Origin of the sequence: Streptomyces sp. NPDC017056, from assembly GCF_044332485.1 — a bacterium.
Lineage (GTDB): Bacteria > Actinomycetota > Actinomycetes > Streptomycetales > Streptomycetaceae > Streptomyces.
The window spans coordinates 112,535-169,364 of sequence record NZ_JBIRPD010000014.1 but is presented as its reverse complement, the minus strand read 5'-3'; the positions used below and the strand labels follow the sequence as shown (position 1 = coordinate 169,364).

At 72.3% G+C, this 56,830-nt stretch carries 48 protein-coding genes and 1 pseudogene (1 of these 49 only partly in view); 19 read left to right on the top strand and 30 right to left on the bottom strand.

The window, feature by feature from the left end; translation table 11 throughout:
- Positions 1–65: 65 nt before the first annotated feature.
- Together ACH4OW_RS25660 and ACH4OW_RS25655 are read right to left on the bottom strand one after the other, a co-directional pair.
- On the bottom strand, positions 66–1,067 hold the full coding sequence (locus ACH4OW_RS25660) for an SMP-30/gluconolactonase/LRE family protein (RefSeq protein ID WP_398030197.1): 1,002 nt from the start codon (positions 1,065–1,067) through the stop codon (positions 66–68).
- Positions 1,068–1,227: 160 nt separating this feature from the next.
- Positions 1,228–2,610 carry a DUF5685 family protein gene (locus tag ACH4OW_RS25655; protein ID WP_398030196.1) on the bottom strand — a complete coding sequence of 461 codons (1,383 nt, stop codon included), beginning with the start codon at positions 2,608–2,610 and terminating at the stop codon, positions 1,228–1,230.
- Between the two features lie 343 nt (positions 2,611–2,953).
- Here ACH4OW_RS25655 and ACH4OW_RS25650 point away from each other — a divergent pair, with 343 nt between their 5' ends.
- The 3 genes from ACH4OW_RS25650 (at position 2,954) to ACH4OW_RS25640 (ending at position 6,647) form a co-directional block, all read left to right on the top strand.
- Positions 2,954–4,897 (top strand): ABC transporter ATP-binding protein, encoded by a 1,944-nt coding sequence (locus ACH4OW_RS25650; RefSeq protein WP_398030195.1) that lies wholly within the window; start codon positions 2,954–2,956, stop codon positions 4,895–4,897.
- An 82-nt stretch (positions 4,898–4,979) separates the two neighbouring features.
- Positions 4,980–5,615: a DUF4328 domain-containing protein gene (locus ACH4OW_RS25645; RefSeq protein ID WP_398030194.1), complete on the top strand. Its 636-nt coding sequence runs from the start codon at positions 4,980–4,982 to the stop codon at positions 5,613–5,615.
- A 165-nt stretch (positions 5,616–5,780) separates the two neighbouring features.
- The gene (locus ACH4OW_RS25640; protein WP_398030193.1) at positions 5,781–6,647 is read left to right on the top strand and encodes an LppX_LprAFG lipoprotein; all 867 of its coding nucleotides are present in this window, start codon (positions 5,781–5,783) and stop codon (positions 6,645–6,647) included.
- A 190-nt stretch (positions 6,648–6,837) separates the two neighbouring features.
- On the opposite strand, the gene ACH4OW_RS25635 is transcribed toward ACH4OW_RS25640, so the two are convergent.
- Positions 6,838–7,104 carry a hypothetical protein gene (locus ACH4OW_RS25635; protein ID WP_398030192.1) on the bottom strand — a complete coding sequence of 89 codons (267 nt, stop codon included), beginning with the start codon at positions 7,102–7,104 and terminating at the stop codon, positions 6,838–6,840.
- Between ACH4OW_RS25635 and ACH4OW_RS25630 the strand changes: the two genes are divergently transcribed.
- From ACH4OW_RS25630 to ACH4OW_RS25620, 3 genes are all read left to right on the top strand, one after another.
- Positions 7,097–8,086, top strand: a complete 990-nt coding sequence (locus ACH4OW_RS25630) for an alpha/beta hydrolase (RefSeq protein ID WP_360128894.1) — start codon at positions 7,097–7,099, stop codon at positions 8,084–8,086. The genes ACH4OW_RS25635 and ACH4OW_RS25630 overlap by 8 nt on opposite strands.
- Before the next feature lie 236 nt (positions 8,087–8,322).
- Positions 8,323–9,489: an exonuclease SbcCD subunit D gene (locus ACH4OW_RS25625; RefSeq protein WP_398030191.1), complete on the top strand. Its 1,167-nt coding sequence runs from the start codon at positions 8,323–8,325 to the stop codon at positions 9,487–9,489.
- Positions 9,486–12,704 (top strand): AAA family ATPase, encoded by a 3,219-nt coding sequence (locus tag ACH4OW_RS25620; RefSeq protein ID WP_398030190.1) that lies wholly within the window; start codon positions 9,486–9,488, stop codon positions 12,702–12,704. Before ACH4OW_RS25625 ends, ACH4OW_RS25620 begins: the two co-directional genes overlap by 4 nt.
- Here ACH4OW_RS25620 and ACH4OW_RS25615 read toward each other — a convergent pair.
- Genes ACH4OW_RS25615 through ACH4OW_RS25605 form a run of 3 tightly spaced genes read right to left on the bottom strand, consistent with a single transcriptional unit; the run spans position 12,658 to position 15,381 of the window.
- A complete protein-coding gene (locus ACH4OW_RS25615) occupies positions 12,658–13,467 on the bottom strand; it encodes a MerR family transcriptional regulator (RefSeq protein WP_398030189.1) in 810 nt (269 codons plus the stop codon). The genes ACH4OW_RS25620 and ACH4OW_RS25615 overlap by 47 nt on opposite strands.
- 23 nt (positions 13,468–13,490) lie before the next feature.
- Positions 13,491–14,390, bottom strand: a complete 900-nt coding sequence (locus ACH4OW_RS25610; RefSeq protein ID WP_398030188.1) for an alpha/beta fold hydrolase — start codon at positions 14,388–14,390, stop codon at positions 13,491–13,493.
- Entirely contained in the window at positions 14,332–15,381 is a 1,050-nt protein-coding gene (locus ACH4OW_RS25605) for an AraC family transcriptional regulator (protein WP_398030187.1), read from the bottom strand. The genes ACH4OW_RS25610 and ACH4OW_RS25605 overlap by 59 nt, the downstream gene beginning before the upstream one ends.
- 80 nt (positions 15,382–15,461) lie before the next feature.
- Here ACH4OW_RS25605 and ACH4OW_RS25600 point away from each other — a divergent pair, with 80 nt between their 5' ends.
- Positions 15,462–16,295 carry an NAD-dependent epimerase/dehydratase family protein gene (locus ACH4OW_RS25600; protein WP_398030186.1) on the top strand — a complete coding sequence of 278 codons (834 nt, stop codon included), beginning with the start codon at positions 15,462–15,464 and terminating at the stop codon, positions 16,293–16,295.
- A gap of 11 nt (positions 16,296–16,306) precedes the next feature.
- On the opposite strand, the gene ACH4OW_RS25595 is transcribed toward ACH4OW_RS25600, so the two are convergent.
- On the bottom strand, positions 16,307–16,753 hold the full coding sequence (locus tag ACH4OW_RS25595) for an Lrp/AsnC family transcriptional regulator (protein WP_360128915.1): 447 nt from the start codon (positions 16,751–16,753) through the stop codon (positions 16,307–16,309).
- 112 nt (positions 16,754–16,865) lie between these two features.
- Complete coding sequence (locus ACH4OW_RS25590; protein WP_398030185.1) at positions 16,866–17,807, bottom strand: bacteriocin fulvocin C-related protein; 942 nt, start codon at positions 17,805–17,807, stop codon at positions 16,866–16,868.
- Positions 17,808–17,954: 147 nt separating this feature from the next.
- On the opposite strand from ACH4OW_RS25590, the gene ACH4OW_RS25585 reads away from it, so the two are divergent.
- Entirely contained in the window at positions 17,955–18,917 is a 963-nt protein-coding gene (locus ACH4OW_RS25585) for a MerR family transcriptional regulator (protein WP_398030184.1), read from the top strand.
- 81 nt (positions 18,918–18,998) lie between these two features.
- Positions 18,999–19,829, top strand: a complete 831-nt coding sequence (locus ACH4OW_RS25580) for a class I SAM-dependent methyltransferase (protein WP_398030183.1) — start codon at positions 18,999–19,001, stop codon at positions 19,827–19,829.
- Between the two features lie 136 nt (positions 19,830–19,965).
- Here the strand turns inward: ACH4OW_RS25580 and ACH4OW_RS25575 are convergent, their stop codons facing one another.
- Positions 19,966–21,660: a DUF885 domain-containing protein gene (locus tag ACH4OW_RS25575; protein WP_398030182.1), complete on the bottom strand. Its 1,695-nt coding sequence runs from the start codon at positions 21,658–21,660 to the stop codon at positions 19,966–19,968.
- A 172-nt stretch (positions 21,661–21,832) separates the two neighbouring features.
- Here ACH4OW_RS25575 and ACH4OW_RS25570 point away from each other — a divergent pair, with 172 nt between their 5' ends.
- Both ACH4OW_RS25570 and ACH4OW_RS25565 read left to right on the top strand, forming a co-directional pair.
- Positions 21,833–22,816, top strand: coding sequence for a LysR family transcriptional regulator (locus tag ACH4OW_RS25570; protein WP_398030181.1), 984 nt, complete (start codon positions 21,833–21,835; stop codon positions 22,814–22,816).
- Positions 22,817–22,934: 118 nt separating this feature from the next.
- Positions 22,935–24,305, top strand: coding sequence for a carbohydrate-binding protein (locus ACH4OW_RS25565; protein WP_398030180.1), 1,371 nt, complete (start codon positions 22,935–22,937; stop codon positions 24,303–24,305).
- Positions 24,306–24,455: 150 nt separating this feature from the next.
- Here the strand turns inward: ACH4OW_RS25565 and ACH4OW_RS25560 are convergent, their stop codons facing one another.
- From ACH4OW_RS25560 to ACH4OW_RS25550, 3 genes are all read right to left on the bottom strand, one after another.
- Positions 24,456–25,862 carry a GNAT family N-acetyltransferase gene (locus ACH4OW_RS25560; RefSeq protein WP_398030179.1) on the bottom strand — a complete coding sequence of 469 codons (1,407 nt, stop codon included), beginning with the start codon at positions 25,860–25,862 and terminating at the stop codon, positions 24,456–24,458.
- A 122-nt stretch (positions 25,863–25,984) separates the two neighbouring features.
- Positions 25,985–27,610 carry an alkaline phosphatase D family protein gene (locus ACH4OW_RS25555; RefSeq protein ID WP_398030178.1) on the bottom strand — a complete coding sequence of 542 codons (1,626 nt, stop codon included), beginning with the start codon at positions 27,608–27,610 and terminating at the stop codon, positions 25,985–25,987.
- A 105-nt stretch (positions 27,611–27,715) separates the two neighbouring features.
- Positions 27,716–28,546 carry an alpha/beta fold hydrolase gene (locus ACH4OW_RS25550; RefSeq protein WP_398030177.1) on the bottom strand — a complete coding sequence of 277 codons (831 nt, stop codon included), beginning with the start codon at positions 28,544–28,546 and terminating at the stop codon, positions 27,716–27,718.
- 273 nt (positions 28,547–28,819) lie between these two features.
- Between ACH4OW_RS25550 and ACH4OW_RS25545 the strand changes: the two genes are divergently transcribed.
- Positions 28,820–29,704, top strand: coding sequence for an RNA polymerase sigma-70 factor (locus ACH4OW_RS25545; protein ID WP_398030176.1), 885 nt, complete (start codon positions 28,820–28,822; stop codon positions 29,702–29,704).
- A 266-nt stretch (positions 29,705–29,970) separates the two neighbouring features.
- Complete coding sequence (locus ACH4OW_RS25540; RefSeq protein ID WP_398030175.1) at positions 29,971–30,726, top strand: GntR family transcriptional regulator; 756 nt, start codon at positions 29,971–29,973, stop codon at positions 30,724–30,726.
- 12 nt (positions 30,727–30,738) lie between these two features.
- Here ACH4OW_RS25540 and ACH4OW_RS25535 read toward each other — a convergent pair whose 3' ends face one another.
- Entirely contained in the window at positions 30,739–31,539 is an 801-nt protein-coding gene (locus ACH4OW_RS25535; RefSeq protein ID WP_398030174.1) for an alpha/beta fold hydrolase, read from the bottom strand.
- A gap of 503 nt (positions 31,540–32,042) precedes the next feature.
- Here ACH4OW_RS25535 and ACH4OW_RS25530 point away from each other — a divergent pair.
- Entirely contained in the window at positions 32,043–33,821 is a 1,779-nt protein-coding gene (locus ACH4OW_RS25530) for a sigma-70 family RNA polymerase sigma factor (protein WP_398030173.1), read from the top strand.
- 34 nt (positions 33,822–33,855) lie between these two features.
- On the opposite strand, the gene ACH4OW_RS25525 is transcribed toward ACH4OW_RS25530, so the two are convergent.
- Entirely contained in the window at positions 33,856–35,013 is a 1,158-nt protein-coding gene (locus tag ACH4OW_RS25525) for an ROK family transcriptional regulator (protein WP_360128957.1), read from the bottom strand.
- A gap of 195 nt (positions 35,014–35,208) precedes the next feature.
- On the opposite strand from ACH4OW_RS25525, the gene ACH4OW_RS25520 reads away from it, so the two are divergent.
- Entirely contained in the window at positions 35,209–35,661 is a 453-nt protein-coding gene (locus ACH4OW_RS25520) for a hypothetical protein (protein WP_398030172.1), read from the top strand.
- 176 nt (positions 35,662–35,837) lie between these two features.
- Here ACH4OW_RS25520 and proP read toward each other — a convergent pair whose 3' ends face one another.
- The 3 genes from proP to purB form a co-directional block, all read right to left on the bottom strand.
- A complete protein-coding gene (gene proP / locus ACH4OW_RS25515) occupies positions 35,838–37,373 on the bottom strand; it encodes a glycine betaine/L-proline transporter ProP (protein WP_360129301.1) in 1,536 nt (511 codons plus the stop codon).
- A 321-nt stretch (positions 37,374–37,694) separates the two neighbouring features.
- Complete coding sequence (gene mug, locus ACH4OW_RS25510) at positions 37,695–38,261, bottom strand: G/U mismatch-specific DNA glycosylase (RefSeq protein WP_398030171.1); 567 nt, start codon at positions 38,259–38,261, stop codon at positions 37,695–37,697.
- Between the two features lie 12 nt (positions 38,262–38,273).
- Positions 38,274–39,707, bottom strand: a complete 1,434-nt coding sequence (gene purB / locus ACH4OW_RS25505; protein WP_398030170.1) for an adenylosuccinate lyase — start codon at positions 39,705–39,707, stop codon at positions 38,274–38,276.
- 1,463 nt (positions 39,708–41,170) lie between these two features.
- Between purB and ACH4OW_RS25500 the strand changes: the two genes are divergently transcribed.
- Complete coding sequence (locus ACH4OW_RS25500; RefSeq protein WP_398030169.1) at positions 41,171–41,836, top strand: hypothetical protein; 666 nt, start codon at positions 41,171–41,173, stop codon at positions 41,834–41,836.
- On the opposite strand, the gene ACH4OW_RS25495 is transcribed toward ACH4OW_RS25500, so the two are convergent.
- Positions 41,808–42,140: a hypothetical protein gene (locus tag ACH4OW_RS25495; RefSeq protein WP_398030168.1), complete on the bottom strand. Its 333-nt coding sequence runs from the start codon at positions 42,138–42,140 to the stop codon at positions 41,808–41,810. The two genes, ACH4OW_RS25500 and ACH4OW_RS25495, sit on opposite strands and share 29 nt — an antisense overlap.
- Before the next feature lie 106 nt (positions 42,141–42,246).
- Here ACH4OW_RS25495 and ACH4OW_RS25490 point away from each other — a divergent pair, with 106 nt between their 5' ends.
- Positions 42,247–42,636, top strand: a complete 390-nt coding sequence (locus ACH4OW_RS25490; protein WP_398030167.1) for a hypothetical protein — start codon at positions 42,247–42,249, stop codon at positions 42,634–42,636.
- Between the two features lie 821 nt (positions 42,637–43,457).
- Positions 43,458–43,898 carry a hypothetical protein gene (locus tag ACH4OW_RS25485; protein WP_398030166.1) on the top strand — a complete coding sequence of 147 codons (441 nt, stop codon included), beginning with the start codon at positions 43,458–43,460 and terminating at the stop codon, positions 43,896–43,898.
- A gap of 395 nt (positions 43,899–44,293) precedes the next feature.
- On the opposite strand, the gene ACH4OW_RS25480 is transcribed toward ACH4OW_RS25485, so the two are convergent.
- From ACH4OW_RS25480 to ACH4OW_RS25435, 10 genes are all read right to left on the bottom strand, one after another.
- Entirely contained in the window at positions 44,294–44,737 is a 444-nt protein-coding gene (locus ACH4OW_RS25480; RefSeq protein ID WP_398030165.1) for a hypothetical protein, read from the bottom strand.
- An 18-nt stretch (positions 44,738–44,755) separates the two neighbouring features.
- On the bottom strand, positions 44,756–45,001 hold the full coding sequence (locus ACH4OW_RS25475) for a hypothetical protein (RefSeq protein WP_398030164.1): 246 nt from the start codon (positions 44,999–45,001) through the stop codon (positions 44,756–44,758).
- Positions 45,002–45,078: 77 nt separating this feature from the next.
- On the bottom strand, positions 45,079–45,849 hold the full coding sequence (locus ACH4OW_RS25470) for an SGNH/GDSL hydrolase family protein (RefSeq protein WP_398030163.1): 771 nt from the start codon (positions 45,847–45,849) through the stop codon (positions 45,079–45,081).
- A 13-nt stretch (positions 45,850–45,862) separates the two neighbouring features.
- Positions 45,863–46,912: a hemolysin family protein gene (locus tag ACH4OW_RS25465; RefSeq protein WP_360128983.1), complete on the bottom strand. Its 1,050-nt coding sequence runs from the start codon at positions 46,910–46,912 to the stop codon at positions 45,863–45,865.
- On the bottom strand, positions 46,909–48,249 hold the full coding sequence (locus ACH4OW_RS25460) for a hemolysin family protein (RefSeq protein WP_360128986.1): 1,341 nt from the start codon (positions 48,247–48,249) through the stop codon (positions 46,909–46,911). The genes ACH4OW_RS25465 and ACH4OW_RS25460 overlap by 4 nt, the downstream gene beginning before the upstream one ends.
- A 242-nt stretch (positions 48,250–48,491) precedes the next feature.
- Positions 48,492–48,920, bottom strand: coding sequence for a GNAT family N-acetyltransferase (locus ACH4OW_RS25455; RefSeq protein ID WP_360128989.1), 429 nt, complete (start codon positions 48,918–48,920; stop codon positions 48,492–48,494).
- 65 nt (positions 48,921–48,985) lie between these two features.
- Positions 48,986–49,876 carry an LLM class F420-dependent oxidoreductase gene (locus ACH4OW_RS25450; protein WP_398030162.1) on the bottom strand — a complete coding sequence of 297 codons (891 nt, stop codon included), beginning with the start codon at positions 49,874–49,876 and terminating at the stop codon, positions 48,986–48,988.
- 136 nt (positions 49,877–50,012) lie between these two features.
- Positions 50,013–52,589, bottom strand: coding sequence for an ABC transporter permease (locus ACH4OW_RS25445; protein ID WP_398030161.1), 2,577 nt, complete (start codon positions 52,587–52,589; stop codon positions 50,013–50,015).
- Between the two features lie 6 nt (positions 52,590–52,595).
- Positions 52,596–53,396 (bottom strand): ABC transporter ATP-binding protein, encoded by an 801-nt coding sequence (locus ACH4OW_RS25440; protein WP_360128998.1) that lies wholly within the window; start codon positions 53,394–53,396, stop codon positions 52,596–52,598.
- Between the two features lie 157 nt (positions 53,397–53,553).
- Positions 53,554–54,744 carry an alpha/beta hydrolase gene (locus tag ACH4OW_RS25435; protein ID WP_360129001.1) on the bottom strand — a complete coding sequence of 397 codons (1,191 nt, stop codon included), beginning with the start codon at positions 54,742–54,744 and terminating at the stop codon, positions 53,554–53,556.
- A gap of 398 nt (positions 54,745–55,142) precedes the next feature.
- On the opposite strand from ACH4OW_RS25435, the gene ACH4OW_RS25430 reads away from it, so the two are divergent.
- Entirely contained in the window at positions 55,143–55,622 is a 480-nt protein-coding gene (locus tag ACH4OW_RS25430) for a hypothetical protein (RefSeq protein ID WP_398030160.1), read from the top strand.
- A 23-nt stretch (positions 55,623–55,645) separates the two neighbouring features.
- Here the strand turns inward: ACH4OW_RS25430 and ACH4OW_RS25425 are convergent.
- A pseudogene (locus tag ACH4OW_RS25425) lies at positions 55,646–56,326 on the bottom strand (class I SAM-dependent methyltransferase).
- Positions 56,327–56,428: 102 nt separating this feature from the next.
- Positions 56,429–56,830: the 3' portion of a dethiobiotin synthase gene (gene bioD / locus ACH4OW_RS25420; protein ID WP_398030159.1), read on the bottom strand. 285 nt of this gene lie beyond the right edge of the window; 402 of the gene's 687 nt are visible here — the last part of the coding sequence; the start codon falls outside the window, past its right edge; its stop codon occupies positions 56,429–56,431.

Sequence of the window (56,830 nt, the reverse complement as noted above, 5' to 3'; positions counted from 1 at the left end):
TCCCACTGTTGTTTCTGACGCCCGTGGGGACCTGGATGCCTCCCGGGTGCCCGTCTCACACGGGTTCAACCACGTGACGCAGGCGGCAATTCGCACACGGCCAGAGCGCTTTCGTGCAGGCTGCCCAGTACCAGTCGTCCTTCGTGTTCGAAGACGCTGGTCACCATGCGGTAGTGCGGGGTGCGGCGGCGCAGCGAGTGGACGACGCGGCCTGCCGCGTCGACCGCCAGGACGCCGGCGACCGGGGCCGGGCGCGGCCGGATGTGCCGGGCCACGCGCCAGGCGGCGCTGCGGAGCGCCGGGTGCGCGCGCTGGAGCCGTTCCAGGGCGGTGGAGCGCGGGCCGGCCAGCGCGACCCAGAACAGGCCGCCGGGCCCGCGTGACATGTTGTCGGGGTAGCCGGGCAGATCGTCGGCCAGTACGTCGCGTTCGCCGGCGCGTGAGCCGGCCAGCCACAGGCGGGTCAGCCGGCGGGAGCCGGTCTCCGCGACGGTGACGAACGATTCGTCCGCCGCCAGTGCGACACCGTTGGCGAACTGCAGGCCGTCCAGGAGCACCTCGGGTGTGCTGCCGGGGCGCATCCGGATCAGCCGGCCCGTGCCGGAGTGCTCGATGATGTCGCCGAGCCAGTGCTCCAGGGGGTAGCGGCGGCTGGAGACGCTGAAGTACAGCGTGCCGTCGGTCGCTGCCGTGACGTTGCTGCAGAAGCGCAGCGGGGCGCCTTCGACCGTGTCGGCGACCGTTCGCACCGAGCCGTCGGACGGGTCGACGCGCAGCAGCCCGCGCTGCGCGTCGCACACCAGGACGCCGCCGTCGGGCAGCGGTTCCAGTCCGAGCGGCCGGCCGCCGGTGTGGGCAATCACCTCGGCCGCCGGCCCGCCGGCGTCGCCGCCACCGCTGCCGCCCGCACCGAACGCGTCCAGTCGCAGGATCCGGCCGTCCTCGACCCCGGTCAGCACCCGCCCGGCCGCGTCCACGACCACGTCCTCCGGCCCTCTTCCGCTCAGGGGGACCGACCGCAGCGGGGGCAGGATCCCGGGCGTACGAGTCTCATATGCGTTGGCCATGGCTTCCTGACTACCCACACCCGCCGGCTCGTACCAGAAGGCCCGTACGTGAAGGTCCGCGTAAGCGGAGGTCCCGTACGTGAAGGGCCGTAAGCGAGGGTCCCTTACACGAGGACACGTGCGCCAGCACGAGGAACCGGGCCAGGGCCCGTCCGCCGGGTCAGCAGTCGCAGCATCCGTCGCAGCAGCAGCAGTCCGGGCAGCAGTCACAGCCCTCGCAGCTGTCGCAGCAGTCGCAGTCCCGGCAGCAGCCCTCGTGCTTCTTGCGCGACCACGGGCCTTCGTACTCCTTCGCACAGCACAGCTGGCAGGTGCAGCACAGCCCGATGGCGACTGCGCAACCGGCCAGGAAGCCGCGGGGCTTCTTCGGCGGCCGGGGGATCAGGTCCGGCATCCCGCCGTTCCCCGGCCCGCCGCCCCAGCCCCCCGAACCGCCCGAGCCGCCCCAGCCCCCCGAACCGCCCGAACTGCCCGAGCCGCCGTGGCCGCCGGGCGGTACGGGCCCGCCCGCGTAGGGGTTCTGCGGCCCGTTCAGGTGCTGCGGGCCGTGGGCGTACGGGCCGCCGGCCGGTGTCTGGCCGTACTGAGGGGCCGAGGGGTGGGGCTGCGGCTGCCCGTACCCGTTGCCGTACGGGTTCCCTGCCTGGCCGCCGTACGGCCCCGCCTCGTGCCCCTGGTGGGAGCACGAACCCGTACCGAAGGCGCGGTCCACCGACCGCCGCAGCTCGTGCACGAGCAGGGTGTGCACCAGAGCCGAGTCGGTGAACTCGACGTCGCGCAGCGCGAGACGGATGCCGCGCAGTGCGTCGTCGCACAGCCGGCGGGCCTGCGCGAGGTCGGCGCCGGTGGCGGTGAGCGGGTTCCAGGCACCCTCGGCGGCGTCTGCCGCGCGGTCTTCCACGGCGTCCAGGAGGTGGGCCAGGCGGCCGAAGAGCCGGCCCGCCTCGGCCAGCGGCGCGGCGTTGCCCGGCCGGCCGGCGATGGCCGCGGTGTGCGCGAAGGCGGCGGCGGTCGCCGTCTCGGTCGGTTCGGTGATGACGGTCAACGGCGTGCCGGGGCCCGCCAGTTGCTCGATGCCCACCTGCCGGTCGACCGCGTCGACGAGTACGGACGTGTCGAACCCGAGCGCAGCGCCGGTCCGCGCTCCGGCCCGGTCCCAGCCCGCTGCGACCTTGCGCGCGGCGGCGGCCACGGGCCGGCGGCGCAGCAGCCCGTTCCGGTCGGCGACGTGGTCCCGGATCTTCGCCGAGGCGAGGACGAGCGAGACCGAGGCGGCGAGCCGTGCGCCTTCCCCCTTCGCCACCGAAGCGGTCCGCATGCCGCGCAGCGGGCAGGGGCCGGCGGTGCGGCGCCGGGCCGCCAGCCGGCCGGTCTGCGCGTCCGTCAGGACCGACACGATCAAGCCATCGTAATTGGTGACGACCCGGGCGAACTGCCCGTGGTCGCCGCGCAGGGCGAGGCACAGGCCGCACAGGTGCGCCATCCATTCCGCCTTGAGTCCTTGGGACAGGCGATGGGTGCAGGGCCTGACGATTCCGAACACGTGAAACGAACCCCCGTAAGTCGTTGGTGGAGACCGGCTGTGGCGGAAATCGTATTACCCGGTGTGGCCTGGGCCGGGCGTGGCGGGTGGGGGCGGCCGGGACGGCCGGGCCCGGGCGCCGGGGTGCGGGGGCGAACCGGACGGGGCAAGCACGGGGCAGGACGAAACCAGCCAAGGGAGACATCATGAGGAATGCCGCAAGGAAACCGACCGGTTCCGCCCCGGTGTCCGTACGCTCCGCGCGGGCCTGCCCGTGTCCGGCGCGGGCCCGGCCGGTGCCCGCCGCCACGGGGCCGGGGACCCGATGAGGAGCCGCCGCGCCGGGCCACGCCCCAAGTTGCCGGTGTCCGAGAGCGAGCGGGTGCTGTTCGGCGGCGCCTTGCGCTACGACCTGTCGTTCACCCGCCACGAGATGCCGATACTGCGGATGAAGCTGTGGGCGATGGCCCGCCAGTTCCCCGCCATGATGAGCGCCGTGGCCAAGGGCGCCTGGCGTGAGGACCGCACCGCGCTGGTGGCGCTGCTCGGCGCGGAGATCGGCCAGGGCTTCATGCGCGCCTTCACCCTGGTGGCCACCAACCAGGTGCTGCTGGCGCTGTTCGCCGCCGGGCCCACGCCCGCACGGCTGAGCCAGGCGCTGCCCGCCCTCACGGCCATGGCGGTCGTCGCGGTGCTGTCCTCCCTCCTGTCCGCGGTGTCCACCGCGGCCTCCGGGCAGTTGGAGCCGAAGGTCGAGCGCGTCTGCACGGCCCGTTTCTACCGGGGAGTGATCCGCGTCGAACTCGCCGCCCTGGAGGACCAGCAGGTCCACCGGGCCCTGGACGCGGGCCGGTTCGGCACCGACTCCATCCGTATGATGCTCGGCTCCTCCATCCTGGTCCTCAACGCGCTGATCGGCCTGGTCGCCGCCGCGGGCGTGCTGCTCCTGTTGCACCCGCTGCTCGTGCTGATGCTGTTCCTGGTCGCCGCGCCCAAGGGGTGGGGAGCCGTGCTCTCGGCCCGCCGCCAGTACGAGTCCAGGCACACCTGGATCGAGCACCGCCGCGCCATCTCCGTGATCACCCAGAAGCTCACCGACCAGGCGTGCGCCGCCGAGATCCGGGTGCACGGCGCCGGCCGGCTGCTGGTCGACGCGTACGCCGACATGTCCAGGACGATGGAGCGCGAACAGCAGCGGCTGTCCCGCGCCGAGGCCGCGACGCAGACCGTCGCCTCGATGGGATCGGGACTGGCAGCGCTGGGCGCCTACGGAGTGCTGTGGCTGCTGCTGGCCGGCGGCGGCATGCCGCTGGCCGTGGCCGGTACCGCCGTGATCGCCGTACGGTCGTCCAGCGCCAGCCTGATGTCGCTGGTCATGCAGTTCAACCGGCTCTACGAGGAAGCCATGTACCTCAAGGACTGGGAGGACGCCTGCACCACCGCCCGGCGGCACGCCATCCCCGAAGGCGGCGTACCGCTGAAGGGGCCGCTGGAGGAGGTCCGCCTGGAACGGGTCTCCTTCACCTACTCGGGGGCCGCCGCTCCGGCCCTGCACGAGGTGGACCTGACCATTCCCCGGGGCACCGTCGTCGCCCTGGTCGGGGAGAACGGCTCCGGCAAGTCCACCCTCGCCAAGCTCGTCGCCGGCCTCTACCTGCCCACCGGCGGGCGGCTGCTGTGGAACGGCACCGAGGTACGCGAGGCCGACCGCGAAACCGTCTTCGACCAAGTGGCGCTGCTGGCGCAGGACTTCCCGCACTGGCCCATGACGGCCCGCGCCAACGTCCACATCGGCCGCAGCGATCGGCGGCTCGACCAGCGGCGCGTGGAACGGGCCGCCGACGGCGCGGACGCCACGGACGTCGTCACCTCCCTGCCGCACGGCTGGGACAGCCTGGTCGTCAAGGGCTTCGAGCGCGGCACCGAGCTGTCCGGCGGGCAGTGGCAGCGCCTGGGCGGCGCCCGCGCCCGCTACCGCGAGGCCCCGCTGATGGTCGTGGACGAGCCGACGTCCGCGCTCGACCCCAAGGCCGAGATCGAGACGTTCCAGGCCCTGCGCGACCTCACCGACCGGGGTATCACGGTCCTCCTGATCACCCACCGGCTCGCCGCCACCGCCACCGCCGACCTCATCTACGTCCTCGACGCCGGCCGGCTCATCGAGCAGGGCACCCATCCGGAACTCATGGCCCTCGACGGCGGCCACTACCGTTCTCTCTACGAGATCCAGGCAGCCCAGTACTCGGTCGTCGCGGCGGACGCAGGATCCGCGAGCCGGTGCGCGATGTCGGCCGAGGACGCGCAATGACCGCGCGCGTCCGCCCGGCCGGCGGTCTTGGCGCGGTGGCCGTGTTTGGCATACGCGGCCTGCCGTGAGAAACAATGACCGGGTGAACGATCTCGTAGCGCCGTCCGCCCTGCGCCCGGTCCGCACGGCGGCCCGCTGCGCCGTGGCCGCCCTCGCCCTCGCCGGTGCCGCCTGGGTGGCCCGGGCGCTGTGGCAAGTCAGGCTCTCCGCCGCCGGGTTGCCGGCTTACGGACTGCCGGACCAGGGCGACGGCCGGCACCGTCCGCCGACCGCGCTGGAGGACGCTTACCACGTCGTCAGCACCCTGGGAGACGGGGTCACGGTGCTCTGCGCGATCACCTTCCTGGTCTGGCTGTCGCGCGTCCGGGACAACGCCCGCGCCCTCTCCGGGCGGCCGCCGCGCTATGCCTGGCCGTGGGTCTACGCGGGGTGGATCGTGCCTGTCGCGAACCTGTGGGTGCCCCGCGGAATCGTCGCGGACGTCCACCGTGCGAGCGCCCCCGGGGAGCGGCTGCCGCGTTCCGTGAACTGGTGGTGGGGCCTGTGGCTCGCCGGGATGGTGAGCGGGGTGGGTTTGATGTACACGAGTTCTACGGACAACGTCATCGCGCGCGCCTACGAGAACGTGCAACTGCTCCTGGTGGCCGACGCGGCCGTCGTAGGCGCGGCGTTGGCCGCGATATTCGTCGTCCGTGACCTCACCAAGGCGCAGCAGTAACGCGTCGAACATCAACGGCGCGGCGCTGGTGGTGCCGTCAAGTGGCGTTCCGGGGGCGGCGGGTGGCCGTCTTGGGTGATTCATCCGCGTATTGCGGGGCACCCGCATGTGCATGACGTGCGGGGGACTGTCCGGCATTTCGCCCAGGAGGTCACAGTGAGTACAGTGAGAACACGTCCGCGTCTCTTAGCGGTGGCGGCAGCCGGGACGCTGTCCCTGGCCACCGTCGCCGGGTGCGGCGGTGCGGACGACAAGGCGTCCGGCAAGACACCGGACCAGAAGGGCAGCGCCCCCGCGGCGCCGACCGGGCCGCAGGCGGTGCGGGCCGCGCACCAGAAGACCACCGAGGCCAAGACCGCCAGGATGACGCTCACCACCGTGGCCCAGAGCGGCGGTGCCAACGCGACGGTCCGCGGCTCCGGCCTGGTGGACCTGGCGAAGGGCAGCAGCGATATGACGCTGCTCTCCGGCAACCAGCAGGTCCGCCAGCGCATGGTGGACGGCGTTCTCTACCAGCAGCCGCCCGCCCAGCAGCGGCAACAGCTGCCGCAAGGCAAGTCGTGGCTGAAGGTGGACCTGGAGAAGCTGGCGGCGCAGTCCGGCCAGAGCTCGCAGTACGAGGACCCGGCGGCCTCGTTCAACTACATCAAGGGCATCGGCGACAAGGACGTCACCAAGGTGGGCACCGAGACCATCGACGGTGCGGCCACCACGCACTACAAGGTGTCCGTCGACGTGGCCGAGCTGGCCAAGGGCAACAGCCGGCAGGCCGAGCAGCTCAAGAAGCAGCTCGGCGACCGGCTGCCGCTCGACATCTGGCTGGACGAGCAGGGCCGGCTCCGCCAGGAGAAGGTCTCGGTCAAGCCCCGGACCGGGCAGCAGGGCAACAGCGGCGCGCGGGCCGCCGTCACCACCACCTTGAAGTTCACCGACTTCGGCACGGACGTGAACGTCACCGCGCCCCCGGCGAAGGAGACGGTCGACATCACGGCCAAGGCCGCGAAGCAGGGGCAGCAGACGTCGAAGACCTGACGCGTTCCGCGGTCGTACGACTGACCAAGGCGGCTGACCAAGGCGGCTGACCTAAGGCGCCGGTCCGCGGACCGGCGCCTTTCCCGCGCACGGCGTCACTCCGCAGAGGCACGGGACATAGCGCCAGAGAGTGATGACGACTATGGCGCCGGGTCCGTAGATTTCCGTCGGCACGTCACCGACGGAACCTCTACGGAAGGAAGCCGATGCGCCGCATGTCGATACGGCACAGTTCGATACGGTACAACTCGGTACGGTACAGATCGATGCGCCACAGATTTCTGCCCACTGCGGCAGCAGCCATGGCCTTGGCCGCCACGGTCTGTGTTTCCGCCACCGCCACCGCGCACGCGGTAAACGTACCGCCGAGCCCGCCGGACGTTTCGTCCCAGCAGTCGGCGGAATCCGGGCCGGCCCTGCCCGTGCCCGGCGGCAAGCATCCGATCGGCATGGCCACGGTGCACTTGAAGGACACGAAGCGCGCCGACCCGTGGGTGCCCGGGGAGAACCGGGAACTGATGGTCTCCCTCTGGTATCCCGCCGTACGGCCCTCGAAAACCCCCGCGCCGTACATGACCGCAGCCGAATCCAGGGAATACCTGAAAGAATTTCTGGAGACCAGCCCCGTGAAGGTGCCGCCGGAGATTCTGGGCACCGTGGGCACCCACGCGACCGTGGACGCCGAACCGGCCGGGCGGCCCGGCAAGCTCCCCCTGGTCGTGGTGTCGCCCGGCTTCGGGATGCCGCGCGCCACCTTGACCGGGCTCGCCGAGGAACTGGCCGGACGCGGCTACGCGGTCGCCGCCGTCGGCCACAACTACGAGGCCAACGGCACCACCTTCCCCGACGGGCACACGACGCCCTGCGCCGCGTGCAAGGGCAGGGACTGGCCCAAGGTCGGCGCCGTCCGCGCCCAGGACGTCTCCTTCGTGCTGGACGAACTCACGAAGCAGAACCCGGCGTGGCGGGGCGGGAAACTCCTCGACACCGGCCGTATCGCGATGGTCGGGCATTCCGCCGGCGGTTTCAGCATCATCCCGGCCATGCTGCGGGACCCGCGCATCAAAGCCGGCGTCAACATGGACGGCAATTTCCACTTCCCGAACGACATCCCTGTGAACCGGCCGGTGCTGATGCTGGGCGCTTCCGACCACGTACCCGGCGGCCCCGACCCCTCCTGGGGCGACACCTGGAAAGAGCTGACCGGGTGGAAGCGCTGGCTGAGCGTCGACGGCACGGAGCACCTCTCGCTCACCGACCTGGCAGCGCTGACGAAGAAAATCGGCATCCCGTTCCAGCCCCTCGACGGCGACCGCTGCGACGCCATCACCCGCGCCTATGTGACCGCATTCGTCGACAAGCATCTGCGCGGAAAGGACAGCGCCCTGCTGAACGGGCCTTCGGCCCGGTACCCGGAGGTGAAGTTCCACCAGCCGTAGCCGGACGGGCGCTCCGGCCCTCCGGGGGCGGGCGCTTCGCCGTAGTGAGGCGCGTCACACGGCCGGGCCGGCTTGCCGCGTGCTTCGGGGCCGTCCCGGTGCGGATGGCAGACTGAGGTCGGTGAGGGGCGCGGTGCCCGGCGGTGCCGGCGTGGCCGGTGCGCAGTGCGGCGGTCGGCGAGGCCCGGTGCGCGCAAGGAGCGGAGGAGTATAAAAGTGCAGGTCGAGGCGGTCTCTTGAGATTTCTGCACACCTCCGACTGGCACCTCGGCCGCTCGTTCCACCGGGTGAACCTGCTCGACGCGCAGCGCGCCTTCCTCGATCACCTCGTCGGGGCGGTCCGGACGCACGACGTGGACGCGGTCCTCGTCGCGGGCGACGTCTACGACCGGGCCGTACCGCCGCTCGCCGCCGTGGGGCTCTTCGACGACGCCCTGCACCGCCTCGCGGAGCTGGGCGTGCCCACCGTCATGATCTCCGGCAACCACGACTCCGCCCGCCGGCTCGGCGTCGGCTCGGGGCTGATGCGGCAGGCGGGCATCCACCTGCGGACCGATCCGGCGGCCTGCGCCACCCCGGTCGTGCTGCGCGACGCGCACGGCGAGGTCGCCCTGTACGGGCTCCCGTACCTCGAACCGGCCCTGGTCAAGGAGGAGTTCGGGGCCGCGCGGGCCGACCACGCGCAGGTGCTGGGCGCGGCCATGGACCGGGTGCGCGACGATCTCGCCGGCCGCCCGGCGGGCACCCGCTCGGTGGTCCTCGCGCACGCCTTCGTCACCGGCGGCGCGCCCAGCGACAGTGAGCGCGACATCACGGTCGGTGGCGTGGAGTCCGTACCCGCTTCCGTCTTCGACGGAGTCGACTACGTCGCCCTCGGACACCTGCACGGCTGCCAGACGATCACCGACCGGGTCCGCTACTCCGGCTCGCCGCTCGCCTACTCCTTCTCCGAGGAACGGCACCGCAAGTCCATGTGGCTCGTCGACCTGGACGCCGCGGGCGCGGTGACCGCCGAGCGCCTGGACTGTCCGGTGCCACGGGCGCTGGCCCGGATCCGGGGCAAACTGGACGATCTGCTGGCCGACCCGGCGCTGGCCGTCCACGAGGAGGCGTGGGTGGAGGCGACGCTGACCGACACCGCCCGCCCGCACGAGCCGATGGCCCGGCTGGCCAAGCGCTTCCCGCACGTCCTTAGCCTCGCCTTCGAGCCCGAGGAGGGCGCCGGCCGCTCGCTGGCCTCGTACGCCCAGCGGCTGCGCGGCCGCAGCGACCAGGAGATCGCCGAGGACTTCGTGGAGCACGTACGGACCGGGCGCGCCGTGGACGAGGAGGAGCGGGCCGTGCTGCGCTCCGCGATCGACGACGTACGGGCGGGCGACGCCCTCGGAGAGGTGGCGCGGTGAGGCTGCACCGGCTGTCGGTCACGGCCTTCGGGCCGTTCGGCCGTACCCAGACCATCGACTTCGACCGGCTCTCGCAGGCCGGTCTCTTTCTCCTCCACGGGCCGACCGGCGCGGGCAAGACCTCCGTCCTGGACGCGGTCTGCTTCGCGCTGTACGGGTCCGTACCGGGCACTCGGCAGAGCGGGCAGGCGCTGCGCAGCGACCTCGCCGACCCGCTGACGCCCACCGAAGTGGTCCTCGAACTGACCGTGGGCGGGCGCCGGCTGGAGATCACCAGGCTGCCGGAACAGCCCCGCCCGAAGAAGCGCGGCATCGGCACGACCCGGGAGAAGGCCCAGAGCCGGCTGCGGGAGTACGTGACCGGTGACGGCGAGGCCGGCGGCGGCACCGGGGACGGCCGGGGCCACTGGAAGGCGCTGAGCCGGTCCCACCAGGAGATCGGCGAGGAGATCGGCCAGCTCCTCGGCATGAGCAAGGAGCAGTTCTGCCAGGTCGTCCTGCTGCCGCAGGGGGACTTCGCGCGCTTCCTGCGCGCCGACGCCGAGGCCCGCGCCCGCCTGCTGGGGCGGCTCTTCGACACCCGCCGGTTCGCCGCCCTCGAAGAGCAGCTCGCCACCCGCCGCAAGGCGGCCGCCGACCGGGTCGCCGCCGGTGACGACCGGCTGCTGGCGCTCGCCCACCGCATGGACCAGGCGGCGGGGGAGCCGGCCGACCTCGCCGATCCGTCGGTCCCCGCGCCGGGGCGCGCACCCGAAGCGGTGACTCCGGCAGCGGGCCGCCGTGGCGGCGCGGGACGGGCGGCACGGGCTGCCGGTACGGGCGCGGCCTCCCAGGGCACGGCGACCGTCACCGCGCTCGTACCAGGGCAGTACGGGCGGGGAACAGGCGCGTCGGCCACCGCGCAGGCGGTCGAGGCGCCGAGCCCCGGTGAGCCGGGCTTCGCCGAAGCCGTACTGGTACGGGCGGCGGTGGCGCGGTCCAGCGCGCGCGAGCGGTACGACATCGCCCGGCTCGCCGTACGCTCTGCCGAGGCGGCGGAGGCCGCCGCCCGGACGCGGGCGGACGAGGAACGTGAACGCGACCGCCTCCAGCGGCGGTACGCCGACGCGCGGCGGCGCGCGGCGGAGCTGGCGGAGCAGTCCGGCGAGCGGGACCGTGCCCGCGACCGGCTGGCGCGGGCCCGCGCGGCTTCCGAGGTCGCCCCGGCGCTGGCGCTGCGCGACGCCGCCTGGCGCGAGCACGAGACGGCACAGGCCGCCGAACGGCACGGCCGGTCCCAACTGCCGCCCGACCTCGCGGGCGCGGACGCCGAACGGCTCGCCGCGCTCGAACGCGAGCTGCGGCAGGACCTCGGCTCGCTGACCGCGGCCCGCCGCGCGGAGAGCCGCGCCGCCGACATCGGCCGGGAGCGCGCCGGGATCGAACGCGAGGCGCGCGCCGACGAACAGACACTGGTGGACGCGGCTGCCTGGCTCGCGGACTGGGAGCCGGCCCACCAGGAACACCAGCGGCGCATCGAGGCCGCCCAGGAGGCCGCGGCCCGCGCTGAACAGCTCCACGCGCAGCTCGATCCGGCCCGGCAGCGGCTGGAGGCCGCGCGGCGGCGCGACCGCCTCGGGAGCGACGTGCGCGCCGCCGACGAGGAGGCGCTGCACGCCAGGGAACGCTCGGCGGCAGCCCGTGAACACTGGCTCGACCTCAAGGACCGCCGCCTGCGCGGCATCGCCGCCGAACTCGCCGCAGGGCTGGAGGACGGCGCGGCGTGCGCGGTGTGCGGCGCCACCGAGCACCCCGCCCCGGCCCGTACCGAAGCCGGGCACGTGGACCGCAGGACCGAGGAAGCGGCGCTGGATGCCTACCGGCAGGCCGAGGCCGTACGCGAGGAAGCGGAGCGCGCCCGCCAGCCCCTGAAAGAGGAGCTGGCCGCCGCGACCGCCACGGCAGGGGACACGCCCGTCACCGAACTCGCCCTCGCTTACGAGGAGTTGCGCGAAGACTATGCGCGCGAGCGGGCCGCGGGCGCCGGACTGCACGCCGCACGGGAGGCGTTGTCGCGCGCCGAGCGGGAGCACGAACGCCGCCGCGCCGAACAACAGGAGGCCGAGCGCCGGGCTGCCGCGCGCACCTCCCACCGTGAGGCTCTCGACCGCGAACTCGCCGCACTGGAAACCGAGTTGTCGGAGGCGCGCGGTGACTGCGCGAGCGTCGCCGACCGTGCGCGGCGCCTGGACCGGCAGGTCGCGCTGCTGGCCGACGCCGCCGCCGCGGCCCGTACCGCCGAGGCGTGCGCCGAGCGGCTCAAGGAGGCCGACGCGCACCTGTCCGACGCCGCCTACCGCGCCGGATTCGACACCCCGCGCGACGCGTCGGACGCGCTGCTGAGCGACGCCGACTGGCGCGAACTGCAACAGCAAGTCGACCGCTACCAGGCCGAAACCGCCGCCGTGGAAGCAGAGTTGGCCGACCCGGAGGGGATCGCGGCGGCGAACCTGCCACCCGCCGAACCGGGCCGGGCGCACGCGGAGCTGGAGCACGCGGGCCGCAGGCTGCGCACCGCGGGCGCGGCACACGCGGCCGCCGAGGAACGCTGCGCCGAACTCGACCGGCTCGGCGCCCAGGCCCACGCCGACGCCCGCCGGCTGGCCCCGCTGCGCACCGAGTACGAACGGGTCGCCCGCCTGGCCTCGCTCGCCGCCGGCACGTCGGCGGAGAACGAACGGCGGATGCGCCTGGAGTCCTACGTCCTCGCCGCCCGGCTCGAACAGGTCGCGGCCGCCGCCAGCTCGCGCCTGCACCGCATGTCCTCCGGCCGGTACACGCTGGTGCACTCCGACGAACGGGCCGGCGGCGCCCGCCGCTCCGGCCTGGGCCTGCACGTCATCGACGCCTGGACCGGACACGAGCGGGACACCGCCAGCCTCTCCGGCGGCGAGACGTTCTTCGCCTCGCTGGCGCTGGCCCTCGGCCTCGCCGACGTCGTCACCGACGAGGCGGGCGGCACCCGCCTGGACACCCTCTTCATCGACGAGGGATTCGGCAGCCTGGACGAACAGACACTGGACGAGGTGCTGGACGTACTGGACTCGCTGCGCGAACGGGACCGCAGCGTCGGCATCGTCAGCCACGTAGCGGACCTGAGACAGCGCATCCCGGCCCGCCTGGAGGTCGTCAAGGACCGCGCGGGCTCGTCCGTACGCCACCGGGTACCGGACTGACCACGCGCCGCAGCCTGGTCCAGCCGGTCCAGCCGCGTTCCCTCAGGAGCCCGGCCAGGCGGCGGGCCGGCGGCGCGGTGTCGAACGCCAGCCTGTCCATCAGCTCGACGAACGGAAGCTCGATGTCGGCGTCGTCGACATAGTCCTCGCCCCGCTCCTCGGCCAACCGGCTCACGTAGGCGGCCAGTTCGTCGGCCAGCCCGACCAGCTGCGGATCGTCCTCGGCGCAGTCGAGTGCCCGGCCCAACGTCTGGTAGAAGTCGACGAGCTGCGGGTCGGCGAGCTGCTCCTGTTTGCGCGCCACCCACTCCGCGACCCGCCCGGGGCAGCGCGCGGCCAGCGGGATCCAGCCGTCACGTTCGATCCGGACGACGCGCTCGTCGACCCCCAGCTCCCGCAGCCGGCCGAGGAACCCGACCACCTCCGGGGGCAGCGCCAGGCTGTCCCCGGAGGCGAGGCGGGCGATCCGCTCGCGGTGGCGCTGCCGCTCCCGGATCTCCGCCCGCAGCTGCTCGTCGATGTTCGCGACCGCGGCGGCGAACTGTTCCTCGCCGGCCTGGAGCAGCTCCCGTACGCGTGCCAGCGGTACCCCGGCCCCGGCGAGGGTCCGGATCCTGATCAGCTCGACCACGGCGCCGGCGCCGTACCTCCGGTAGCCGGAACGGTCCCGCTCCGGCTCCGGCAGCAGCCCCTTGGCGTGGTAGTGCCGCACCGCGCGCACCGTGACTCCGGCGTACGACGCCAGCTCGCCGATGGTCAGCATCGGACCGGTCTCCTCCCGGTGGTTCAAGAAGCCGGCCCGTCGGCCGGGGGGTGTGCTCCCCGGATGATCCGGGCGATCTCCGGGGCGTGGGTGAAGACCAGCCGGTGATCGGCGTCGAGCCGGGACACGGCGACCTGCGGCCGCTCGCGGACGAGCCGCTCGACCCCGGCACGCCAGAGCCGGTTGTGCCGCGGCACCCGCCCCGCGGTGCCGCCGCCCGCGACCGAGGTCGACATGATCATGCTGATGGGGCAGCCGATCGCCCGGTACCGGGCGAGGAGTCCGGACCGCACCTCGTCGACCTCGATGTTCAGGTCGAAGATCTCCTGAGCGGTGAGCACGACCCGGTGCGCCGCGCCCCGGTCCGGCGCGGCAGCTTGCTGCGCCGCCGATTCCTCCCACATCGCGCGGAACCCCGCCCGGTCGGCGTCGGTGATGAACGGTTCGGGCAACGGGTTCGCCCCGTCGACGAGGACGAGCCCGGCGACCGCGTCGGGACGTCCGGCGGCGTAGTGCACCGCCAGGTCCGCTCCCAGCGAGTAGCCCACGAGCACGGGCGCCGAGGCCGGTCCGAGACGTTCCGACTCCGTCAGCACGGCGGCGAGATCGCTCAAGAACGCGTCGAAGGAGTACGGGCCGGTGGCCGAGGCCAGGCCATGGCCTCTGAGGTCGAAGGTCACCACGTCGTACTCGCGCCGGAGCAGCCCGGCCAGCTCGTGCAGATCGGCCTGTGTCGAGCTCAGCCCGGGGCAGAGGACCAGCGGCCGTCCCCGGCCGCCGCGGGACACCGGGATCGTGACGCCGCCGTGGCGGACCGTGAAGTGCCGCACCGTCCCGTCGCCGCCGCCGACCCGTATGCCGTCGTTACCGCGGTACGGCATGCGCGGTCCGGCGGCGTTGTTCGCGCTCGTTCTCGTTGTCATGCCGGCCATGCTGAGAGGCTGCCCCTGCGTCAGGGTCAACCGCCGTGGCGTCCGGCTTCCGCTCCCGGTGCCGGCTGGGGCGGATTCCGTAGACGCGTTTGAAGGCCACGCTCAGCCCGAAAGCGCTCTGGTAGCCGACCTGCCGGGCGATCGACTCCACGGTGGCCTCGGTGCGCGACAGCAGGTCGGCCGCCAAGGCCAGGCGCCAGTCGGTCAGGTAGGCCATCGGCGGCCGGCCGACCAGTTCGCCGAAGCGGCGGGCGAAGGTGGCTCGTGACACGCCGGTCTCCTCGGCAAGGGCGGACACCGTCCACGGGCGCGCGGGCCGGTCGTGGATCAGTTGCAGCGCCCGGCCCGCGACGGGGTCGCCGAGCGCCCGGTACCAGCCGGGCGGATCGGCCTCCGGACGGGCGAACCACTCCCGCAGCGTGCACAGCAGCAACAGGTCCAGGAGCCGGTCCAGGACGGCCTGCTGCCCCGGAGCGTCCCGGCTGATCTCCATGGCGGCGAGGTCCAGGATCGGTCCCGGCTTGCCGTCGTCGCGCACCACGAGGACCCGGGGGAGTGCGCTCAGCAGCCGTTCGGAGACCCGGCCGCCGACCTGGTAGCTGCCGGTGAGCAGCACGGTCTCGCCGTCCGGGCGGTTCCCGCAGGTGCGCGGGCCCAGGATGACGTCGCCGCTGACGTCCTCGCCGTCGGCCGCCGTACACCGGTCGGGGTGCACCACGTAGAGCGGCGGCTCTTCCGCGCCGGCGTCGTCGGCGACGGAGAACGGTTCCGCCCCGGTCACGATGGCCACGTCGCCGGGGCCGAGCGCGACGGGCGCGGTGTCACCGCCGGGGACGACCCAGCCGGCGCCGCGCAGCATGGTGACGACGGTCAGCGGCGTCCCGTCGGCGAAGCGGACCGACCAGGGCGGGGCCACGATGTTCCGGCTGAACAAGGCGCCGTTGGATCTCACCTCGTACAGAAGGCTCGCCAGAGGGTCCATGCGGCGAGTTTAGACGCTGAGACATCGAAGTGAGCGGATCGGCCATTCTCCGGCTCAACCGCCCCCGGTTGACTGATCACATGACGACGAAACCGATTTTGGTCCTCGGCGGTACGGGCAAGACGGGACGCCGCGTGGTCTCCCGCCTCCGGGAGCGCGGACACGAGGTGCGGGCGGCCTCCCGCAAGGGGCCGGCCCGCTTCGACTGGGACGACGAGAACACCTGGGAGCCCGTGCTCGACGGTGTCGGCGCGGCCTACCTGGTCGATTCCCTGCGCAGCGACGCCGCGACCCCGCTGAGCGCCTTCGGCAAGCTCGCCGCGGCCGGCGGTGTCGAGCGGCTGGTGCTGTTGTCGCACCGCGACTGGGTGGTGCCCGACGGTGAGGAGAAGCTGCCCTGCGAGCGTGCGGTGCGGGAGTCCGGCGCGGAGTGGACGCTCCTGAAACCGGCCTGGTTCGCGCAGAACTTCAGCGAGGAGTCCTTCTTCCGCCGGCAGCTCGTCGAAGGCGAGGTCGTACTGCCGGCCGGGGGCGGCCTCGAACCGTTCGTCGACGCCGACGACATCGCCGACGTCGCCGTGGCCGCCCTCACCGAGAACGGCCACGCCGGACGGGCCTACGAACTGTCCGGACCGCGGCTGCTGAGCCTGGCCGACGTGACCGGCGAGATCGCCCGTGCCACCGGCCGGGACCTCACCTACCGTCCCGTCTCACCGGCCGATTTCGCGGAGCACGCCGCGCGGCGCGGCCTGCCGGATGAGTTCACCGACCTGCTGAACCTGCTCTTCGGCTGGATCCGCGAGAACCGCTTCGCCCAGCTCGCCGACGGCGTCCAGCAGGCTCTGGGCCGCGAACCCCGCGACTTCGCCGACTACGTCAGGGCCACCGCCGTGACCGGGGTGTGGCACGGCTGACCGGGGCGCCCTCAGGCGCTGATCGGCCGCCGGGGGAGCGGCGAGGAGTACACGACGCTGGTCGTCACCGCGCCCAGGGCGCCCACCCGTCCCGACACCTCCTCCAGGTGCTTCATCGAGCGGGCGACGACCTTCAAGACGAAGCAGTCGTCGCCCGTGACGTGATGCGCCTCCAGGATCTCGGGCGTGCCGTCCAGGAGGTCGTGGAACGGCTTGTAGTCGCCGCTCGGGTAGCGCAGCCGCACGAAGGCCAGTACGGACAGGCCGATGCCTTCCGGGTCGACCACCGCGGCGTATCCGGATATCACCCCGGCCTCCTCCAGGCGCCGTACCCGTTCGGTCACCGCGCTCGCGGACATGCCCACCGCGCGGGCCAGTTCGGCGTAACCCGCGCGGCCGTCGCGCTGCAGGACGTCGAGGATGCGCCAGTCGGTGGCGTCAGGGGAATAGCCGGTCATGGGAGGTGTCTAGCAGTGGAATCCCCGGCGGATCAAGGGTTTTGCCGGGGGAGTGTGCCGTGGCACGGGGCGGCCGCCGTCCCGCCCCGTGCCACTGGCGGTGCCGTACGGCTCAGTCGTAGCAGAGCCCGTCGCAGGTCTGCGCCCACCACCATCCGCAGCCGCTGGACGAGGTCTGGCAGTTGCCGCCACGGCAGTGGTAGCCGATGCTGCACCCGTCTTCTATGTGGCAGGTGCACCCGCTGAACGGACTGGCCGCGCCTTTCGTGGTGGTGTCCGTCGGCCCCAGCGTGGAGACCAGTGCCCGGGTCTCTTCCTGGCCGAAGGCCGAGACCGTGGCCTTCTTGAGGTGCAGCGGAGGCTGGTACGGCGTGGCCCTGCGGGCGAAGGCCGACGCGCCGGCGACCTCGGCGGTGAGCTGGTCGAGCACCCTGGCCTGTTCCCCCGTCAGGCCGGGGCGGCCGCTGCGGTAGTGCTTCAGGTGCTCCTGCCAGATCCGGCTCGCTTCCTCCGGCGTCAGGCGCGCGTAGATGGCCCGCCGATAGGTCATGGGGTAGGCGATGAGCTCCGCGTACGTCCTGGGGAGCCGGTCCGTGTTCTGCTCCGCCCAGGCGCCGGCCTGTTCGGCGAAGGCCGGGGCCCGGCCGGTGAGCACCAGCCCTGCGGCCACGGCCGCTCCGGCACCCACGCGCAGGAACTGCTTACGGCCCAAGGTCTTGGTTTCCAGCGGATGTCCGTTGTACTGGTGCCGCAGCTGCCCCAGGGCCTGCAGGACCGTCACCGTGGAGCGCGGGCCCAGCCGGCGGGCCAGCGGCACGCTCATGGCCGCCTTGGTCCAAGCGCGTACCCGGTCGCCCTGGGTACGGAGCAGCGTCGGGGCCCAGGGCGCCGTCTCGCCCAGCGCCCGGCGGCGCCATTCCCGTACGTCGGGGTGGTTCAGCGGCAGCACTTCGAGTTTGCCGGCGCAGGCCCGCACGACGGCTTCGGACACCACCTGACACGTCTCGCACGATGCGTCGAAGGCGAGTATCCACCTCTCCTTGTCTCTTCTCATCGCTCCTCCTGGAATCAATGGACACCGTGGCGCTTGCCGGCGTTCGAGGAGCCTCGATCCAGACGAACCTGGCCAGTTCTCCGGTTGAGTCGCTGGAGAGGCGCTTCGTACGTTAGGGGCTCCAGCGCACTGGAGGTTCAAGAGATTGTGACTTCCGCCACATTCAGTGTTGGTGATCTGGCGTCCCGTACGCAGCTGCCCGTCAAGACCATCCGCTACTACTCCGACATCGGGCTGCTGCCGCAGAGCGACCGCAGCCCGGGCGGGCACCGCCGATACGGCCCCGCGGCGCTGGAACGCCTACGGCTGATCAGGCAGCTCCGTGCCCTGGAAGTGCCGATCGCCGGTATCGCCCGGGTGGTCAGCGGCGAGCTGTCGCTCAGCGGACTGATCTCTGCCGAACTGTCCGCCGCGACCCGCGGAATCCTGTGCCTGCGCTGGCGGGAAGCGGCGCTGCGCGCCCTGGACGAGGCGGTGGACGACGCGGAACGCGCCCGCCGCCTCCACCTGCTGGAGCGCGTGCAGCGCCTTCCCCACGTACACGCCGACCTCGCCGAAGCGTGGTCGCGCGTCATCCCCCACAGTGTGCCGGCCCGGCTGCGCGACGCGATCATCGCCCAGACGGCCCCCGAGCCCGGCCCTGCCCCCTCCTGTGAAGCCGTGCTTGCCTACGCCGAGTTGCACGTGATCGCCCACGACCCCGGATTCGGGTTCTACTGGGGAGCTTGGACGACCGCGGACAAGGCGTCCCTCTACGCCGGGATGCAGCACGCCACCGTGGCGACCGCGGAGGCATTCGCCCGCGGCGAGGCTCCTCCCGCGCAGGTGACGGACGACGTGGCGGCACTGGTGGCCAAGGGGCGCGGTGTGGACGACAGCCCGTGCTTCCGCGCCGCACTCGGTCCCGAACTGCGCTGGGCCGTCCATCATTTCCGCCGGTACGCCGCCCCCTTGGCAGTGCTCACCGGACACGCCGCCAATGTGGCGCACTCTCATTGCCTGCTTCTCGACGCCCTGCCCGGCCCTGCGAGCCCGGGTGACACCCAGCGCGCCGCTCTGGTCAGGCTGCACCGGAACCTGCCCATGCCCTTGCCCGAATGGCCGGCGTAGTCCCGGCACGGCCGACACGGATGGGGGATTCCGGCGCCGAAACAGTGCGCCGGCGAGGCTCCGGCTGGCATGGTTCCGGATGTGGGCAACGAACGCGAGGTCAGCGGGTATTACCGGCATCCGGGATCCCGGCTGGGATATCCCCTGTTCCTCAACGGCACCAAGCACTTCGGCTATTACCGCGCGGATGATTCCCCGTGGCTGTGGTCGAAGGCGCTGCGCCGTATGGAGGACAAGATGGGGAAGACGCTCGCGTTGCCGCCCGGCGCGCGCGTGCTGGACGCGGGCTGCGGTGTGGGCGATGTGGCCGGTCACCTGGCGGGCCGTTTCGGGCTGCGCATCCACGGCGTGGACCTGCTCGATTTCCATGTCGCCACGGCAGCGCGCCGGGCCCGCCGCCGGGGGCTCGGCCACCTGCTCTCCTTCTCCCGCGGTGACTACGCGGCGCCGGCCTTCCCCGAGGAGAGTTTCGACGCGGTCTACACGATGGAGACCCTGGTGCACGCGGCGGAGGCGGAGACCGCCCTGCGGCAATTCCACCGCGTACTGAAACCGGGCGGACGGCTGGTCATGTTCGAGTACGTCCGGGAATCCGACGACCGCCTGCACCCGTCGGCGGCCGAACTCTTCCGGCAGCTGAACACCTGGGCCGCGATGCCGTCGTTCCAGCGTTTCACTTACGGAACGCTGGAACGCCTGACCTCCGAAGCCGGATTCTCCGACGTCCGGGCCGAGGACATCTCCCGCCACATGTGGCCCATGCTCAAATGCTTCGCCGCGATCGCACGGGCGCCTTACGCGGCCGCCAAAGCCGCGGGCCTGCACCGGCACACGGTGAATTCCATGTCGGCGGTGGAATTCTGGCGGCTGCGTGCTTTCTGGCGGTACGAGGTGCACAGCGCCGTGAAATGAGACGGGACGCGGGGGCACGGCGCGCGCCCGGACACGGCGTGCGGCCGGACACGGCGTGCGGCCGGACACGGCGTGCGGCCGGACACGGCGTGTGGCCGGGCGCGCCGTCCCCGCGCACCCGGCCGCCGGCCCCGTCTCAGATGCGCGACAGTTCGTCCAGCAGATCGTCCAGCCCCAGCGAACCCTGCGACAGCGCGGCCATGTGCCACGCCTTGAGGTCGAAGTCCGCGCCGTGCCGCTGCCGCGCCGCCTCGCGTCCTTCGAGCCAGGTGCGCTCGCCCAGCTTGTAGCCGATGGCCTGGCCAGGAATGCCCTGGTAGCGGATGATCTCGCTCTCGACGAAGTCCGCCGGACGGCTGCAGTGCCGCCCCAGGAACTCCTGGGCCAGCTCCGGCGTCCAGCGCTCACCCGGGTGGAACGGCGATTCCGCCGGAATAATCAGTTCCAGGTGCATGCCGATGTCGATGATGACGCGGACCGCGCGCATCATCTGCGCGTCCAGGTACCCGAGCCGGCGCTCGGCGCTGGTCAGGAAGCCCAACTCGTCCATCAGCCGCTCCGCGTACAGGGCCCAGCCCTCGGCGTTGGCGCTGACCATGCCCACCGTCGTCTGGTAGCGCGAGAGGTCGTCGGCGACGTGCGCCCACTGCGCCAGCTGGAGGTGATGGCCGGGGACACCCTCGTGGTACCAGGTGGAGACCAGGTCGTACGCCGGGAAGCGGGTCTTCCCCATGGTCGGCAGCCAGGTGCGGCCGGGCCGGGAGAAGTCCAGCGAGGGGCTCGTGTAGTACGGCGCCGCGGCGCCGCCGGGCGGCGCGATGCGCGACTCGACGTGCTTGACCCGCTCCGCGAGGTCGAAGTGCGTGCCGTCCAGCGCCTCGATGGCCTGGTCCATCAGCGCCTGGAGCCACTGGCGGGTCTCCTCGACGCCCACCACGGCCTCGCCGTTCTCGTCCAGCCAGGCCAGCGCCTCCCACGGGGTGCGCGCCCCGGGCAGGACCTTCTCGGCCTCCTTGGCCATCTCGGCGTACAGCCGGTGGAACTCCGACCAGCCGTAGGTGTACGCCTCGTCCAGGTCGAGGTCGGTGCCGTTGTAGAAGCGGGCGCGAAGGGCGTAGCGCTCCCGGCCCACCACGTCGGGCGCGCCCTCGATCTCCGGCGCGTACCGGTCGCGGAACCAGTCGCGCAGCTCCACCAGCGCGCCGGTCGCCACGGACGCCGCCGCGTCCAGCTCGGCGCGCAGCGCCTGCGGGCCCGGCTCGGTCAGGTCGGCGAACCAGCTGCGGTCCGTGCCGATCCAGGTGTCCAACTGCCCGATGACGGTGGCGACCTGGCGCGGTCCGGCGGGCAGGTTCTGCTTCAGCCCGGCGTCCAGCGAGGCGCGGTAGCCCTCCAGTGCCGCGGGCACGGCACGCAGCCGCTGGGCGAGCGCCGCCCAGTCGTCGTCCGTGTCGACCGGCGTGATGGTCAGGACCTCGCGGACCGAGTGCAGCGGCGACTCCAGGTTGCTCACCGCGCGCAATCCCTCGCCCGCCTCGTGCACCGCCAGCTCGGCGGTCAGCCGCTCCCGCAGCAGCCGGGCGCAGCGCTGTTCGCTCTCGCTGTCCGCCCCGGGCCGCCGCTCGGCCTCGGCGAGCCGGTCCAGCGTCGTACGGGCCAGTTGGGCCACCGCTTCCTGGCCGGTGGGCGAGAAGTCGGGGAGCCGGCCCGAACTCTCGGCGACGCCGAGGAAGGTACCGGTGATGGGGTCCAGGTCGACCAGGGCGTCGACATAGGTGTCGGCGACCTGGCGGGGGAGCGGAGCGCTGTCGGAAGCAGTGGTGTGGGACATGGGCACCATCCTCGTACGGATGGCCCCGGTACGTCATCATCAGCGCGCCGCCCGGTGCCCGTGCGGGGCCCGCGTCCGCGGAGGGCGAACGGGACGGGTAACCGGACGCGGTCCGTCATTGGTCCGGACCGGACTATTGCCTGCTGTCACGGCGGAGCACCAAGCTCACAGGATGGACCTGGAACTGCGGCATTTGAAGACGATCCGGACGATCGCCGACGCGGGGAGCCTCACCAAGGCCGCAGCCCGGCTCGGCCTCGCCCAGCCCGCTCTGAGCGCCCAGCTGAAACGGATAGAACGTGCCCTGGGAGGCCGCCTCTTCGAGCGCGGCCGCTTCGGGGTGCGGGCCACGGCGCTGGGCGAGTTCGTGCTCGACCGCGCGCGCGTGGTGCTGCCGGCGATCAGCGAACTCCAGCAGGAAGCCGTGCGGTTCGGGCACGCCGGCGACCGGATGGCGGGCTTCCGGCTCGGCGGCACCCACGGCCCGCTGCTGGGCGGGCTGGTGGACCGGCTCGCGACCACCTACCCCGGGGTGCCGGTGACCACGTTCACCACCTGGTCCGAACGCGAGATCGCCGCCTCGGTGGCCGCGGGACGGCTGGACTTCGCCCTGATCGGTGCCTGCGGCGAGAGCCCGGCGCCGGAGCCCGAACGGCTCACCTGGCGGGAGATCGCGGTGGATCCGGTCTTCGTCATGCTCGCCGAGAACCACCCGCTGGCCGGCCGGCGCGAGATCGGCCTGGCCGAACTGGCGGCGGAGGCGTGGGCGGACGTGCCGGGGGACGGCTGTTTCGCGGACTGCTTCACCCTGGCCTGCGCCCGCGCCGGCTTCACCCCGGCCCGGGTGTACGAGACGGACACCTCGTCCTGCATCCACCTGGTCCAGGTCGGCCGCGCCGCCGGGCTGTGCCGGGCGACCTTGCCGACCACGCCCGGAATGGTGACGAGGCCGCTCGCCGGCACGCCGCTGACCTGGCGGCACCTGGTGGGCTGGCACCCGGGGACGCCCGCCGCCGACTCCGCGCAGGAGGTCGTGGCCCAGGCACGCGCCGCCCACGCCGAGGCGGCCGCGCGCAGCGAGAGCTACACGGCCTGGCTCGCCGACCGCCGCTCGACGGCCGACCCCGGGCCCCCGGGCGCCCTCGGCTACCCGTGATTCCGCCGAGGTATCCATATCACCGGGCAGAAGGACAACTGGCATCTCCCGCGGGACGGAACGCGGACCTACGGTTTCGGCACCTCCACCCCCCCCCGAGACCGAGGAGACCTCCCCCATGCGCCACAGACACGCCCGAACCAGCGCGTGTGCCGTCATAGCCGCCGTCGGCGCACTCGTCCTGACCGGGCTGCCCGGTTCCGGGGCGGCGCACGCCGACTCGACGACGCCGCAGGCACCCCGTACGGCGGCCGAGACCCTGTCCGTCGGCTCGACGTCCGACGCCGTGTTCCAGGCGATGCAGCGCGACCTGGGCCTGAACCGGGCGCAGGCCGAACGCCGGCTGGCCAACGAGGCGGAAGCCGGCGCGGTCGCCGGCCACCTCCGGAACGCGCTGGGCGGCTCGTTCGCCGGCGCCTGGGTCAGCGGCACCGAATCCGCCACGCTCACCGTGGCCACCACCGACGCCACGCGTCTCCAGGCCATCCGCGCCGCGGGCGCCCGCGCCGCGCACGTACCGAACACGCTCGCCCGGCTCGAAGCCGCCAAGGCCGGGCTGGACCGCGCGTCGACGCACCGGGCCGCCCCCACGGCCTCCTCCTGGGCGGTGGACGTCCGCACGAACACGGTGCAGCTGCGCGCCGCCGACCCGTCGTCGGCCAGGTCGTTCGTCGCCGCCAGCGGCGTGGACCGCAGCCTCGTGAGCGTGGGAGCGACCGCCGAGCGCCCCCGCCCGCTCTACGACATCCGCGGCGGCGACGCGTACTACATGGGCGGCGGTCGCTGCTCCGTCGGTTTCGCGATCACCCGCGGCTCCCAGCAGGGCTTCGCCACCGCCGGCCACTGCGGCCGCACCGGAACCTCCACCACCGGGTACAACCAGGTGGCCCAGGGCAGCTTCCAGGCATCCACCTTCCCCGGCCGTGACACGGCCTGGGTCGCCGCCAACGGCAACTGGACCTCCACGCCGTACGTCAAGGGGCAGGGCGGCCAGAACGTCCGCGTCGCCGGGTCCACCCAGGCGGCGGTCGGCTCCTCGATCTGCCGCTCGGGTTCCACGACCGGCTGGCACTGCGGCACGATCCAGCAGCACAACACCAGCGTCACCTACCCGCAGGGCACCGTCAGCGGCGTGACCAGGACCTCGGTCTGCGCCGAGCCGGGCGACTCCGGCGGCTCCTTCATCTCCGGCAGCCAGGCCCAGGGCGTGACCTCCGGCGGGTCCGGCAACTGCAGCTCCGGCGGCACGACCTTCTACCAGCCGATCAACCCGCTGCTCCAGGGCTACGGCCTCACGCTGAAGACCGGCACGAGCGGCTCCGAGGACCCCGGCCCGAGCGAGCCCGACGGCACCTGGTCCGCCGGCACCGTGTACGAGGCGGGCGCCCAGGTCACGTACGGCGGTGCCACCTACCGCTGCCTGCAGAGCCACCAGGCGCAGCCGGGCTGGGAGCCCTCGAACGCGCCGTCCCTCTGGGAGCAAACCTGAGAAACCACCGCGGTCACGGCTGCCGAGAAGCCCTGAGAACCGCTGAGGACCACTGAGGTACGGACCGATCCGCACCGGTCTCCGTACCGCCCGGGGCCGGTTGGTACGAGCGCTCGCGTACCGGCCGGCCCCACTTCCGCGCCCGTGCGGTCACGTCGCCCGGGGGCCGGCGTCCGGCGCGGCCCCGGCCGCCTCGGGACGTACGGGCTCCCGTCGCGCGGGCACCCCGGCGGGGCGGGCGGTGATCACCAGTGTGCCCTCCTCGACCTGGTAGTCCAGCGGCACCCCGAGGCCGCGCATCGCCGCCACCATCCCGGTGTTGGACGCCTGGGTGATCGCGTACACGCTCGCGCTGCCCGCGTCGGCCGCCATGCCGACCAGCCGGCGCAGCAGCTCGGCGCCGATGCCGCGCCGCTGCCACGCGTCCTCGACCAGCAGCGCCACCTCGGTCTCCTCGCCGTCCCACAGCAGGTGGCCGAGCGCCACCAGCCGCCCGGACGCCGTCTCGACCGCGAGCGTGCGGCCGAAGCGGGGGCTGAGCAGGTGCTCCAGGTAGCGTTCCGCGTCGGCGACCGGGCCGTGGTAGCGCATCGCCAGTGTCCGCGCCGAGCAGCGGGAGTGCATCTCGCGCGCCGCCGTCAGGTCGGCGGCGCCCGCGCGGCGGACCGTGATGGGGTTGCCCTCGGGCAGGGTCAGCACGTCGCGGCGCGGCGGTACGCGCTGGCCGAGCCGGGCGTCCAGCTCGACGAGCGCCCGTACCCGCGCGAACTCGGTGGGCGTGAAGGGAAGGTGCGGGCGTTCGATGGTGACGGTGCCCCCGGACGGGTCGCGGAACTTCATGGTGTGCTCTTCGAGGATGCCCTCGTCCGGCACCCGCTCGGCCCGGGGCCGCCCGTTCAGGGACCGCGCGGGCACCGAATGGATGGTGCAGCGCCCCAGCAACTGGCGTAGTGCGAGCGGCAGTTCGGCGGAATCCAGGGCGGTGCGGGTGGCCAGGCTCAGCATCCGGGTCGGCGCGTCCACCAGGTCGTGGGCGTCGGCCCGCTCCAGCCAGGTGTGCGCGCCGCCCGCGGCGGCGACCGTACGGGTCAGCTCGGCCGCGGGCAGCGGGGCGGGGGCGCGCAGCAGGAACTCGTCCACCGTCCCTTCCGACAGCGGGTGGGTCTGCAGGCTCAGGATGTCCACCCGGTGCCCGGCCAGCGCGGCGCACAGCGCGGCGAGGCTGCCCGGCTCGTCCCGTACGGTCGTGCGCATCCGCCACAGCGCCGTGTCCTGCCCTTCCCCGGCGGGGCGGGCGGGGGCCTCGGGCGCTGTGGCGCCCGTATCGGTCGGCGGCGGCGCGTGTTCGTGGCGGCGCGCCCACCAGGTGTGGAACGCGGCCGTGGCGAGCAGGGCGACCGCCGAGCAGCACAGCAGCACCGGCCCCGACGGGCCGTGCGCGATGGCGTTGGCGAGGGCGTCCGCCACGGACACGGCGGTGAACAGGGCCGCCAGCTCGACCAGGTCCCGCCGCCAGTGGTGGCGGCGGGAGCTCTTGGCAGATGTCGCGTCAGTCATGCAGACAGCCTCGCCGACCGGTGTTGCCTGATCGCGAACGCTCTGTGACCGATGAGTAAAGGACACAATCGCGTCAAAAGGCAACGGATTGCGCCGCGGACCCGACAGGTACGCAGAGCACGCTACCGTTCCGGCTGCCCCACCCGCCCCGGCTGCAACACCCGGCTGAACAGGACCTGCCCGCCCTCCTGCCGCAGCCGTACCGTCAACTCGCCGCTGTCCCCGTCGATGTCCACCTCGCCGAAGTACTGCGGACTCTCGGCGGGCGAGACGTTGGCCCGCTGCGGCGCCTTGACGAAGGGCTGCGCGGGCCCGAACGTGCCGTCCAGCGGCACCGCGGGGAACCCGCCCGCGTTCAGGGGCCCCGACACGAACTCCCAGAACGGCGCGAAGTCCTTGAAGGCGGCACGCGACGGGTCGTAGTGCTGGGCCGAGGTGTAGTGCACATCCGTGGTCAGCCACACTGTGCCGGTGACGCGGCGGTGCTTGATGTGCCGCAGCAGCTCCGCGATCTGGAGCTCCCGGCCCAGCGGCGCGCCCGGGTCGCCCTGCGCCACCGCCTCGAAGTCGGTCTTGCCGTCCGCGACCACGAGCCCCAGCGGCAGGTCGGAGGCGATCACCTTCCACACGGCGCGGGACCGCGACAGCGCCCGCTTGAGCCACGCCAGCTGTTCGGCCCCGAGGATGCCCTGCCGGTCGTCGGTCTGCCGGTTGGGGGAGTTCGCGTTCCGGTACGTGCGCATGTCCAGCACGAACACGTCCAGCAGTGGCCCGTGGTTGATCACCCGGTAGACCCGCCCGCCCCGGTCGGACCGGAGCGTACGGATGGGGAAGTACTCCCGGAAGGCGCGCAGCGAACGCGCCGCGAGCACGTCCACGTCCTTCTCCGTGTACCGGGCGTCGTCGAGGATCTGGCCCGGGTACCAGTTGTTGCGCACCTCGTGGTCGTCCCACTGGATGATGGTGGGCACCTGCGCGTTGAACTCGCGGAGGTTGGAGTCGAGCAGGTTGTAGCGGAACGCGCCGCGGTACTCCGCCAGCGTCTCGGCGACCTTCGACTTCTCCTCGGTGGTCACATTGCGCCAGATCCTGCCGTCGGGCAGTCGCACACTGGCCTCGATCGGGTTGTCGGCGTAAATGTTGTCACCGCTGCACAGGAAGAAGTCCGGGTCGCGGCGCCGCATCTCCTCGTAGATCCGGTAGCCGCCGTGGTCCGGGTTGATGCCCCAGCCCTGCCCGGCCAGATCGCCCGACCAGGTGAACCGCACGCCGTCGCGGCGCCTGGCCGAGGCGGTGCGGAAGGTCCCGGTGACCGGCTCGCCCGTACGCCGGTAGTCGTGCGGGTCGGCGAGCAGCACGCGATAGTGGACCTGCTCGCCGGACGGCAGGCCGTGCAGCGCGGTGGTGCCGGTGAAGTCCGTACCGGGGCCGAGCACCGGACCGTGCCAGGTGCGCGCGTTGCGGAACGCCTCGGTCGCCGCCGTCTGCACGATCATCCGGGCCGGCCGGTCCGAACGCACCCACACCAGCCCGGAGGAGGCCGTCACGTCCCCGGTCTGCACGCCCCACAGGGCGCTCGGCCGCCCGGCGCGCGCCTGGGCGGGCGCCCCCGCGATACGGGACGGGGCGGCCGAGGCGCCCGGTCCCGCTGCGTTGGCGACGGCGGGGAGGGCGAGCGCCGCGGTACCGAGCGCCGCGCCGTGCAGTACCGACCGCCGGTTGACGGCTCTGCCGGATCCCTGCGCCATGTGAAACCTCCCGTGGAACGACCGATCTTGGTGACGTTCTGTTCGTATCGTTGCCCGGTGCCGCGTGGGCGAACGCACGGTGAACTGCGGGGAGCGCCCTGGTCCTCAACGCGCCGTGTCGAGAATGACCCGGGCGACCAGCGCCGGGTCGTCATTCATCGGCACATGGCCGCAACCCGGCAGCCGGACGAGCCGGGCGCCCGGTATCGCATGCTTGGCCCGTACGCCCTGGCGGCGCGGCAGCAGCCGGTCGCGGCTGCCCCAGGCGATCGTCACCGGAACGTCCGGCACGTCGTCGGTGAACAGTACGGCCCGGCCCGCCGCCAGCGTGGGCGCGAAACCGGCCGCGCCGCGCAGCGCCTCGGTCTCGGCCACCACCGCCGACGCCGAACGACGGCCGGGATGGGCGTATATCGTGCTGGTGAGCGAGGCGCGCCCGACCGCGGAACGGGCCAGCAGCCCGACCGCCGGCGGCGGCAGCGCCTTGGCGCCGGCCCGCATGCCGCGCAGCACCCCGAAGGCGTACCGCCGCTCCGCCTGCGTCCAGAACCCGGCGGGGGAGAGCGCGGTCACCGACCGTACGTGCCTGCCGCGCCCGAGTTCGAGGGCCAGGAGGCCGCCGAGCGAGTTTCCCGCTATGTGCGGGCGGTCGAGCCCCAGCGCCGCGAAGGTGGCGGTCAGCAGCGGGGCGACCGAGCCGAGATCGTAGGCGGCGCCGGGCGGCAGCGCGGGCGAGGCGCCGAAGCCGGGCAGGTCCAGTGCGATGACCTCGTGGGAGGCGGCGAGGATGTCGGAGACCGGCCGCCACGCCTGGAGGTGGTGACCGATGCCGTGCAGCAGGACGAGCGGAGCGCCCGCGCCCTTGCGCTCGTAAGCGACGGTGAAGGCCGGTCGGCCGGCCGGGGAGACGTCGACGAAGGAGACCGGTGCGACCATGGAAAGCTCCTGGGGCGGGGGACGGGGGCGCTCTCGGCTGACGTGCAGGGACACACGATGACAGCGATAACTACTCAGCGGTAGGCGCGCCTTGCTTTCTTTTGTTTTTTTCTGACTCGAAGCACCGCTCTCGCATCGAAGCACCGCTCTCGTCTCGAAGCGCCGCTCTTGTTGAGCGTCTTGTGTCGAGCTGTGCCGCACACCACGTCCGCGGTTGTCGCTTTCCGGCCATCCGCGCTGGACAACGTGCGAGCGGCCCGCTGGGATGAACGCGTGCAGACGGACTCCGCAACCGATGTCTTCCAGGAACACCGCCCGGTGCTGCTGGGCGTGGCCTACCGCATGCTCGGCCGGGTCGCCGACGCCGAGGACGTGGTCCAGGAGGCGTGGCTGCGCTGGTCGGCCGCCGACCGGGGACAGGTCCGCGAGCCGCGCGCGTACCTGGTGCGCGTCACCACCCGGCTGGCCATCGACCGGCTGCGGCAGGTCCAGACGCGCCGCGAGTCGTACGTCGGCCCCTGGCTGCCCGAGCCGCTGGCCACGGACCTCGGCGCCACCGTCGCCGACACCGCCGAACACGCCGTCCTCACCGAGTCCGTCACCCTCGCCGTCCTGGTGGTCATGGAGTCGCTGTCGCCGCTGGAACGCGCGGTGTTCGTGCTGCGCGAGGCGTTCGGCTACCCGTACGCCGAGATCGCCGCGGTCCTGGACCGCGGCGAGGCGGCGGTGCGCCAGCTCGCGGGACGCGCCCGGCGCCACGTCGAGGAGCGCCGGCCGCGCTTCGAGGTCGACCCCGTCCGGCAGCGCGACCTGACCGAGCGCTTCCTGGCGGCGGCCGCGGGCGGGGACCTGGACGGGCTGCTGAACCTGCTGGCCGACGACGCGCGCCTGGTCGGCGACAGCGGCGGCAAGGCCAAGGCGCCGCTGCGGGTCATCGAGTCCGCCGACAAGGTCAGCCGGTTCGTGCTCGGCGTGATCAAGGGCGGCATCCCGGACGCCGGGTGGGAATTCCTGCAGCTCAACGGGGGCATCGCGCTGCTGGTGCGCTCCGGCGGCAAGCCGGACTCGCTCGTGCAGCTCGACGTGGCGGACGGCCGCATCCAAACCGTCTACATCATCCGCAACCCGGACAAGCTGGCCTCCCTCGGCAAAAACTGACCACTCCATCCGGTATGAGCGGACCGTACCGGCCGTACAGCCTGCCTTGCGCCTTGCGCTGCCTTGCCCTGCCCGCCCTGCCCTGCCCGAACGGATCCGTCGATTGGTCTTGACCAAGGGTGGGGGCGGCCATATCGTCGCAGGGATACTGCAACAACCTTTAATAAAGAAGCGCTCATATCAGGAGCGTGGGTGCGGGCCCGGAACCGGGCGCGCAGGCGACGGGGGCCAGCCCCGCCGCGAAGACGGCCATGGCGGAGGACAGGGTGGGGACCACGCAGCTCGAAACGGTGCCGGAGCCGAAGTACTGGCACCTCAAGACCGTGCTCAGCGAGGCTCTCGACTCGGAGTTCTCGGTCGGCGAGGTGCTGCCCAACGAGCGGGAGCTCGCGGCGCGCTTCGGCGTCGCCCGCGCCACGCTGCGGCAGGCGCTGGAGCAGTTGGAGCTGGAAGGCCGCCTGCAGCGCCGCCGGGGCGTGGGCACGACCGTCGCGCCGCCCCGCGTGGGCGTGGCCGTGGAGCCCGTACGCCACACCTGGCCGGGCGCGGCCGGTGACGACTGGCAGCCCGTCGACGCCGTCGAGTCGCAGTCCGTGCCCGCGGCCGTGGCGCGCCTGCTGGAGCTGACGCCCGACGAGCGGGTGCACATCGTGCACCGCAGCAGGGTCACACACGGCCAGCCGGTCGCCGCCGAGCAGCTGTACGTGCCCGCCCGCTGCGTCCCCGGTGCCGCCGCCGGCGTCGCGGTGGACGCGCCGGCCCGCGCCCGCGTCGTCCTCCGCGAGCTGCAACAGCTCGAACTGGAAGGCCAGGACCGGGCCGTGGAGCTGGGCTCGGCCCGCGCGGACGACGCCAGGGAGCTGGACCGGCTGCCCGGCGCCCCCGTCCTCGTCGTCACCACCCGCTACTTCGCGGGCGGCCGCACCGCCGCCGTGGCAGTGTCCACGTACCGCGCCGACACCTGCCGCCTCACCTTCGGCGACAACGAGGCCGAAACGGGCGTCACCGCCCTGGCGAGCTAGGACGCGGTGCAGCTAGGGCTCGGCGGACCGGGACAGGAACGCCTTCACCATCGGTACGACCAGGTCGGCGCGCCGCGGCAGGTTGTGGTGGGTGGTGCCGGGGAGCACGCCGAGCTGTGACCCCTGGATCAGGCCGTGCATCTCGACGGCGTGCTCCAGCCGGACGAAGTCGGTGTCGCCGACCAGCAGGAGGACCGGTGCCTCGATGCCGGCCAGTGTCTCCGCGGACCAGCCCTCGAACGCGTGCACCGTCGGCTGGAGCTTCTCGGCGAACGCCTCGAAGCGTCCCGGATCGGGAGCGACTTCCGTGTACGCCTCGTACATCTCCTGGAAGTCGCTCTCGGTGGGCATCCGGGGGGAGCCGGGGCGCGCGGAGGGGTCGCGGACCTCGGGGTGGTAGCCGTCGGGCCGGTAGTGGGTGGAGGCGAGCACCAGCCGGTCGACCCGCGCGGGCCGGGCAACAGCCAGCTGAAGGGCGGTCAGGCCGCCCAGGCTGAAACCGAACACGTCCGCCCGGTCGATCCCGAGGTGGTCCAGCAGCCCCGCCACGTCGTCGGCGAGGTAGGAGAGCGCGGGCTCCCGGTCGATGTCTCCCGTGTGCCCGTGTCCCTGCAACTCGACGGCGACGACCTGACGCGTCGCGGCGAGCGCGGGGAGTATGCCGCCGAAGGTCAGGTCGATGGTGAGCATTCCGCCGTGCAGCAGGACCAGCGGCCGTCCCGTGCCGTGGACCTCGTAGTACAGATTCAGGCCGTTGACGCTGGCGTACCCGGCGGACGACGGATACGTGGTGGAGTCCCGGTCCTCGCTCAACGCTCTCTCCCCGGTTCGGTACCGCGGCTGACCGGCCCCCGACCACTGCTCGGCCAGGCTCCGGACCATCTGCTCAGCACACTAGCCGGGGGGTCTGACAACGCCTCCGCGTCGCGCCGCGGCCCGGCCGCGAAAAGTTTTTCCGGGGAAGTGCCCCCGACGGGCACCCTCCCGGGCCCTTCTCCTCCGACCGACCTCAACCGGAGCAGTCGAAGGAGAACGACCATGAATCGGAGGCTCGTGCCGGGCGCGGTACGGGTGGCGCTGCTGGGCCCGGTGACGGTCCTGGCGAACCTGTTGCTGCCCCCTGGCACCCTCAGGGACCTGCTGGTGTTGTGCGCCGACGGGCTCATCGGAGCCGTCGCGCTCCGTCCGCGCCCCTTGCACCACCGTGCGCCGTGCGCGCCCACCCGTGCGCCACTGCCGTGGCGATTCGCCGTAGGATCCCGCGTGCGACGCTCGTACTCCGGCCGCGCGCCGGAGCACACGAACGGGGTGGGGCAGTGACCACATCGCCCAGCATCAAGTACACAACGGCCGACGTGGACACCGCCGCCCTGGTCAGGCGCTTCCAGTCCACCACCGGCCGATGGGCGCGCCGCGCCCTCTTCGACGAACTTTACGAAATCCACTACGCACGCCTGTACGGCTTCTGCCTCAAGCGGCTCCTGCCGGACCGGGACGCCGCTCAGGAAGCGCTCCAGGAGACCTTCCTCACGGCCTGGTCGAAGCTGGACCGGTTGGAGCACCCGGAGGCCCTGGAGTCCTGGCTCTACCAGATCGCCTGGCGGCGCTGCGCCCAGCAGAGGCGCAAGCGGGCCCGGGACGCCGCGGCTCCTTGGGCCGACTGGGAGGAGTCGGCCGGCCGGGAGACGGCCCGCCGCCTGCGGCAGATCGCGGAAGACGACGCCGACTTCACGTCCCGTCGCCGCCGCGCGCTGACGCTGACCAGGAACATCGCGGTGGCCCTGGGCCCCGGCACGCAGCGGTTCCACGACCTGTACGTCGGCGAGGAACTGACCGGAGCCGAGCTGGCCCGGCGCCTCGGACGCGCCACCGGGAGCACCAAGGACCACAACGAGGCGCTGCGGAAGGCCTTCCGGGCCAACGTGCTGGCCAAGGACCCGCGCAACCGGGAGGCGTGCGGCAGGCTCGCGGACATCCTGGCGGACGCGGTGGCATCCCGGGCGGCCGAGGCCGCAGCCGCCGCGGTGGCGGGAGACCATGCCGCAGCCGACCGGGCGCGGCGGGCCGTGGACGCCCTGGAGCGGTTCCTCGCCGACGCGGACAGCACCGATGCCCTGCCGGGCGCCGTGTGCCGCACCGTCACCCGCCACGCGGGCCAGTGCCGTACCTGCCAGGGCAGCGCCAAGCGCAGCGTCGCCCGCTGGTTCCCGGTCGTCGCGCCCTTCGCGTTCGGCGAACTCCTCGTGGAAGCGGGCAGGGACGACTTCGGCCTGGTCTCCGCGAGTTCCCCGGCCGACGGCGGACCGGCGACGGAGGTCAAGGGCCCGCCGGGGTCACAGGGCGGCAAGCGCGTACGCCGGAGCCGGGTACCCGCGAGGCACAGGCAGGGCGGGAGGCACAGCCAGGGCGGGACGCGCAGGCGGGTGGCCTCTTCCGGCGGTTTCGCCGGCGGTCGCCGTACACCGACGGCATCGCCGCGCATCGGACGCCGCATCGCGTGGAACTCCCTCGTGGCGCTCGCGCTCGGCCTGGGCGTCGTGTACGGGAACGGCGGCACCGACCTTCCGATGACGCAGCTCCCCTGGAGCGCCGCGGCCCCGCCGGAGGGGTCGCACGGCGCTCCGACGGCGTCCGGGGGCGACTCGTCAAGCGGTACGCCATCCGTGAGTACACCGCCCGGGAGCACGTTGTCCGGGAGCACGCCGTCCGGGCGTACGGGCACCACGTCCGCCACAGCGGCTCCCGCTCCCCGCTCCGATCCGGGAGCCGGGTCGGCGGCGAGCCCGTCGCCCGGCCCTTCGGGCAGTTCCTCGCTTGCGGGGGCGGGCCAGGCGGCCGCACCCTCGCCGCCGCCGAGTGAGCAGCCGCTCGAACAGCCTTCGGAGGGCGAGGGCGAGGGCCAGGGCGAGAATGCGGTTGCGGGGCCGTCGGAGTCCCAGACGCCGACTTCGCCGCCGGCCGAGTCGTCCGAGACCGACAACCCCGTGGAGCCGCCGGCCATCAAGCATCAGAACGCCCTGTCACGGGTGGTCGTCGGCTCGTTCCAGGAGGCGGAGGGCCCCGGCGCGGCGGGGGTGCCAGGCGAGCCGGGTTAGGGGTACGGCACGGTCGCGGCCGGAGTCACGTCCCTCAGCGCCGGGCGGTGACCGTCCCCTCGACCGCGAACAGCTCGCCCTCGACGTGGTCCAGCGCGAGCCGCAGCGCGCCCGTGGCCACCGCCGCTTCCCCCAGTGCGGACAGGGCCACCTGGGGCGGCCGCAGACAGTAGCGGGCCAGTTCGGCGCGGAGCGGCTCCAGTACGTCGTCCAGGCCCGCGGCCCAGCCGCCGACCACCACCAGTTCCGGGTCCAGCGCGAGCACCAGCGCCGCGACGTCGTGCACCAGCCGCCGGATGAAACGGTCCATCGCGTCCCTGGCCCGCGCATCACCGTCACGCGCGAGTTCGAACACCCGTGCCACCTGGGCCTCGTCCAGCGGGTGCAACGGCTGCCCGGTCGTGGAGAGCAGCTTCTCCGGGGTGGCCTCGCGGCCCAGCAGGTGCAGCGCGCCGATCTCCCCGGCGGCGCCGCCGAAGCCGCGGTGCAACCGCCCTCCGATCAGCGCGCCGGCCCCCGGACTCAGCCCCGCGAGGACGAACACGATGTCGTCCGAACCGGCTGCCGCGCCCTTCCAGTGCTCGGCCACCGCGGCGGTGTTCGCGTCGTTCTCCACGAGGACGGGGCACCGGAACGAGCGGCGCAGCCGGTCACCGAGCGGCAGCCCGGTCCAGCCGGGCAGGGCGGTTCCCAGCCGTACGGTGCCGTCCGCCTCCACGATGCCGGGGCTGCCCACGCCGACCGCCCGCAGCGAACTGCGGGCCACGCCCGCCCGCCGCAGCAGCTCGGCCACCGCGGCCCGTACCTTCTCCAGCCGTTCGTCCGCCGACGCGGTCTCCTCGACCGTGCGCTGGGCGGAGCCGAGCACCCGGCCGCCCAGGTCGGACAGGAGCGCCGCCACCCGGTGCGGGCCGATCTCGATGCCCAGCAGGTGCCCGGCCTCCGTACGGAAGCGGAAGCGGCGGGCGGGCCGGCCTTGACGGCGGGCGGCGCCCTCGTCGGCGGGCGCCTCGGCCACCAGGCCGGTCTCGATCAGCCCCTCGACCACTCCCTCGACCGTGGGCCGGGACAGGCCGGTCACTTCCACGAGGTGGGTGAGCGTGGGGGAGTCGGCGGCGCGCAGCGCGTGCAGCACCACCGCGGAGTTGATCCGTCGCAGCAGCGAGGGGTCCCCACCGGTTAGCCGCCCCAACGTCCGTCTCCCTCGCATTGCGTGTGTGGCGGATCGTAGCCGGTCAGCCGGTGTGCGGCGAGTCCCGGGCGGTGGACGGGGGACCGCCGGGAGGCGGCCGCCCGGCCGGGCGCCGGAGCCGCACGCGGGGCGGCCGGCCACCGCCGATGCGCTGACGCCGGGCCAATTGTCAGACCCGGGCGGTTTACTGACGGCATGACGAAAACGACCACAGCACAGCATCTCACCGCCATCGACCTCCTCCGCGGCCGAGCCTTCCCCGACGGCCCGGTCCGCTCCGCCATGGTCGAGAGCGGCCCCGGTTTCCACGTCGCCCAGCTGCGCGGCGACGAGCAGCTCTGGGAAGCGGACCCCGCGGTCGTCAAGGAGACGGCGCAGGAGTACCGAGCCGAGCTGGAGGGACTCATATCGGCTCTCTGCTTACGCTGGGGCGAGCCGGAGGTGCTGGACCTCGCGGGGCATCTGGAGCGGGTGGCCATGGGCATGCCCGTCCAGCCGCCGCTCGACGTGCTGTGCGGCCAGGTGCCGCGTGTGCACGCCTGGCGTGTCGAGGGGCGCTGGATAGCGGTGGGGCTGGGGGAGGGCGATCCCGAGATGCCTGTCTTCCAGCTGCTGGCGGCGGTGGGCCGCGCGGATGCCGTGGGCTGAGCGCGGGCGCCGGGCGCGGATGCGGTACGGACCGGCCGCCCCGCCGGCGCCGCCCGTTCCGGGACCGCTCGTGCAGGGACCGCCAGTGCCGGGACCGTGCCGAGCGGGGCCGTGCGGAGGAGCGGGGGCCGCGCGCGGACCGTGCCGGCGCGGCCGTCCCGTCGCTCCTGCGGTGCCTACTTGTTCTGGTTGCCCTGGTCGTCGCGGTGATGGCGGGCCCAGGGGTGGCGCAGGCGGATCCAGATGTCCCGGGCCTGGCGCCCGGCCTCGGTCCGGCTGTCGGCGACCAGCTTGCGGGCCTGTTCCGGGGTCTCGACCATCGGACCGGAGCCCCGCAGCGGCTTGCCCGCCGTCTCGTGCAGGAAGAAGGCGGCGATGAAGCCGATGACGCCCGCCACCATCAGGTAGTACGCGGGGATCATGTGGCTGCCGGTGGACTCCACCAGCGCGGAGGCGACCAGCGGCGTGGTGCCGCCGAACAGCGACACCGAGATGTTGAAGGCGATGGACAGCGCGCCGTAGCGCAGATGGGTCGGGAAGAGCGCCGGCAGCGTGGAGGCGGAGGTTCCCGCGAAGCACACCAGCAGCAGGCCCAGGATGAGGCAGCCGAGGGCCGGAAGCAGGATGCCGCCCTCGCGGATCAGCAGGAACGCCGGATAGGAGAGCGCCACCAGCGCGATGCTGGACGCGATGAACACCGGCCGGCGGCCCCAGCGGTCCGAGGTGCGGCCCACGGTCGTGATCGTCAGCGCGACGACGACCATGGTGCCGAGGACCAGCAGCTGCGCGGTCGTCGGATCCTCGCCGAGCGTCTCGGTCATGAAGGTGGGCAGGTAGGAGGTCACCATGTAGTTGGTGACGTTGTAGAGCAGCACCAGCCCCATGCAGATCAGCACGGCTTCCCAGTGCCCGGTGAAGATCTCCTTGAGCCGGCCCTTGCCCGACTGCCGGGCCTCCTCGACGGGCGTGTCGCCGGATTCCGACGCCTCGGCCTCCTGCCGCGCCGCTTCCGCCTCCTGCTTGAAGGCCGGGGTCTCCTCCAGTTTCAGGCGCATGTAGAGGCCGATCAGGCCGAGCGGACCGGCGATCATGAAGGGGATGCGCCATCCCCAGCTCTCCAGGCCGTCCGTGCCCAGTACGGCGGTGAGCACGGTGACCAGGCCCGAGCCGAGGGCGTAGCCGACGAACGTACCGAAGTCGAGCCAGCTGCCGAGGAAGCCCCGGCGCTTGTCGGGGGCGTACTCGGCGATGTAGGTCGTGGCGCCGGCGTACTCACCACCGGTCGAGAAGCCCTGCACCAGTCGGCAGACGAGCAGCAGCAGGGGAGCGGCGAACCCGACGGTGGCGTACGTGGGCAGGAAGCCGACCGCGAAGGTGCTGATCGCCATCATGATCATGGTCGCGGCCAGCACCCGCTGCCGTCCGATGCGGTCGCCCAGCGGTCCGAAGACCAGACCGCCGAGCGGCCGCACGAGGAAGGCCGCGGCGAAGGTGGCGAAGGTGGAGACGAGCTGGGCCCCGGGGGAGCTGGACGGGAAGAAGACCTTGCCCATCGTGGCCGCCAGATAGGCGTAGACCCCGAAGTCGAACCACTCCATCATGTTGCCGAGGGCGGCCGCCGTGACCGCGCGGCGTACCTGCGGTCTGTCGGTGACGGTGACTTCCTCGACGCTGAGCTGGCGTTTGCGGCGGCGCAGCAGGGTGCGCAGCAGCCGGTCGGTGTCGGAGTTGTTTCCTCCGTCCGACCGCTTGTTCCGCCGGAGGCGCGGCGGCTGAGGCTGACCGGTAGTCATCTCGTCCTGTCGCTAGGGGCTGAGCGGCACATTGGTTTCTCCGAGTATCAACGCAAAGATCGAAATCGGCACAACCAGCATAGGAACGAGACGGATGGGACCAAAGGGACGCTTGATGGCTTATCGGCTCACTGGCCGTATGTATACGGCGCAGATCTCCCGTACGGCCTACACGTCCCGCACGGCCCTTCCACCCCGTGCGTCCTACACATAACGCTCGCCTTACCCGAAACGCGCAGCTCACACGTCCGGCGTGGCACCGTCTTCGGCGAAGGCCGCGGCCCGAAGGCGCCCGTACTCCTCCGCCATGGTGGCGAGGGACCAGTGCGCATTCAGGCCACTCGGGTTGGGCAGCGCCCAGACGCGGGTGTCACCGATGGTGCGCTCCTGCGGCCCGACCTTCGCGTGCTTGTCGTCGAAAGCCACCCGATAGGCCGTCACCCCCGCCACGGCGAGCCACCTCGGCCGCAGCCGCTTCACCTTCTCGACCAGCCGCCGGCCGCCCTCGCGGAACTCCTTGGCGGTCAGCTCGTCGGCCCTGGCGCTCGCCCGCTCCACGACATTGGTGATGCCGATGCCGTACGCGAGCATGTCCTCCTGCTCGGCCGGCTTGAGCACCCGCGGCGTGAAGCCGGCGGCGTGCAGCACGGGCCAGAAGCGGTTGCCGGGCCGGGCGAAGTGATGGCCGGCGGCGGCCGACATCAGCCCGGGGTTGATGCCGCAGAAAAGCACCCGCAGGCCGGGCGCCGCCACGTCGGGGACGAGGCGGCCGCGCGCGGCCTGCAGTTCCTCGGGAGTGAATCCCATTTCAGCGGGGCCTCACAGAATCGAGCCCGGCGCGTACGCCGCGGCGTCGGGGTACTGCTTGGTGATCTCTTCGATACGGGACACGACGGCGGCCACCTGGTCGGCGGCGGCGCCCGTGAAGGACAGCTTGTCAGCCATCAGCGCGTCCAGCCCCGCCCGGTCCAGCGGGATCCGCTCGTCCGCGGCCAGCTTGTCCAGCAGCTCGTTGCGCTCCACGCCCTGCTCGCGCATGGCGAGCGCCGCGGCGACCGCGTTCTCCTTGATCGCCTCGTGCGCCACCTCGCGGCCCACCCCGGCCCGTACGGCGCCCATCAGCACCTTGGTCGTGGCGAGGAAAGGCAGGTAGCGGTCCAGCTCGCGCGCGACGACTGCGGGGAAGGCGCCGAACTCGTCCAGTACGGTCAGGAACGTCTCCAGCAGGCCGTCCAGGGCGAAGAAGGAGTCCGGCAGTGCGACCCGGCGCACCACCGAGCAGGACACGTCGCCCTCGTTCCACTGGTCGCCGGACAGCTCACCGGCCATCGAGGCATAGCCGCGCAGGATGACCATCAGGCCGTTGACGCGCTCGCAGGAGCGGGTGTTCATCTTGTGCGGCATCGCGGACGAGCCCACCTGGCCGGGCTTGAAGCCCTCGGTCACCAGCTCGTGGCCGGCCATCAGCCGGATCGTCTTGGCGAGCGAGGACGGCGCCGCGGCCAGCTGCACCAGCGCGGTGACCACGTCGTAGTCCAGCGAACGCGGGTAGACCTGGCCGACGGAGGTGAACGCCTGCCCGAAGCCGAGGTGACCGGCGATCCGCTGCTCCAGCTCGGCCAGCTTCGCGGCGTCCCCGCCCAGCAGGTCCAGCATGTCCTGCGCGGTGCCGACCGGGCCCTTGATGCCACGCAGCGGGTAGCGCGACAGCAGGTCCGTCAGCCGCCCGTACGCCACCAGCAGCTCGTCGGCGGTGGTCGCGAAGCGCTTGCCGAGCGTGGTCGCCTGCGCCGCGACGTTGTGCGAACGCCCCGCCACGACCAGCTCGGCGTGCTCACCGGCGAGCCGGCCCAGCCGCGCCAGCACGGCGACCGTACGGTCCCGCATCAGCTCCAGCGACAGCCGGACCTGGAGCTGCTCGACGTTCTCGGTCAGGTCGCGGGAGGTCATGCCCTTGTGGACCTGCTCATGCCCGGCGAGCGCGTTGAACTCCTCGATGCGGGCCTTGACGTCGTGGCGGGTGACCTTCTCCCGCTCGGCGATCGACGCCAGGTCGACGTTCTCCAGCACCCGCTCGTAGTCGGCGAGAGCCTCCTCGGGCACCTCGACCCCGAGATCCTTCTGCGCGCGGAGCACGGCCAGCCACAGCTTGCGCTCCAGCTTGACCTTGTACTCGGGGGACCACAGGACGGCGAGCTCCGCGGAGGCGTAGCGGCCGGCCAGAACATTCGGAATGCGGGGCTTGGCAGTCACGTAACCAGAGCTTACCTGCCGCCCGTCATATCCATGACGCCCAGGCGAGGCCCCTACGAACCAGGCCGGCGCACGATCACCGACGCCTCAGCCCTACGTATGCGAGACGTATGCGAGACGCCCCGGCCGCTCGCCGTCCTCAAAGACGGAAGACCGGAGACGCTCGGTACTTGCGTCCGAAGACCCGACGAGGCGGCCGCAGGGTAAGGAGACGCTTTCGCACATCACCGCGACGAGTGCCGACTGCGCCTGAGCACGACATCTCCCGCGTACCGCTGAAGGTGCTCACTGCTGCCAGCCGTCAGCTGCGCCGCTGACGGTGAGCCCGACACCGCTCCGATGGCCGTCGCAGAATATCGGAAAATTACCGATGGGTCTTGCGATTCGCCCATACTATGGCGACTGCCCACAAAACGGTGACACCGACGATGACCAAGGCAGCCGTTGTCGTGCCCTGATACACGCTCCATGCCTTGTGCTGCAGATCGGCACCTATGGCCTCGCCAGGCGTGTTGCTATCACTGTCGTGGTGCCCGCTTTGCATGTGATGAGAGGCGAGCACCCAGCACACGCCGCGTACAAGGGAGACGAGGAGCAGTAAAACCAAGCCTGTTGTGAACGCGGGCCACAGGCGCTTGGGGCGTTCTATCAACGCATGTTCCTTTCAACACCGCGCTGTGCGGTCAGAGTTCGACGAGCCAACCGGCCAGGGCGCCAGCACACATGTAGACCGTACCCGTCAGGATCAGCACACCAGACGTTGGGCAAACGCAGGCTGGCCGAGCGGCGGCGGGGCACTCGGAACCAAGGCACCGATCCGCTGCGGTATCGCCGACTCCCAACCATGCTGGAACAGATGATGACGGCCGCTGTATCGCACCCCCGAGGAGTTTCACCGCATCCTCGACGAGTCGTGGGCGTGCTCAGGGCCGTCCCCGCTCTTGCTTGCCTGGCCGGGGCGGAGACGTGGGGCCGCGCCGAGAAGGCGCCGTACGGCTCTGATCGAGCGTGGCCCACCGACCACCACATCTCCGGGCGCATCGCAGACCCGTATGCGTTCTGGGCAGCAGACCGGACCGTGGCCGATCGGCCACGGTCCTGGGGCTGACCGACTACTTCGCCCGCTGTAGCGCAATGTCCGACCTGCATGGAGTGCTGCACAGCAGCCTCTTGCCGACCTTCAACCCGCTGGGTCCGGACACCACTCCAAAGCGGCAGCGCCACGCAGTCGGCTGGATCTGGCAGCGCCTCACCAGCAGCCGAGCTCACGACGCCCCCACCTACGCTGAACTCCGACTCTGCGGCCTGCCCGTCCTGGTTCGCGCCGGCGCTGCGGCGTCGCCGCCTGGCCCGTAGGGCATATGTGGCCGGGGCGGGGTGGGATCGGCTGAACCGGACCCGCAGTGGCCTAGGCCGTGCTGAGGTGCTGCCAACCTGTGAAGAGGTGCGTGATGCCAGGAATCATGACGGAAGTGGATGATGGGACGCAGCAGGTGGTGCGTGCCGCGGCCGGTGGTGAGCTGCGCCCGGGGACGCAGCTCGCGGAAGTGGATTTGTGGGGCGTGCGGGTGGCGCTGGCCTATCGGCTCGATGAGGCCGAGCACGAGCGCCGCATCCGGTCGGGGGCGGGCTCGGTGGACGATCTGTGGGCGTTAAATGCGCTGCTGAAGCTGCCGGTGGGCGAACCAGCCCCTGCCTCGTTGCTGAACGATTACGAACATGGTCTGCTGTGCGGCTGCCCCCCGGGGGTGCTGCGGCGGCGCGGGAACACGGTGGAGCGGCTGGCGGTGCTGCCGCTGTGGGTGGATCTGGCAGTGGTACGCAGTGATCACGCTGGGCTTGACGCGCTGAACCGGATGCCGTTCGGGGCCTACGCGCCGCAGGCGGTCTGGCTGGGCTGTCCGGTTGAGGGTTCGGAACGGCTGGTGGCCGAGGCCAAGCTGTACAGCACCGGTGTGGTGCAGTGGCAGGGTGATGGCGTGCCGCGGGTGCTAGCCGCGCCGCAGCCGCTGCGCGACGTGCAGATCACGGCAGCCGGGTGGCGTTTCATCGAGCACGCCTACCGGCAGGTGCTGGGCGGCCGCGGGGGGCGGGCGGTGGTCAATCCGCTGCAGTGGCCCACACCTTGAGCGCGGCCGGCCAGGTCGGGCTCTGAGCGCTGCGCCACTGCCGCGAGATGGTCTCTCGGGCTTTGACGGCTTCCCAGCACTGGTCCTTCCACAGGCGGCGGCGTTCGGAACCGGGCCTCGCCGCCTGCAGGGCCTCGGCCCAGCGCAGCCAGGTGGCGACGTTGTGCCGGTTAGCCGCTACGACGTCGTCGGGGCTGTCGCTGAACCGGGCGAGATGCTGCCCGTTGCAGATACCGCAGTGGCATTGCGGGGCGCCGCCCCATCCGTAGAGGTGGGCGAGTTGGGCGCCATGGAAATACTCCATGAGCACGGGGTGGAGCACGCGGGCTTTCGCCCGGCCGCCCGGGTGTGTAGGGAGGGCGAAATGCGCGGCAGGAGGCCTGGACGCCGATGGAGACGAAGGCCGCGCCGTGCGCGAGCGCATCGAGGCCGGCAAGGTCGGTGCGTATCAGTGCGACGTGTTCGACGCCGGTGATGAGTCCGCGCAGCCGCAGAGCGGACCTCTCGTCGGGGAGCACTCCGTCGATGGCGCCGAAGGCGAGCGCTTTGATGTGTGGGATGCCGTTGAGAGAGCGGATGAGGAACCGGACGTCGTCGTCTTGTTGCAGCCATCGCGCGTCGAGCGGGACGACGAATACGGCCGAGGCGGGATCGTACTCCTGCACGCTCCTGACGGCTGTGCGGATGGCAGCCCGGTCGCCGTCCCGGAGGCAGAGGGTGGGAGTCAGCACCGCTGTCGCGCCGGCGGCGATCTGTCCCTGTCCGGGAGACGTGCTATCCGGCTCGGAGTACAGGGGTGAGGCGTCGCCAGGTGGAGGCTTCCAGAAGGTTTCGTCGGCGCTCGCAGTGTGCTGTTCGTAGTGGGACAGGTCGAAAAGCAGGCGGGCGGTCGGGAGCATCTGGGCGTCTTTTGCTGATCTGAGAGCGGTGACGCTGCACAGGATCAGACCGTCGGCCGTCTCACCGTCGTGCGACGGCATGCCTGTCGGCTTGGTATGGAGCAGGACGTGGTCGTTCAGGTTGGCCCAGAGGGGCTTCTGTGGTCCGGATACGCCGCCTGCTTGCTCTGTCATCCGCCTCTCCCCAGGTTGCAGATGCAGTCCTCGCTCGCAGCACGAGGGGCCCGCTAGCGATATGGCAGCCGCAATTGCCACCCCCGTGCTCACAGGGTGAGCATGACGCGGCGGTACTGCCAGGTGGCTCTTGGCCAGGCGCGCCGGAGCGTGGAGGCATCTGGTGGTGCACCGTGCGGCTTACGCGCCCTCTCGTGGCTCGTTCGACGTCTGTTGGCCCGGTTCGTAGCTGGCTGGGGCCCCGCTGGTCGTGATGTGTGGTGACGGCTCCGATGGCCGTGCCATGCCTCTGCGGGGGTAACGCTCGTCGACCAGTTCAGCGCGGCGGGCTCGAAGGTGCAGCAATTGCTCGACGAGCCGCCCTACAGGCCGTACTAAAGAAGCGAGATTCAGCCACTTGAGGTATCCAACAACGACTGTCAGTGGGCCACACTGAGACACAGGCGGACGCTGGCAGACGCCCCTGGACGGGCGGGAGGAGCAGCGTGCCTGGCCGAGGTACATTCGAGGCCCGCGCACTGCTCAGGCGAGTGCGCCAGTCTCCAGGCATGGCGAGCTACCAGCAGCGGAAAGCTACCGGTGACGCACACGAAAAACACGTTGCGCGCGAACTCACCCTGCGTGGTTGGGGCGTCAGTTTCTGGGAGCAGGGCACTCTTACTGCGCACGTCCGCCGGGCTCTACGGGCAACGGACACTTCGATCCGGTGGATGCCGGACCTGATTGCCGTGCGGGGCGAGGGCCTTGCCTTGGTCGACTGCAAGAGCCGCATGACCAGCGGCACAACTCACCGACATGCGGTGGAGCGCGCGGCGGTGCATGCTCACCTCCAGCTCACCGCGTGGACCTGCCTTCCCGTCTTCTATGTGTTCGACGATCACGGACCACGGGCGGCGCGGGGGTCGGGTGCGGCCTACTACCTGACAGCACTGCGGTCGCTGTGCCGTTCGATGCCGTCTTTGGCGTACGCGAACACTGTGACCAGCTGAAAACTGCTGCTTGACGAGCACTGCTTGTATGTCTCACCGTCCCGCCCGGGTGCCTGCCGCGAAAGGCGCCCCGGGTGAAAGCTGGCGGTATATGGGCCTCCCGTAAGAAAGGAGCCCGGTGTTCGTCATAACCGGCTACGCCCCGTTCGGCGATATTGGCTGCGGCGGCTGCCCAAGCCCGCGATGTCGTTGCTGTGTGGGTGCGTGGGCTGGCCGTGATGGCTCCGTCGACATCGACGTAGGCGAAGCGATGTTCGAAGAGTTCGTCGCAACCCAAGAGCCAGTCGGGAGGCTGGAAGAGGAGCCGCGTACCATGCTGCGTCATTCCGTGCCATGCACGTGGGTGATTCGTGCTCCCGGGACGCGGCACGCAAGTCGTTCCGGCTCTTTCCTTCTTACCCGACGGCTTCCAGGTGCTCACGCAGAATTGCTTCGACCGCTGTGGTGTCGCCGGTAATGGGGAGCTCCCAGTGGGATTCGTCTCCGGGTTCCAGGGCGGCTTCGCTGCTGAAGCGGATGAGGTCTGGCGAAGGGATGAAGGTGTCGCGCAGCCAGTGGGCGATGTGGGCGGCGTCGGTGGGCGATGCCTCGGTGAGGGTGATGCAGCCGCACTCTTTGACGGGGAGGGTGGCGATCCCGCGCAGGCCGGGGTTGTTCGGGGTCGCTACTTCGAATTCGAGGTAGCTGTCTCCCCGGAAGCTGGTGGGTATGAGGCGTGTGAAGGCGTCGGGGAAGGCTCGTTCCAGGGAGGTCCGGAAGCCGTCGAAGGTCATGTGCCAGGCGTTGGCCCGGTCGGTGGGCGGGTAGAAGAGGAAGGTGGCGCGGCGGTCGTTGCTCATCTTCGAGTCCCTGCGGTTTTACGGTACGTACCGTGTGGTTACCTTCACGCCGCTCATGGCCATCATGCTCTGCCGGTACGTGGGTGATTCCCGGTCGTTCGTAATGATCTCAAGGCCGCACAGTTGGGTGTTGCGGGGGTCGAACTTGACGTTACCGCGGTCATCGGCCTTGACGGGGGTGCCGAGGGTGGCATCGACCGCGTCCAGGCTGCGGAAGGTCTTTTTGCAGCCGGGGTCCCGGATGTACTTGGCATTCGGACGCATCGCCAACCATCCCGGCATGTGGTTGGCGGTTAGTGACGCGATAGCCGAGCACTGCTCCCGGGCGGTTCTCGGCGGGTTCAGGTTTTGTAGGGGAGCAGGTCGGGGCGTTTTGGGGGGCGGTTGTCGCCGCTGGAGCGGCCGGTCAGGCGTCTGCCTATCCACGGCACCAGGTGGCGGCGTGCGAAGCGTACGTCCGCGGTGCGCCGTGCGGTCCACCGCGGTGGTACGAACGCGGGGAGCGGTGCGTCCCAGTCGGACTCGGGTGGGAAGCCGAGGGCCTGCCAGACGGCCTCGGCCACCCGCTCGTGTCCGGCGCTGTTCAGGTGGAGGCGGTCGTCCGCCCACATCCGCGGGTCGGCCAGCGCGCGGGAGGAGAAGAGGTCCACGACGATGGCGTCGTGCTGCTCGGCCAGCGCGTCGATGTGCGCGAAGAGCTGTTCCATGCGTGGCCGGAAGCGTTCCAGGACCGGGCCCTGCCGTCCCGGGCTGCGCATCAGCACGAGCTGTCGGCAGTCCTTGGCCAGCCGTCCCGCGGCTTCCTCCAGGAGGCCGCAGACCCGGTTCACGTCGCACTTGGGCCGCAGGACGTCGTTCAGTCCGCCTACCAGCGTGACCAGGTCGGCGCCCATCGCGGCCGCCGGCCCGGTCTGCTCCGTGACGATCTGCCCGATCAGCTTGCCGCGCACCGCGAGGTTGGCGTAGCGGAAGCCGGGGGTGCGGGCCGCGAGCCGGGCGGCCAGCAGGTCCGCCCAGCCGCGGTAGGAGCCGTCGGGCAGCTCGTCGGACATGCCCTCGGTGAAGCTGTCGCCGACCGCGACGAAACTGGTGTACGTGGCACTGATCTCCATGGCGGGAGGAATCCTACCCGGGGCCGCCCCCGGCCGGCCCCGCCTTCTTGGGCTGCTGCTGGAGCACCAGCTCCCGCAGCACGTCCTCCATCGTGACCAGGCCGGCCAGGCGGCCGTCCTTGCCGATGACCGCTGCCAGGTGCGTGCGGGAGGCGCGCATCGCCGTCAGGACGTCGTCGAGCGGCGTCTCGGCCCGTACGCGGGCGATCGGACGCAGCGCCCGCACCGGAAAGGGAAGGTCCCGCGGCGCGGCGTCGAGAGCGTCCTTGACGTGCAGGTATCCCAGGATGCGCTGGGTGCTGTCGACGACGGGGAAACGGGAGAAACCGGACTGTGCGGCCAGTTTCTCGATGCCTTCCGGGGTGACGCCGAGCCGTGCCGAGACCACCTTCTCGGCCGGCAGCACCACATCGGTGACCGGGCGGCGGCCCAGTTCCAAGGCGTCCCGCAGGCGCTTCTTAGCCCGGTCGTCCAGCAGCCCGGCGGCCTGCGAGTCCTCGACCATCTTCGCGAGCTGGTCGTCGGAGAACGTCGCGGTCACCTCGTCCTTGGCCTCCACCCGCAGCAGCCGCAGCAGCGCGTTGGCGAACGCGTTGATCGCGAAGATCACCGGGCGCAGCGCCCGGGTCAGCGCGACCAGCGGCGGCCCCAGCGCCAGGGCCGTGCGCACCGGCTCGGCCAGCGCCACGTTCTTCGGGACCATCTCGCCGAAGAACATGTGCAGATACGTCGCCAGGGCCAGGGCGATCACGAAGGAGATCGGGTGGGTCAGGGCGCCCGGCACGCCGACCGCGTCGAAGAGCGGCTCCAGGAGGTGGGCGATGGCGGGCTCGGCGACGGCGCCGAGCACCAGGGTGCACAGGGTGATGCCGAGCTGCGCGGCCGCCATCACGGCGGAGACGTGCTGGAGCCCCCACAGGACGCTGTGCGCCCGGCGGTCGCCGTCCTCGGCGTGGGTGTCGATCTGGCTGCGGCGCACCGAGATCATCGCGAATTCGGCGCCCACGAAGAACGCGTTGACGACCAGCGTGAGCAGGCCGACGAAGAGCTGGAGCGCGGTCATCGGGCGTCCTCCCCGGTCGGGCCGGCGCCGTCGGGCAGCGGCGAGTGCAGCAGTACGCGTGCCGCGCGGTGCCCGGACGCGTCCACGACGTCCATCCGCCACCCCGCGACCTCGACGCTGTCCCCGGTGGCCGGGATCCGGCCCAGCTCGGTGGCGATCAGTCCGGCCAGGGTCTCGTACGGGCCGTCCGGCAGTTTGAGGCCGACCTGTTCCAGCTGGTCGGCACGTACGGCGCCGTCCGCGTCGTAGCGGATCCGGCCGTCCGCGTCCTCGCCGGCGGGCGCCAGGTCCGGGGTCTCCATCGGGTCGTGCTCGTCGCGTACCTCGCCGACGACCTCCTCGACGATGTCCTCCAGGGTGACGACGCCGGCCGTGCCGCCGTACTCGTCGATGACGACGGCCATCGTGCGCTTGCCGGACAGCCGGTCCAGGAGCTTGTCCACGGTCAGGGTCTCCGGCACCAGCAGCGGCTCGCGCAGCAGCTCGGACACCGGGTACCGGGAGCGGCGGTCGGCGGGGACGGCCAGGACGTCCTTGATGTGCACGACGCCCACCACGGAGTCCAGGCTGCCGCGGTAGACCGGGAAGCGGGACAGGCCGGTGGCGCGCGTCGCGGTGGCCACGTCCTCGGCCGTGGACTGCACGTCCAGGGCGGTGACCTGGACGCGGGGCGTCATCACGTTCTCCGCCGTCAGGTCGGCGAGGTTGAGGGTCCGGACGAACAGTTCGGCGGTGTCGTGCTCCAGGGCGCCTTCCTTGGCGGAGTGCCGGGCGAGCGCGACCAGTTCCTGCGGCCCGCGAGCGGAGGCCAGTTCCTCGGCGGGCTCCATGCCCATCCGGCGGATCATCCGGTTCGCGGTGTTGTTGAGGTGTCCGATGAGCGGCTTGAAGGCGGCGCTGAAGCCGCGCTGCGCGGTGGCGACGCGGCGGGCGATGGGCAGCGGGCTGGAGATCGCCCAGTTTTTGGGGACCAGTTCGCCGACGACCATCAGGACCACCGTGGAGATCGCCGTACCGAGGACCAGGGCCACGGAGTCGACGGCGGCCGGCGGCAGCCCTGCGGCGCCGAGCGGGCCGGCCAGCAGCGTGGCGATCGACGGCTTGGCGAGCATGCCGATGACCAGGTTGGTCACGGTGATGCCGAGCTGCGCGCCGGAGAGCTGGAAGGTCAGGCTGCGGACGGCTTTGAGCGCGCTGTCCGCGCCGCGCTCGCCGCGCTCCACGGCGCGTTCCAGGTCGCTGCGCTCGACGGTCGTCAGGGAGAACTCGGCCGCGACGAAAACGCCGCAGGCCAGGGTCAGGAGCAGGGCCACGGCCAGGAGGAGCAGCTCGGTCATCGGGTCACCTCCGTCCCATGATCGAACAGGACCGGGAGGTTCGCGCTCCGGGGGGAGACGCGGGGACGACTGGGAGGCTCGCCCATGGCTGGACGCTCACTCCTTTCGCTGGACGACGGTGGGAACGCCAATAGTAAAGGATGCGCAAAGCGGGTGGCGTGTGAGTGGTGCATAAGGGCATGGCGGTACCGGTGGGCGGAGGTGGGGCGGGGTGCGGCGGCAGGGGTGGGAGCGGGCCGTGATCAAGCCCGTACCAGTGGTTTCACCCACCGCCGCCAGTGGTCCTCCCGCTGGTACCCGGCGGCGGCCCAAGCATGCTGGGCCCGCTCGTTCGCCTCCAGCACCATGGCGTCGCCGCGCCGGCCGCCCACCGCCGCGAAGCGCCGCTCGGCCGCTTCGAGCAGCGCCGTCGCGATCCCCCGCCGGCGGTGCGCGGGCAGGACCGCCAGCCGGTAGAGGGAGCAGCGCCAGCCGTCGAAACCGGCGATCACCGAGCCCACCAGGGCCCCGCCGGACTCCGCGAGGATTAGTGCCTCCGGGTCCCGCTCGACGAGACGGGTCACGCCGTCCACGTCGTCGGTGATGGAGGTGCCCTCCGCGGCTTCCCGCCAGAAGGCGAGCACGCTCTCGGCGTCGCCCGGTACGGCCGTCCGTATACGTATGTCGTTCATGCCCGTGAGCCAAACACAGCTCCGGCGGCCTGTCAGTGCATTCCGGATACCGGACGCGGGCGGGTTCAGCTCCCCTTGAGCTCCTCGACGACCGGCGCGAACGCCTCCATGAAGGGGTCCAGCACGGTGATGTAGGAGAAGCCGTAGCGCTCGCGGTGCGCGCGGAGCTGTTCGGCCATCTGCGGAACGGTGCCGATGAGGAACGTCGGTACGTGCAGCGCCTGCTCCTCGTCGAGGCCGATGCCGTGCCCGGCGATCTCGCGTGCCGCGGCGCGCCGGTCGTCGGTGACCAGGACCCGCTGGACCAGGATGTTCAGCTCGGCGGGCCGCTCGCGCTCCGCTGCGGCCTTCCGGTAGGCGGTGAGCGTGTCGTCGAGTGCCTGCGCCGTCAGGAGTTCGAGCGTGCCCTCCGGCTTGCCGCGGGCCGCCCGGCCGCCGGTGAAGGCCGCGATGTCCGCGTGCCGGGCGGCGAGCCGCAGCATGCGCGGCCCGTTGCCGCCGATCAGCAGCGGCGGCCGGGGCTGCTGGGCCGCCTTCGGGAAGTGTTCCGGGTCGCCCAGCAGGCGGTCCAACTCCTCGACCGTACGCGTGAGATGGTCCACGCGCTCGCCGGGCGTCCCCCACGGCAGGCCCGCCTTGTCGTGCTCGTCGCGTACGTACCCGGTGCCCAGGCCCAGTTCGAGCCGGCCGTCGGTGAGGAGGTCGGTGGTGGCCACCTCGCGGGCGAGCAGCGCCGGGTTCCAGAAGCCCGCGTTGAGGACGAAGGTGCCCACGCGCGGGCGCTCGGTCGCCTCGGCGGCGGCGACCAGCGCGGGGAACGGGGCGGGCCAGCCGAGGTGGTCCGGCACGAGCACCACGTCGTAACCGAGGTCCTCGGCCTGGCGGCACTTCTGCCGCCAGGCGGGCCCCGACTCGATGGTGAGCATGTTGACGCCGAAGCGGAACGGACGCGGCATGGGGCCCCCTTGGAATGCGCACGGCAGCAGGCCGGCGCGTGCGCTGGTCGTGTGGTGCGGACAGCTGGTGAGTGTAGTGGAGGTTCGCCTTGCGTCGAACCATGGCGCGGGTGACCCGGCGTACGCGCGCGCCGGGTCACTCGTGGGCGATGGCGGCCAGTACGTTGAGCCGGGAAGCGCGCAGCGCGGGCAGCAGCGCCGCCAGCAGCCCGACCACCACGGACCCGGCCACCACCGCCACCACCGTGGGCCACGGCACCGCGAACACCGTCAGCCCCTCCAGTGCCAGTACCCGCTGCGTGGCGACGCCCCAGACCAGCCCGAGCCCGAGGCCGAGGACCGCGCCGAACAGGGCGATCACCACGGACTCCAGCCGGATCATCCGGCGCAGTTGCCTCCTGGACAGGCCGACCGCACGCAGCAGCCCGATCTCGCGGGTGCGTTCGACGACGGCCAGGGCCAGCGTGTTGACCACGCCCAGCACCGCGATGACGATGGCCAGCCCGAGCAGCCCGTACAGCAGGTTGAGCAGCCCCTGTATCTGGCCGCTGACCAGTTCCTTGTAGTCGGCCCGGTCGCTCACCTGTACCTGCGGGAACGGCGTGAGCGTCCGCTCCAGGGCCGCCCGCAGCTCGTCCGGAGCGGTCCCCTCGGCGGCGTTCACGTACAGCACCGAGTCCTCGCCGCGCGGGACGTACTTCTCCAGGGTCGCCATCCCCATGAAAAGCCCGCCCTCGGTCCCCGGCCCCGAACCGGAGTCCTCGGTCAGCGCGCCGACCGTGAACCGCGCGGGCCGACCCGACGCCAGCACCGCGTCCAACCGGCTGCCCACCCGCAGGCCGTGCTCCAGCGCGAACTTCCGCTGCACGGCGACCCGTCCGGGCGCCAGCGCCGCCGCGGTGTTCCCCGCCGCGTACTCCACCTTCGCCACCGCGTCGAAGTCCCGGTCGAACGCACCGGCCACGGTGGTGACCGACCGGCCGTCCGGCAGTTTCAGCCGCAGTGGCACGACGCGCTGGCGCACGACCGTGCCGGCCCCCGGCGTCGCGCGCACCCGGTCCGTGACCTCCCGTGAGAACGGCACGAACGACGGGTTCTGTACGACGAAGTCCGCGCCCAGCGTCCGGTCGATCTGCCGCGTGATCGACGCGGCGGCCGAAGCGCCGGCCACCGACAGCCCGGCCACCAGCGCCAGCCCCACCATCAGGGCCGCCGCCGTGGCGCCCGTACGGCGCGGATTGCGCAGCGCGTTGCGGCGGCCCATCCGGCCCACCGCGCCGAACGCCGGCTCCAGCGCCCGGCCGAGCAGCCGGATCACCGGGCGCACCAGCAGCGGGCCCGCGATCACACCGGCCACCAGCGTCAGCAGGACGCCCAGCGCCAGCAGGGCCCCGGCGCTCGCCGTCCGGTCGCTCAGCGCGCAGCCAGCCAGCGCGCCGGCGCCCGCGAGGCCCACCAGGACCGCCGCGACCGTGCGACGGCGCAACGAGTGCCCCCTGCCGGGCAGTTCCACGTCGGCGAGCGCGGCCATCGGGGAGACCCGGCCCGCGCGCAGCGCCGGGAGCAGGGCGGCGACGAAGGTCACGCCCACGCCGACGACATACGCGGCGACCGGCGTCGGCCAGCTCAGCACCAGATCGGCGGTGTCCAGCCGCAGCCCGAACCAGCCCATCGCGACGACCAGCAGCACCGCGAGCCCCACGCCCGCCGCGAGCCCCACCGTGGAACCGAAGACCCCCAGCAGCAGCGCTTCCAGCAGCACCGAACGGCGCACCTGGCGGCGGTCGGCGCCGAGCGCCCGCAGCAGCCCCAGCTCCCGGGTGCGCTGCGCGATCAGCATCGAGAACGTGTTGACGATCAGGAAGATCCCCACGAGGACGGCGACGCCGGCGAAGCCCACCATCATGTACTTGAGGATGCTCAGGTAGTCGCCCAGCTTCTCGGCCTGGCTCTTCGTCTGCTCGGCCCGCGTCCGGACGTCGTACGCGGCGGCGCCGGTGCCGAGCGCGGCGGTGATCCGGCTCTTGAGCACGCTGTCCGGCACGCCGGGCGCGGCGTCCACGGATATGCCGGTCGCCCGGTCGGTGCCGCCCAGCAGAGCGCGCTGCGCGGCCCTGGTCTCCAGGAAGACCAGCGAGCTGCCCGGATTGGTGGTGGTGAAGGCGGCGATGCCGACGACGCGTACGGACGTGGTGCCCGGCGGGGCGATGACGCGCAGCGTGTCACCGATGCGGATGCCCGCCCGGTCCGCGGTGTCCCGGTCGATCATCGCCTCGCCCGCGCCGCGCGGCGCCCGGCCGCCGGTCACCCGTACCGGACTGCGGTCGGTGGGATACCAGTTGACGGCGACGGACGGGGCGTTCCGCGTGGCGCCCACCGGCCGGTTGCGCGCGTCGGTGACGGTGACCGTCTCCACCCGGACGTCGAGGTGCGCGCCCGCCACCCCCGCGACACCGGCCACCCGGCCCCGCAGCGCGGCCGGTACGGTCGGCGTCTCGGCCGAACCGATGCCGCCCGGCGCGTCGAAGTCCTGCCGCGGCGCCACCTCCACGTCCGAGGCGGTGGAGGCGAAGAGCCGGTCGAAGGTGGCGCCGGTCGTGTCGGAGAAGATCAGGCTGCCCACCACGAACGCCACCGACAGCGCCACCGCGAGGGCGGACAGCAGCAGCCGCCCCTTGTGCGCGAAGAACCCGCGGAACGTGGCTCTGAGCACGGCGGGTCAGCCGTTCCGGCGGGGGCCGGGGTGCGGGACCGCCGCGAAGATCTGCATCCGTTCCAGCACGGCTTCGGCGGTCGGCCGCGCCATCTCGTCGACGATCCGCCCGTCCGCCAGGTAGAGCGCCAGGTCGGCGTGGGCGGCGGCGTTCGGGTCGTGGGTCACCATCACGACCGTCTGCCCGAGCGCGTCCACCGCTTCCCGCAGGAAGTGGAGCACCTCCAGGCCGGAGCGCGAGTCCAGGTTGCCGGTCGGCTCGTCCGCGAAGATCAGGTCGGGACGGGCGGCCAGGGCCCGTGCGCAAGCGACCCGTTGCTGCTGCCCGCCCGAGAGCTGGGCGGGCCGGTGCCGCAAGCGGTCGCCGAGCCCCAGCGTGCCGATCACCTCGCGCAGCCACTCCCGGTCCGGCGCGCGGCCCGCGATGTCCATGGGCAGCGTGATGTTCTCCTCGGCCGTCAGGGTGGGCAGCAGGTTGAACGACTGGAACATGAAGCCGACATGGTCCCTGCGCAGCCGGGTCAGCTGCCGGTCGTTCAGGCCCGTGATCTCCCGCCCGCCCAGCCACACCCGGCCGGCGGAGACCGTGTCCAGGCCCGCGAGGCAGTGCATCAGCGTGGACTTCCCCGAACCCGAGGGGCCCATGACCGCCGTGAACCGTCCGCGCCCGATGGTGACGTCGACCCCGTCCAGCGCGACGACCCGGGTCTCGCCCATTCCGTACGTCTTGACCAACGACACCGCTCGCGCGGCCGCCTCGCCGTCTTCGGTGACACCCTCCGCCGTACCCGCCACCGGTGTGGACACGTCAGCCTCCCCGACGTCGGCCCCGCGCGTCACGGGGCGACAACTCCCGCGTGGCCCCCGACAGTAGGGCAGCGCCCGGCGCCCGGGTATCCCTCTGCGGGTTCCCTAACGGGTCCGCCGCCTCCTCCCGGAGGAGGATCCGCCCCTGATACGCGCCTCAGGAGGGACGGTGGAACTTCACCTCCGGGTTCTCCTTGGCCGGGCCCTGGAGCAGGGGCTGCGGTATGTGGCGCAGATGCAGGTCGAAGAAGGCCCCTACGTAGGTGCGGGTGAGGTCGACCGACCGCTTGCCGGACAGGGCCGGCGGCGTGTCGGGCATGCCGAGCTGGTCGGCGAGGGCCGGGGTGTCGGTGAACGTGTAGTGGTCCGAGCCCGCGACGGTCAGCCAGCGCTTCCAGCCGTCCAGCCGGCTCCAGGTCTCGTCCCAGGTCTTGTCCGTGCCGCCGGGCCGGTGGACCTCGTTGTCGGTGCCCAGCATGAGGAAGGGGCGGGCACCGAGCCCGCCGGCCGGTACGGGGTCGTGGAACGAGCCGTCCATGTTGACGCCGGCCCGTATACGGCTGTCCAGCGCCATGGCGGAGACGGCGCTCGCGCCGCCGAGCGAGTGGCCTCCCACACCGATGCGGTTCTTGTCTATCAGGTGTGCGTACCGCCAGGCGGGCCGGTGTCCGGTGAGCCGGTCCAGGACGAACGAGACGTCCTTGGCCCGGCCCGTGACGGCGTACCGGCCGGTCTCCCTGTCGTGCACCTGCGGGCAGGCGGCGCAGGTCAGCATCCGGCCGCCGGGGAAGGCCGTGCCGACGCTCTCGTAGGCGTGGTCGACGGTGGCGACGACGTAGCCGCGGCTGGCGAGTTCCTCCGCGAGGCTGGTGAGGGTGTAGCGGGCGGCGGTGAAGCCCGGCGAGAGGACGAGCAGCGGGAACGTACCGGTCGCGGGGCGGGCGCCGGTGCGGCTGTGGGTCGCCGTGCCGCTCACCGTCTCGGCCGGGACCACGTCCTCCAGACCACGGTCCTTGAGCAGGAGCCGGATCTCCTCGGTGGTCGCGTACCGCGCGGGCGTGCCGGTGCCGGAGTGCGCCGGGTAGAACAGGTCGACCATCAGCTCCCTGGCCTTGGCCGCCGGCACCCACGGGTCGGGTCTGCTGTGGTCGGTGAGCGGCAGCGTGGCGCGGCCGACCGCGTACTGCCCGGTGGGGGCGGGGAGTTCCAACCGTGCGGCGGACGGCGGCGGGGACGCCGTGGTGGACGTGGGTGCGGCCGAGGCCGTGCCGGCCGCGGCGAGGGGCAGCGGGAGGCTGAGCGCGAGAGCGAAGGCGGCGGTACCGGCCGCGCGGAGCAGTCTGATCATGCTGATGACGTTAGGCTCCGCCGCGGCGCCCGCGCGTCAGCCGCGAGGTTGGTCATGCCGGTTGGCGCGCCCGCAAGGGCCGTGCGGAGACAGGGCGTTGACCTGCGGTCTCTTGTGACAGGTCGGTTGCGCCGACGAGGCGTCCGGCGCTGCGGACAGGATGCGTGTACGACCCCGGGATGACGCCGGGGCGGCTCCCGGGCGGCGGGAGCGAGCGGTCCGACCGCCTGTGACCAGGGCATTCGACCGGCGCCCGCGAGATCGGGCGCAGCCCGCGACACCGCCGGGCCTGCCCGTGTACGACCACGGTCTGATGGGCGCGTGAAAGAACCGGCGTGGTGTGCGCGAACCGGCGGATGGCACAATCACCGTCATGACGATGATCTGCCGAAAGGCCGATGCCGCGTAGACGGCCGGGCGCGCTACGCGCCGCGCGACGGCTCCGAGGACGCCGTCCTCCCTCCTGGGCCTACGACACCGGCCCGCTGGACCGTCTGTCCCCCGGCACCAGCGCCGCGATCCGGTACGCCGAGCACGGTGATCACGGCCACGACGTGTCACCCGGCCGTACCGAGGACTTCCTGCGCCGCTACCGCGCTTTCCTGCGCCGTCCGGGCGCCAAGCTGTGGTTGACCGCCTCGGAGTGCCCCGCGTGCCCCGGTTGCCGGTACGAGGACGTAGCGGTGGTCAGGGACGCGTTGCAGGCGGTGCTGTGCGTTCTTCCGCCGCGCCCCCGCGCCGAGCTACGGAGCCATCTGGCACGCCTGGACGCCGAGTTCCGGCGCCGTACACGGCCCGATCCCGACCCGCGCCACTGGGCGGACTGGAGCGGCGAGCCGTACCCGTGGTGGCACCGGCGGTTGTACGAGGGCGGGTAGCCGGGGGAGGGTCGGCGGTGCGGCTATCTCTCTCGCTGGTCCTCCGCCCGACGCGCGACGCCCACTACCGTCCACGGCGGTGCGGGCTTGGCGCCGTGCCCCAGGATGTGGCCCCGCCGGAACGCGCCGATCTCGAACCCCGCGGCCCGCAGCGCGCCGAGCGGATCGCGCGACAGGTGGCAGTTGCCCATCAGCAGTGGTCACACCGAGCGGTCCAAGGCCCGCTGGAGTGTGGCCGGTCCGTTCCGCCGGGAGCGTTCGTGTTCGAAGAAGCGCAGTTCGCCGCCCGGCCGCAGCACCCGCCGCAGTTCCGACAACGCGCGCTGTACGTCTCGCACCGAGCACAGCACCAGTGACAGCACCGCCGCGTCGAACGCCTCGCTCTTCACCGGCAGCGCCTCTGCCGTGGCCGGCACGACGTCCACCGGAATGCCGGCGCGGGCCGCCTCGGTCAGGGCCCGCCGCCGCAACGTGCGTTCCGGCTCGATCGCCACCACTTCCGAGACGGTGCCGGGGTAGTAAGGGAAGTTCGCCCCCGTGCCGGCGCCGATCTCGATCACCCGGCCCGAGAGCCCGGCGAGCAGGTCGCGCCGTAGGTCCGCGAGGCCCGCGTGGCGATCGGCGAACGGCGCATAGCGCGCGTACCAGTGGGCGAAGACCGGATGGTGCACGGCTCCCCGCTCGACCTTGCTGCGCTGCGGCATGGCTGGATCCTCTCGCCGGACGACGTTCTCCGGTTCGAGTGTCCCGCCGTGCCGTACCGCGGTACCACTGTGCGGGCACCGCCGGGATGCGGACACCGGCTGTTACGCCGTGCCTCCGAGCGCCGGTGCCAGCCAACCCGGCGCCTGCGCGCGGAACTCCGCGGGCGGCAGGCTCCCCGCCCCCTCGGGGACGCGGCCCAGAAGCGGCGCGCCGGCCGCCTCGGGGAGGTCGGTGAGGTTGCACCGGGCGGCCAGGCCGGGAGCGGCAGGCCAGCTGCCCACCACGACGCCCGGGCAGTCGACGCCGTACGAGCGCAGGGCGAGCGCGGTGAGCGCCACCGCGTTGAGCGTGCCGAGACCGGCCTGGGCGACCACCAGCACGGGTGCGCCGGCCAGGCGTGCCGCGTCGGCCAGGGTCGCGCCGCGCTCGTCGAACCGTACGAGCAGCCCGCCGGCGCCCTCGACCAGCACGAGGTCGTGCGAGGCTGCCAGCTTGGCCGCCGT

Bases quoted from the DNA above. Each gene is read 5' to 3' on its own strand.
- ACH4OW_RS25660 (WP_398030197.1), bottom strand. From the start codon at position 1,067: ATGGCCAACGCATATGAGACTCGTACGCCCGGGATCCTGCCCCCGCTG.
- ACH4OW_RS25630 (WP_360128894.1), top strand. From the start codon at position 7,097: ATGGCCACGGTGCACTTGAAGGACACGAAGCGCGCCGACCCGTGGGTG.
- ACH4OW_RS25615 (WP_398030189.1), bottom strand. From the start codon at position 13,467: ATGCTGACCATCGGCGAGCTGGCGTCGTACGCCGGAGTCACGGTGCGC.
- ACH4OW_RS25610 (WP_398030188.1), bottom strand. From the start codon at position 14,390: ATGACAACGAGAACGAGCGCGAACAACGCCGCCGGACCGCGCATGCCG.
- ACH4OW_RS25605 (WP_398030187.1), bottom strand. From the start codon at position 15,381: ATGGACCCTCTGGCGAGCCTTCTGTACGAGGTGAGATCCAACGGCGCC.
- ACH4OW_RS25600 (WP_398030186.1), top strand. From the start codon at position 15,462: ATGACGACGAAACCGATTTTGGTCCTCGGCGGTACGGGCAAGACGGGA.
- ACH4OW_RS25595 (WP_360128915.1), bottom strand. From the start codon at position 16,753: ATGACCGGCTATTCCCCTGACGCCACCGACTGGCGCATCCTCGACGTC.
- ACH4OW_RS25590 (WP_398030185.1), bottom strand. From the start codon at position 17,807: ATGAGAAGAGACAAGGAGAGGTGGATACTCGCCTTCGACGCATCGTGC.
- ACH4OW_RS25575 (WP_398030182.1), bottom strand. From the start codon at position 21,660: ATGTCCCACACCACTGCTTCCGACAGCGCTCCGCTCCCCCGCCAGGTC.
- ACH4OW_RS25570 (WP_398030181.1), top strand. From the start codon at position 21,833: ATGGACCTGGAACTGCGGCATTTGAAGACGATCCGGACGATCGCCGAC.
- ACH4OW_RS25565 (WP_398030180.1), top strand. From the start codon at position 22,935: ATGCGCCACAGACACGCCCGAACCAGCGCGTGTGCCGTCATAGCCGCC.
- ACH4OW_RS25560 (WP_398030179.1), bottom strand. From the start codon at position 25,862: ATGACTGACGCGACATCTGCCAAGAGCTCCCGCCGCCACCACTGGCGG.
- ACH4OW_RS25555 (WP_398030178.1), bottom strand. From the start codon at position 27,610: ATGGCGCAGGGATCCGGCAGAGCCGTCAACCGGCGGTCGGTACTGCAC.
- ACH4OW_RS25550 (WP_398030177.1), bottom strand. From the start codon at position 28,546: ATGGTCGCACCGGTCTCCTTCGTCGACGTCTCCCCGGCCGGCCGACCG.
- ACH4OW_RS25520 (WP_398030172.1), top strand. From the start codon at position 35,209: ATGACGAAAACGACCACAGCACAGCATCTCACCGCCATCGACCTCCTC.
- mug (WP_398030171.1), bottom strand. From the start codon at position 38,261: ATGGGATTCACTCCCGAGGAACTGCAGGCCGCGCGCGGCCGCCTCGTC.
- ACH4OW_RS25500 (WP_398030169.1), top strand. From the start codon at position 41,171: ATGACGGAAGTGGATGATGGGACGCAGCAGGTGGTGCGTGCCGCGGCC.
- ACH4OW_RS25495 (WP_398030168.1), bottom strand. From the start codon at position 42,140: ATGGAGTATTTCCATGGCGCCCAACTCGCCCACCTCTACGGATGGGGC.
- ACH4OW_RS25485 (WP_398030166.1), top strand. From the start codon at position 43,458: ATGGCGAGCTACCAGCAGCGGAAAGCTACCGGTGACGCACACGAAAAA.
- ACH4OW_RS25480 (WP_398030165.1), bottom strand. From the start codon at position 44,737: ATGAGCAACGACCGCCGCGCCACCTTCCTCTTCTACCCGCCCACCGAC.
- ACH4OW_RS25475 (WP_398030164.1), bottom strand. From the start codon at position 45,001: ATGCGTCCGAATGCCAAGTACATCCGGGACCCCGGCTGCAAAAAGACC.
- ACH4OW_RS25470 (WP_398030163.1), bottom strand. From the start codon at position 45,849: ATGGAGATCAGTGCCACGTACACCAGTTTCGTCGCGGTCGGCGACAGC.
- ACH4OW_RS25465 (WP_360128983.1), bottom strand. From the start codon at position 46,912: ATGACCGCGCTCCAGCTCTTCGTCGGCCTGCTCACGCTGGTCGTCAAC.
- ACH4OW_RS25460 (WP_360128986.1), bottom strand. From the start codon at position 48,249: ATGACCGAGCTGCTCCTCCTGGCCGTGGCCCTGCTCCTGACCCTGGCC.
- ACH4OW_RS25455 (WP_360128989.1), bottom strand. From the start codon at position 48,920: ATGAACGACATACGTATACGGACGGCCGTACCGGGCGACGCCGAGAGC.
- ACH4OW_RS25450 (WP_398030162.1), bottom strand. From the start codon at position 49,876: ATGCCGCGTCCGTTCCGCTTCGGCGTCAACATGCTCACCATCGAGTCG.
- ACH4OW_RS25435 (WP_360129001.1), bottom strand. From the start codon at position 54,744: ATGATCAGACTGCTCCGCGCGGCCGGTACCGCCGCCTTCGCTCTCGCG.
- ACH4OW_RS25430 (WP_398030160.1), top strand. From the start codon at position 55,143: ATGCCGCGTAGACGGCCGGGCGCGCTACGCGCCGCGCGACGGCTCCGA.